Annotated in this window: 52 protein-coding genes and 1 other RNA gene (2 of these 53 cut by a window edge); 30 read left to right on the top strand and 23 right to left on the bottom strand. The window is 60.7% G+C overall.

All coding sequences use genetic code 11. The features are described 5' to 3' along the window. The 6 genes in view from AC4BBN_RS02975 to AC4BBN_RS02950 are tightly spaced (at most 27 nt apart) and all read left to right on the top strand, a layout consistent with a single transcriptional unit that may run on beyond the window. Positions 1-1,116 carry the 3' portion of an XrtA/PEP-CTERM system amidotransferase gene (locus AC4BBN_RS02975; protein WP_490590457.1) on the top strand. It extends 819 nt beyond the left edge of the window, so the window shows 1,116 of its 1,935 coding nt (coding positions 820-1,935); its start codon lies off the left edge, out of view; it ends in the stop codon at positions 1,114-1,116. Then, the gene (locus tag AC4BBN_RS02970; protein WP_490590456.1) at positions 1,113-2,330 is read left to right on the top strand and encodes a TIGR04063 family PEP-CTERM/XrtA system glycosyltransferase; all 1,218 of its coding nucleotides are present in this window, start codon (positions 1,113-1,115) and stop codon (positions 2,328-2,330) included. The genes AC4BBN_RS02975 and AC4BBN_RS02970 overlap by 4 nt, the downstream gene beginning before the upstream one ends. Positions 2,331-2,356: 26 nt before the next feature. Further along, positions 2,357-3,412, top strand: a complete 1,056-nt coding sequence (locus AC4BBN_RS02965) for a glycosyltransferase family 4 protein (protein ID WP_490591379.1) — start codon at positions 2,357-2,359, stop codon at positions 3,410-3,412. Between the two features lie 27 nt (positions 3,413-3,439). Further along, positions 3,440-4,786, top strand: a complete 1,347-nt coding sequence (locus tag AC4BBN_RS02960) for a phenylacetate--CoA ligase family protein (protein ID WP_490590455.1) — start codon at positions 3,440-3,442, stop codon at positions 4,784-4,786. 16 nt (positions 4,787-4,802) lie between these two features. Beyond that, the gene (locus AC4BBN_RS02955; RefSeq protein ID WP_490590454.1) at positions 4,803-6,107 is read left to right on the top strand and encodes a putative O-glycosylation ligase, exosortase A system-associated; all 1,305 of its coding nucleotides are present in this window, start codon (positions 4,803-4,805) and stop codon (positions 6,105-6,107) included. 3 nt (positions 6,108-6,110) lie between these two features. After that, positions 6,111-7,076, top strand: a complete 966-nt coding sequence (locus AC4BBN_RS02950; RefSeq protein ID WP_490590453.1) for a polysaccharide deacetylase family protein — start codon at positions 6,111-6,113, stop codon at positions 7,074-7,076. A gap of 9 nt (positions 7,077-7,085) precedes the next feature. Here the strand turns inward: AC4BBN_RS02950 and AC4BBN_RS02945 are convergent, their stop codons facing one another. Beyond that, entirely contained in the window at positions 7,086-7,985 is a 900-nt protein-coding gene (locus tag AC4BBN_RS02945) for a DMT family transporter (protein WP_490590452.1), read from the bottom strand. Between the two features lie 64 nt (positions 7,986-8,049). Here AC4BBN_RS02945 and AC4BBN_RS02940 point away from each other — a divergent pair, with 64 nt between their 5' ends. The 5 genes from AC4BBN_RS02940 to AC4BBN_RS02920 all read left to right on the top strand — a co-directional run bounded on the left by AC4BBN_RS02940 (position 8,050) and on the right by AC4BBN_RS02920 (position 13,274). After that, positions 8,050-9,042: a quinone oxidoreductase family protein gene (locus tag AC4BBN_RS02940; protein WP_490590451.1), complete on the top strand. Its 993-nt coding sequence runs from the start codon at positions 8,050-8,052 to the stop codon at positions 9,040-9,042. After that, entirely contained in the window at positions 9,039-9,839 is an 801-nt protein-coding gene (locus AC4BBN_RS02935; protein ID WP_490590450.1) for an NUDIX hydrolase, read from the top strand. The genes AC4BBN_RS02940 and AC4BBN_RS02935 overlap by 4 nt, the downstream gene beginning before the upstream one ends. A 150-nt stretch (positions 9,840-9,989) precedes the next feature. Further along, positions 9,990-10,844 carry a DUF6502 family protein gene (locus tag AC4BBN_RS02930; RefSeq protein ID WP_490590449.1) on the top strand — a complete coding sequence of 285 codons (855 nt, stop codon included), beginning with the start codon at positions 9,990-9,992 and terminating at the stop codon, positions 10,842-10,844. After that, on the top strand, positions 10,837-12,357 hold the full coding sequence (locus tag AC4BBN_RS02925) for a hypothetical protein (protein WP_490590448.1): 1,521 nt from the start codon (positions 10,837-10,839) through the stop codon (positions 12,355-12,357). Before AC4BBN_RS02930 ends, AC4BBN_RS02925 begins: the two co-directional genes overlap by 8 nt. Positions 12,358-12,401: 44 nt before the next feature. Then, the gene (locus tag AC4BBN_RS02920; RefSeq protein ID WP_490590447.1) at positions 12,402-13,274 is read left to right on the top strand and encodes a dioxygenase family protein; all 873 of its coding nucleotides are present in this window, start codon (positions 12,402-12,404) and stop codon (positions 13,272-13,274) included. Positions 13,275-13,342: 68 nt separating this feature from the next. Here AC4BBN_RS02920 and AC4BBN_RS02915 read toward each other — a convergent pair whose 3' ends face one another. Both AC4BBN_RS02915 and radC read right to left on the bottom strand, forming a co-directional pair. Next, a complete protein-coding gene (locus AC4BBN_RS02915; RefSeq protein WP_490590446.1) occupies positions 13,343-13,993 on the bottom strand; it encodes a Smr/MutS family protein in 651 nt (216 codons plus the stop codon). Beyond that, positions 13,993-14,688 (bottom strand): RadC family protein, encoded by a 696-nt coding sequence (gene radC / locus AC4BBN_RS02910; RefSeq protein ID WP_490590445.1) that lies wholly within the window; start codon positions 14,686-14,688, stop codon positions 13,993-13,995. Before radC ends, AC4BBN_RS02915 begins: the two co-directional genes overlap by 1 nt. 40 nt (positions 14,689-14,728) lie before the next feature. Here radC and AC4BBN_RS02905 point away from each other — a divergent pair, with 40 nt between their 5' ends. Together AC4BBN_RS02905 and ispH are read left to right on the top strand one after the other, a co-directional pair. Then, positions 14,729-15,196: an FKBP-type peptidyl-prolyl cis-trans isomerase gene (locus tag AC4BBN_RS02905; RefSeq protein ID WP_490590444.1), complete on the top strand. Its 468-nt coding sequence runs from the start codon at positions 14,729-14,731 to the stop codon at positions 15,194-15,196. Then, positions 15,193-16,140 (top strand): 4-hydroxy-3-methylbut-2-enyl diphosphate reductase, encoded by a 948-nt coding sequence (gene ispH, locus AC4BBN_RS02900; RefSeq protein WP_490590443.1) that lies wholly within the window; start codon positions 15,193-15,195, stop codon positions 16,138-16,140. Before AC4BBN_RS02905 ends, ispH begins: the two co-directional genes overlap by 4 nt. A 219-nt stretch (positions 16,141-16,359) precedes the next feature. Here ispH and AC4BBN_RS02895 read toward each other — a convergent pair whose 3' ends face one another. The 3 genes from AC4BBN_RS02895 to AC4BBN_RS02885 all read right to left on the bottom strand — a co-directional run bounded on the left by AC4BBN_RS02895 (position 16,360) and on the right by AC4BBN_RS02885 (position 18,995). Continuing rightward, positions 16,360-17,148, bottom strand: a complete 789-nt coding sequence (locus AC4BBN_RS02895; RefSeq protein ID WP_490590442.1) for an abortive infection system antitoxin AbiGi family protein — start codon at positions 17,146-17,148, stop codon at positions 16,360-16,362. Positions 17,149-17,286: 138 nt separating this feature from the next. Next, positions 17,287-17,910: a DUF6232 family protein gene (locus tag AC4BBN_RS02890; protein ID WP_490590441.1), complete on the bottom strand. Its 624-nt coding sequence runs from the start codon at positions 17,908-17,910 to the stop codon at positions 17,287-17,289. A gap of 260 nt (positions 17,911-18,170) precedes the next feature. Continuing rightward, positions 18,171-18,995, bottom strand: a complete 825-nt coding sequence (locus tag AC4BBN_RS02885; RefSeq protein ID WP_490590440.1) for a DUF2971 domain-containing protein — start codon at positions 18,993-18,995, stop codon at positions 18,171-18,173. 1,090 nt (positions 18,996-20,085) lie between these two features. On the opposite strand from AC4BBN_RS02885, the gene AC4BBN_RS02880 reads away from it, so the two are divergent. The 3 genes from AC4BBN_RS02880 (at position 20,086) to AC4BBN_RS02870 (ending at position 21,232) form a co-directional block, all read left to right on the top strand. Next, entirely contained in the window at positions 20,086-20,277 is a 192-nt protein-coding gene (locus AC4BBN_RS02880; protein ID WP_490591378.1) for a YgaP family membrane protein, read from the top strand. Between the two features lie 194 nt (positions 20,278-20,471). Next, entirely contained in the window at positions 20,472-20,675 is a 204-nt protein-coding gene (locus AC4BBN_RS02875; RefSeq protein WP_490590439.1) for a hypothetical protein, read from the top strand. Positions 20,676-20,689: 14 nt separating this feature from the next. After that, complete coding sequence (locus AC4BBN_RS02870) at positions 20,690-21,232, top strand: flavin reductase family protein (protein WP_490590438.1); 543 nt, start codon at positions 20,690-20,692, stop codon at positions 21,230-21,232. Positions 21,233-21,418: 186 nt separating this feature from the next. Here AC4BBN_RS02870 and AC4BBN_RS02865 read toward each other — a convergent pair whose 3' ends face one another. Further along, positions 21,419-21,736, bottom strand: a complete 318-nt coding sequence (locus AC4BBN_RS02865) for a hypothetical protein (protein WP_490590437.1) — start codon at positions 21,734-21,736, stop codon at positions 21,419-21,421. 197 nt (positions 21,737-21,933) lie between these two features. Here AC4BBN_RS02865 and AC4BBN_RS02860 point away from each other — a divergent pair, with 197 nt between their 5' ends. The 3 genes from AC4BBN_RS02860 (at position 21,934) to AC4BBN_RS02850 (ending at position 26,300) form a co-directional block, all read left to right on the top strand. Further along, on the top strand, positions 21,934-22,731 hold the full coding sequence (locus AC4BBN_RS02860; RefSeq protein ID WP_490590436.1) for an alpha/beta fold hydrolase: 798 nt from the start codon (positions 21,934-21,936) through the stop codon (positions 22,729-22,731). Positions 22,732-22,758: 27 nt separating this feature from the next. Next, complete coding sequence (locus tag AC4BBN_RS02855) at positions 22,759-25,989, top strand: bifunctional diguanylate cyclase/phosphodiesterase (protein ID WP_490590435.1); 3,231 nt, start codon at positions 22,759-22,761, stop codon at positions 25,987-25,989. 164 nt (positions 25,990-26,153) lie between these two features. After that, a complete protein-coding gene (locus AC4BBN_RS02850) occupies positions 26,154-26,300 on the top strand; it encodes an SDR family oxidoreductase (protein WP_490590434.1) in 147 nt (48 codons plus the stop codon). An 18-nt stretch (positions 26,301-26,318) separates the two neighbouring features. Here AC4BBN_RS02850 and AC4BBN_RS02845 read toward each other — a convergent pair whose 3' ends face one another. The 12 genes from AC4BBN_RS02845 to gyrA form a co-directional block, all read right to left on the bottom strand. Next, complete coding sequence (locus AC4BBN_RS02845; RefSeq protein ID WP_490590433.1) at positions 26,319-26,819, bottom strand: DUF1993 domain-containing protein; 501 nt, start codon at positions 26,817-26,819, stop codon at positions 26,319-26,321. A gap of 4 nt (positions 26,820-26,823) precedes the next feature. Next, entirely contained in the window at positions 26,824-27,828 is a 1,005-nt protein-coding gene (gene rfaD, locus AC4BBN_RS02840) for an ADP-glyceromanno-heptose 6-epimerase (RefSeq protein WP_490590432.1), read from the bottom strand. 13 nt (positions 27,829-27,841) lie between these two features. Beyond that, positions 27,842-28,789, bottom strand: a complete 948-nt coding sequence (gene rfaE1 / locus AC4BBN_RS02835; RefSeq protein ID WP_490590431.1) for a D-glycero-beta-D-manno-heptose-7-phosphate kinase — start codon at positions 28,787-28,789, stop codon at positions 27,842-27,844. 43 nt (positions 28,790-28,832) lie between these two features. Then, positions 28,833-29,975, bottom strand: coding sequence for a lipopolysaccharide assembly protein LapB (gene lapB / locus AC4BBN_RS02830; protein WP_490590430.1), 1,143 nt, complete (start codon positions 29,973-29,975; stop codon positions 28,833-28,835). Next, positions 29,965-30,282: a LapA family protein gene (locus AC4BBN_RS02825; protein WP_490590429.1), complete on the bottom strand. Its 318-nt coding sequence runs from the start codon at positions 30,280-30,282 to the stop codon at positions 29,965-29,967. Before AC4BBN_RS02825 ends, lapB begins: the two co-directional genes overlap by 11 nt. A gap of 45 nt (positions 30,283-30,327) precedes the next feature. After that, positions 30,328-30,651: an integration host factor subunit beta gene (locus tag AC4BBN_RS02820; RefSeq protein ID WP_490590428.1), complete on the bottom strand. Its 324-nt coding sequence runs from the start codon at positions 30,649-30,651 to the stop codon at positions 30,328-30,330. 150 nt (positions 30,652-30,801) lie between these two features. Next, positions 30,802-32,484, bottom strand: a complete 1,683-nt coding sequence (gene rpsA, locus AC4BBN_RS02815) for a 30S ribosomal protein S1 (RefSeq protein ID WP_490590427.1) — start codon at positions 32,482-32,484, stop codon at positions 30,802-30,804. A 168-nt stretch (positions 32,485-32,652) separates the two neighbouring features. Further along, complete coding sequence (locus AC4BBN_RS02810) at positions 32,653-34,653, bottom strand: bifunctional 3-phosphoshikimate 1-carboxyvinyltransferase/cytidylate kinase (protein ID WP_490590426.1); 2,001 nt, start codon at positions 34,651-34,653, stop codon at positions 32,653-32,655. After that, complete coding sequence (locus tag AC4BBN_RS02805; protein ID WP_490590425.1) at positions 34,653-35,531, bottom strand: prephenate dehydrogenase; 879 nt, start codon at positions 35,529-35,531, stop codon at positions 34,653-34,655. The genes AC4BBN_RS02810 and AC4BBN_RS02805 overlap by 1 nt, the downstream gene beginning before the upstream one ends. Before the next feature lie 12 nt (positions 35,532-35,543). Continuing rightward, a complete protein-coding gene (gene pheA, locus AC4BBN_RS02800; protein ID WP_490590424.1) occupies positions 35,544-36,659 on the bottom strand; it encodes a prephenate dehydratase in 1,116 nt (371 codons plus the stop codon). Between the two features lie 3 nt (positions 36,660-36,662). After that, positions 36,663-37,769 carry a 3-phosphoserine/phosphohydroxythreonine transaminase gene (serC, locus tag AC4BBN_RS02795; RefSeq protein ID WP_490590423.1) on the bottom strand — a complete coding sequence of 369 codons (1,107 nt, stop codon included), beginning with the start codon at positions 37,767-37,769 and terminating at the stop codon, positions 36,663-36,665. Positions 37,770-37,846: 77 nt separating this feature from the next. Further along, positions 37,847-40,510, bottom strand: coding sequence for a DNA gyrase subunit A (gyrA, locus tag AC4BBN_RS02790; protein ID WP_490590422.1), 2,664 nt, complete (start codon positions 40,508-40,510; stop codon positions 37,847-37,849). Positions 40,511-40,736: 226 nt separating this feature from the next. Here gyrA and ompA point away from each other — a divergent pair, with 226 nt between their 5' ends. The 6 genes from ompA (at position 40,737) to AC4BBN_RS02760 (ending at position 46,254) form a co-directional block, all read left to right on the top strand. Beyond that, positions 40,737-41,390 (top strand): outer membrane protein OmpA, encoded by a 654-nt coding sequence (ompA, locus tag AC4BBN_RS02785; RefSeq protein WP_490590421.1) that lies wholly within the window; start codon positions 40,737-40,739, stop codon positions 41,388-41,390. A 156-nt stretch (positions 41,391-41,546) separates the two neighbouring features. Continuing rightward, the gene (gene ubiG / locus AC4BBN_RS02780; RefSeq protein WP_490590420.1) at positions 41,547-42,254 is read left to right on the top strand and encodes a bifunctional 2-polyprenyl-6-hydroxyphenol methylase/3-demethylubiquinol 3-O-methyltransferase UbiG; all 708 of its coding nucleotides are present in this window, start codon (positions 41,547-41,549) and stop codon (positions 42,252-42,254) included. Further along, entirely contained in the window at positions 42,251-42,943 is a 693-nt protein-coding gene (locus AC4BBN_RS02775; protein ID WP_490590419.1) for an HAD family hydrolase, read from the top strand. Before ubiG ends, AC4BBN_RS02775 begins: the two co-directional genes overlap by 4 nt. 24 nt (positions 42,944-42,967) lie before the next feature. Continuing rightward, positions 42,968-43,356, top strand: a transfer-messenger RNA (tmRNA) gene (gene ssrA / locus AC4BBN_RS02770). Positions 43,357-43,505: 149 nt separating this feature from the next. Beyond that, on the top strand, positions 43,506-44,420 hold the full coding sequence (locus tag AC4BBN_RS02765; RefSeq protein WP_490590418.1) for a phosphatidate cytidylyltransferase: 915 nt from the start codon (positions 43,506-43,508) through the stop codon (positions 44,418-44,420). 34 nt (positions 44,421-44,454) lie between these two features. After that, a complete protein-coding gene (locus AC4BBN_RS02760) occupies positions 44,455-46,254 on the top strand; it encodes a bifunctional alpha/beta hydrolase/class I SAM-dependent methyltransferase (RefSeq protein ID WP_490590417.1) in 1,800 nt (599 codons plus the stop codon). Here AC4BBN_RS02760 and AC4BBN_RS02755 read toward each other — a convergent pair. Continuing rightward, positions 46,205-46,822: a CDP-alcohol phosphatidyltransferase family protein gene (locus AC4BBN_RS02755; protein WP_490590416.1), complete on the bottom strand. Its 618-nt coding sequence runs from the start codon at positions 46,820-46,822 to the stop codon at positions 46,205-46,207. The genes AC4BBN_RS02760 and AC4BBN_RS02755 overlap by 50 nt on opposite strands. A 5-nt stretch (positions 46,823-46,827) precedes the next feature. Beyond that, a complete protein-coding gene (locus AC4BBN_RS02750) occupies positions 46,828-48,003 on the bottom strand; it encodes a phosphatase PAP2 family protein (protein ID WP_490590415.1) in 1,176 nt (391 codons plus the stop codon). 212 nt (positions 48,004-48,215) lie between these two features. Between AC4BBN_RS02750 and AC4BBN_RS02745 the strand changes: the two genes are divergently transcribed. The 4 genes from AC4BBN_RS02745 (at position 48,216) to AC4BBN_RS02730 (ending at position 53,524) form a co-directional block, all read left to right on the top strand. Next, positions 48,216-49,325, top strand: a complete 1,110-nt coding sequence (locus tag AC4BBN_RS02745; RefSeq protein ID WP_490590414.1) for a patatin-like phospholipase family protein — start codon at positions 48,216-48,218, stop codon at positions 49,323-49,325. Beyond that, complete coding sequence (locus AC4BBN_RS02740) at positions 49,313-50,038, top strand: SDR family NAD(P)-dependent oxidoreductase (RefSeq protein WP_490590413.1); 726 nt, start codon at positions 49,313-49,315, stop codon at positions 50,036-50,038. The genes AC4BBN_RS02745 and AC4BBN_RS02740 overlap by 13 nt, the downstream gene beginning before the upstream one ends. Positions 50,039-50,099: 61 nt before the next feature. Continuing rightward, positions 50,100-51,365: a DEAD/DEAH box helicase gene (locus tag AC4BBN_RS02735; protein WP_490590412.1), complete on the top strand. Its 1,266-nt coding sequence runs from the start codon at positions 50,100-50,102 to the stop codon at positions 51,363-51,365. Positions 51,366-51,703: 338 nt separating this feature from the next. After that, positions 51,704-53,524, top strand: a complete 1,821-nt coding sequence (locus tag AC4BBN_RS02730) for a methyl-accepting chemotaxis protein (protein ID WP_490590411.1) — start codon at positions 51,704-51,706, stop codon at positions 53,522-53,524. A gap of 13 nt (positions 53,525-53,537) precedes the next feature. Here the strand turns inward: AC4BBN_RS02730 and AC4BBN_RS02725 are convergent, their stop codons facing one another. Beyond that, the gene (locus tag AC4BBN_RS02725) at positions 53,538-54,968 is read right to left on the bottom strand and encodes a hypothetical protein (protein ID WP_490590410.1); all 1,431 of its coding nucleotides are present in this window, start codon (positions 54,966-54,968) and stop codon (positions 53,538-53,540) included. Positions 54,969-55,198: 230 nt separating this feature from the next. Here AC4BBN_RS02725 and AC4BBN_RS02720 point away from each other — a divergent pair, with 230 nt between their 5' ends. Further along, positions 55,199-55,489 (top strand): hypothetical protein, encoded by a 291-nt coding sequence (locus AC4BBN_RS02720; protein WP_490590409.1) that lies wholly within the window; start codon positions 55,199-55,201, stop codon positions 55,487-55,489. 15 nt (positions 55,490-55,504) lie between these two features. Here the strand turns inward: AC4BBN_RS02720 and ppsR are convergent, their stop codons facing one another. Continuing rightward, positions 55,505-55,786 carry the end of a posphoenolpyruvate synthetase regulatory kinase/phosphorylase PpsR gene (gene ppsR / locus AC4BBN_RS02715; protein ID WP_490590408.1) on the bottom strand. Its footprint extends 540 nt past the window's final position, so the window shows 282 of its 822 coding nt (coding positions 541-822); its start codon lies beyond the right edge, outside the window; the stop codon is at positions 55,505-55,507.

The following is a 55,786-nucleotide window of genomic DNA, read 5'->3' as shown; positions in this document are numbered from 1 at the left end:
GTAGTGGCTGAAATGGCCGATTTGTCTTCTGAGCCCGTCAATACCTGCTCTATCGCTTTTGATGATCCGGCTTTCAACGAGTCTGCTTTCGCACAGACTGTGGCAGACCGTTACCACACCAATCATCGCGTAGAGACGGTGAAGAGCGACGATTTCGATCTGATAGATACCTTGGCCAGTCTGTATGACGAACCATTTGCGGATAGTTCGGCGATTCCTACCTACCGTGTATGCGAGTTGGCCCGTAAACATGTGACGGTGGCATTGTCGGGGGATGGTGGTGATGAGACGTTTGGCGGTTACCGGCGTTACCGCTTGCACTTGATGGAGGAGAAGATGCGCGCCTCCATGCCGCAGGCCTTGCGGCAGCCCTTGTTCAAAACATTGGGGCGTCTGTATCCCAAGGCCGATTGGGCGCCTCGCATCTTCAGGGCCAAGACCACGTTTGAAGGTCTTTCGCGTAGTTCGGTAGAGGCATATTTTCATTCAGTCTCGATACTGCGTGACCCCATGCGCGAGCAACTGTTCAGCAAGCGCTTTAAGAGTGAGCTTGCGGGTTACAACGCCCAAGAGGTGTTTGATTACCACGCGGCCAAGGCGAACACCGACGATCCGCTTGCCTTGATCCAGTATTTGGATTTGAAGACTTATTTGGTAGGCGATATCAACACCAAAGTGGACCGTGCCAGCATGGCCCACTCTCTGGAGGTACGCGAGCCCTTGATGGACCATGAGCTGGTTGAGTGGATGGCGACTTTGCCTTCTTCTCTCAAGATCAAGGGGCAAGAGGGCAAGTACTTGCTCAAAAAGGCGATGGAGCCGCGTTTGTCGGACGATATTCTGTACCGACCCAAGATGGGTTTCTCCGTGCCCTTAGCGCGTTGGTTCCGAGGGCCTTTACGCCAGCGCGTGCGTGATGCCGTGCTGGGCCCTCGCCTGGCGGAAACCGGTTGGTTCAACCGGGAATATCTGGAGCATCTGGTAAATGCGCATGACTCGGGCGCCCGTGATTACAGCGCCCCTTTGTGGACACTGCTGATGTTTGAAGCTTTTTTGCGTAATGTGATGCAGGGTGAAATTGCGATGCCAGTACAGGCTGAGGGCGTTGCAGTATGACGCGGGTATTGCATGTACTGGACCACTCCATCCCTCTGCATAGCGGCTATACCTTTCGAACCCTGTCCATTTTGCGGGAGCAGCGCAAGCTAGGCTGGGAAACCTTCCACCTCACCACCCCAAAGCACACGGCTGAAAGTGGCTTAGAGGAAACGGTGGACGGCTGGCATTTTTATCGCACACCTGCGCCAGAGTCTGGTGTCATGCGTTTGCCTGGCTTGGGGGAGTTGGCGTTGATGCGCCAGGTAGAGCGTCGTTTGCAAGAGGTTGCAGAGCAGCTGCGGCCGGATATCTTGCATGCCCATTCTCCGGTTCTGAATGCATTGCCGGCATTGCGAGTGGGTAAGCGCTTGGGGATTCCTGTGGTGTACGAGGTGCGTGCTTTTTGGGAAGACGCTGCTGTGGACCACGGCACAACAGAAGAAGGCAGTCTGCGTTATCGCTTCACGCGCAGCTTGGAAACTCGGGCGCTGAAGCAGGCGAACCATGTCTTTACCATCTGCGAAGGGCTGCGGTCTGACATTGTCGCGCGGGGCATAGCCGCAGACAAAGTGACCGTGATTCCGAATGCTGTCGATATCGATGCCTTTGACGTGGGCGGCGTTCCTGATGGTGGCCTGAAGGCCAAGCTAGGCCTTGCGGGTTGCACCATCGTGGGTTTCATTGGCTCTTTTTATGCGTATGAGGGGCTGGACATTTTGCTGGCGGCTTTGCCTGCCATTCTGGAGAAAATGCCCCAGGTCCGCGTGTTGCTGGTGGGCGGTGGTCCGCAGGACGCGGCCTTGAAAGCCCAGGCCCAGGCATTGGGTTTGAAAGATAAAGTCGTTTTCACCGGGCGTGTGCCGCACACCGAAGTTCAGCGCTATTACGACCTTGTGGACGTGTTGGCCTATCCGCGCCATTCCATGCGCTTGACCGAACTGGTAACGCCCCTCAAGCCTTTGGAGGCCATGGCGCAAGGACGCTTGCTGGTAGCGTCCGACGTCGGGGGGCACAAGGAACTGATACGCCATGGCGTCACAGGCGTACTGTTTAAAGCCGGCAGCGTTGAATCCTTGGCGGAAGCCACCGTCAAGTTGCTGCAAGAGCCCGAACGTTGGGCGCAACTGCGTGCTGCTGGCCGCAAGTTTGTTGAGACCGAGCGCAACTGGACCAAAAGCATTGCAAATTATTCTGCCCCCTATGCTGCGCTAACAGATCGCGTGGCTGGATGAGCTTTTCTGGCATTCGTGTGGGGCTGGTGGGACCCTTGCCACCGCCCTCTGGCGGCATGGCCAACCAGACCCGGCAGTTGGCTGAATTGCTGCGTTCGGGCCAGGCCGAGGTGACCCTGGTCCAAACCAATGCGCCGTACCGTCCAGCGTGGGCCGCCGGTTTGCCAGGGGCTCGCGCACTGTTCCGCTTGGTTCCGTACATATGGGCTTTGTGGCGCGCGGCGGGCCGTAGCGATGTATTGCACATCATGGCGAATTCAGGCTGGTCCTGGCATCTGTTTGCGGCTCCCGCGATCTGGGTAGGGCGGCTGCGCGGTGTGCCGGTAGTGGTGAACTACCGGGGCGGCGAAGCGGCGGAATTTCTGAAAAGTGCCCAGTCGTTTGTCCGCGTCTCCATGGCCCGTACTGCGCAGCTGATCGTACCGTCGGCTTTTCTGCAAGAGATATTTGCCCGCTTTCGCATGCCGTCTACGATCGTGCCCAACATCATTGATTTGGCCCGGTTTAGCACACGTGGCCCGCGTGTGGGTGCTTCGGCGCATTTAGTGGTGGCCCGCAATTTGGAGCCCTTATACGACAACGCCACGGCGATACGGGCGTTTCATATTGTCCGCTCGCATGCGCCTGCAGCACGCCTGACCATTGCCGGAAGTGGGCCGCAAGAGGCTGAACTGCGCCAACTGGTGACTGATTTGGGCCTGGACCAGGCCGTGCAATTCACGGGGCGTTTGGACCGAGATGCCATGGCCGCCTTGTACCGGGAGGCCGATGTCATGTTGAATCCCAGCCTTGCCGATAACATGCCCAATTCACTGCTGGAGTCGATGGCTAGTGGTGTACCGGTGGTCAGTACGCGCGTGGGCGGGGTCCCTTATATGGTGGAAGATGGAGAAACGGCGCTGCTGGTACCCGCCGGGGATGCCGAGGCGATGGCCCATGCCTGCTTGCGCTTGCTGCAAGAGGCCCCTTTGTGGGAGCGCCTGCATGTCGCCGGTCTGGCCCGGGTGCAGCGCTATACCTGGAGCCAGGTCGGCCCTCTGCTGGCAGCCCAGTACACGAGTGCCATAGGCGCTTCTCGCTAATTTTTGTTGCCTGGCAATATTCAAAAAATGGATCTGTACACAAAGCTGATCTCCAACGTGCTTTTCCCGCTGCAAGAGCGGCTTAAAAAGCACACCACGGTTGCCGTGCACCGCCATATGGAAGATGCCCAATGGTGGTCTTCCGCACAGCTGGCGGATTACCAGTTGCAAAGGCTGCGCGCATTTCTGGCCGAGGTTGCGGTCAACGTGCCTTACTACCGTGACCTGTTTGCAGCGACTGGCTTTGATCCGGCAACGGTTTCGTCGGTAGGCGACCTAGCCAGATTGCCATTTCTCACCAAAGCCAGCATCAGGGCCAACACAGATGGCCTTAGGCATGCTAATGCCCAGGGTTTGACTCGTTTCAATACCGGAGGCTCGTCAGGCGAGCCTTTGGTGTTTTTCATCGGTACCAAGCGCGTAAGCCATGACGTGGCCGCCAAGTGGCGAGCGACCCGTTGGTGGGGTGTAGATATTGGCGATCCTGAGATTGTGGTGTGGGGCTCGCCGATTGAGCTGGGTACGCAGGACCGCGTGAAGCTGGTGCGCGATACCTTGATGCGTACCCAGTTGCTACCGGCATTTGAAATGTCGGAGGCCAAGCTGGACGGCTTTATTGCGACCATCCGCAGCACGCGCCCCAAAATGCTGTTTGGGTACCCGTCAGCACTGACACTGATTGCGCGCCACGCGCAGAAGCGCGGCATCGCCCTGGATAACTTGGGTATCAAGGTGGCGTTTGTTACATCGGAGCGTTTGTACGACGACCAACGCGCCACCATAGGCCAGACTTTTGGCTGCCCTGTAGCGAACGGCTATGGCGGTCGGGATGCGGGTTTCATTGCCCATGAATGCCCGGCTGGCGGCATGCATATCACCACCGAAGATCTGGTGGTGGAAATCATCAACGAGGCGGGTGAGGTGCAGCCACCAGGGGTTGCCGGTGAAATCGTGGTGACGCATTTGGCGACGCAGGACTTTCCGTTCATCCGCTACCGTACGGGCGATATCGGCGTGCTCGACACCGCCACCTGTGGCTGTGGCCGCGGCCTGCCTTTGTTGAAGGAGATCCAGGGGCGCAGCACCGATTTCGTGATTGCTGCCGATGGCACCGTGATGCATGGCCTTTCGCTGATCTACATTCTGCGCGACTTGGCGGGCGTCCAGTCATTCAAGGTGGTGCAGGAGTCGCGCGACAAGACCCGGGTACTGCTGGTGGCAGGGCCCGGTTTTCTGCCGGATGCTCCGGTGCAGATCGTTGAGGGTTTCAAGCGCCGCTTGGGGGCAGGCGTGCAGGTGCAGGTGGATCTGGTGGATGCCATCCCCGCCGAGAAATCCGGCAAATTCCGCTACATCGTAAGCCACGCCGTCTAGGCCAGAGGAGACCCGCATGCGTGACGTATTGATTGTGGGCCTGGTGCTGCTGGGCGCTATCGCGGCCGTACGCCAGGCATGGATAGGCGTGATGCTGTGGACATGGCTGAGCATCATGAATCCGCACCGCTACACCTATGGTTTTGCCTTCGATGCGCCGGTCGCGATGATGGCTTTTTGTGCCACCGTGTTGGGCTTGCTGGTGACCCGGGATAGGGCTTCGCCTTTCAAAGCGCCGGTCGTCGTGGTGTTCCTGGTATTCATAGTCTGGATATGCATTTCGACCGTGTTGGGCCTGGATCCGTCAGGCGACTACTGGCAATGGAACAAGGTCATGAAGGTGGACCTCATGATCCTGGTTGCGCTGGTCCTGTTGCACAGCAAAAAGCACATTCTGGCCCTGGCCTGGGTGTGCGCCGGTTCGCTGGCCCTGTTGGGTGCCAAAGGCGGCTTGTTTACCTTGCTGACCGGAGGCAACTTTCGGGTGTGGGGGCCACCGGGCTCCTTCATCGAAGACAACAACGAGTTCGCGTTGTCCTTGGTGATGGCGATCCCGTTGCTGCGTTTTTTGCAGCTGCAACTCAGCGCGCGCTGGGGCCGCCACGCCATGACAGCTATGTCGGTACTGTGTGCCATAGCGGCCGTCGGCAGCTATTCGCGGGGTGCCTTGTTGGCCATCAGTGCCATGGCTGCATTCATGTGGTGGAACGGCAAGAACAAACTTGTGGTGGGCATGGTGTTGGCGCTGGTGGCGCCCTTGTTGATTGCATTCATGCCCAGCGAATGGATGGGCCGCATGTCCACCATCGGTGAATATGAGCAAGACGAATCCTCCATGGGCCGTATCTCTGCCTGGTGGAATGCCTGGAACATCGCTTTCCACTACCCTACGGGTGTGGGCTTTGACGCGGCCCGGCCAGAGCTGTTTGCACTGTATTCACCCTACCCGGATGCAGTTCATGCGGCCCACAGCATTTACTTCCAGGTGCTGGGCAACCACGGTTTCATTGGCCTGTTCCTGTTCTTGTCCATTTGGGTGATGACCTGGCGTTCTGCCGGCTGGCTGCGTACCCACTGCGCCAAGATTCCTGAGGCGGCCTGGTGCGTGGACCTGGGTGCCATGTGCCAAGTCTGCTTGCTGGGTTATGCCGTGGGCGGGGCCTTTTTGAGCCTGGCCTATTTCGACCTGCCTTACAACGTGATGGTGCTGGTCGTGCTGACCCGGGTCTGGGTGCAAACCAAGGGCTGGCTGCGCGAGCCGGCCTATGTGCCGGGCTGGAAGAATATCCCCGGCATGGCCCGGTTGGTCAAACCCAAGTAATCCATGTTTAAAACGGTACTGAAACACCTTTCCCCGGCAGGCGAACGGGGCCGCCTGTCGGTGCTGATCTTCCACCGCGTGCTGCCCGAGCCCGACCCCATCTTTCCGGGTGAGGTGGATGCAGTGGCTTTTGACGCCATTTGCCAGTGGATGAAATCCTGGTGCAATGTGCTGCCGCTGGATGTGGCCGCCCAGCGCTTGCAAAGCCGCAGCCTGCCCGAGCGGGCTGTGGCCATCACCTTTGACGATGGCTATGCCGACAACCGCAGCGTGGCCCAGCCCATCCTGGCGCGCCACGGCCTGCAGGCCACCTTCTTCATCGCCACCGACTTTCTGGATGGCGGCCGCATGTGGAACGACACCGTGATCGAATCCGTGCGCTTGTGTACCCAGGCAGAGCTGGATTTGTCGTCCCTGGCCAAGCCTGATGGCAGCGGCTACCTGGGCCAGTACACCATAGGCAGCCCAGTGCAAAAGCGCGAGGCCATCCAGGCCATCATCGGCCAGATCAAATACCTGCCGCTGGCCCAGCGCAAGACCTTGACCGAGCAGATCGCTGCCTGCGCCGGTGTGCGCCCGCCTGACGATCTGATGATGACCTCGCAGCAGGTGCGTGAACTGCGCCAAACCGGCATGCAGATCGGTGCCCACACCCGCACCCACCCGATTCTTGCCAAACTGGGCGCCGATGCCGCGCGCGCCGAAATCGGCGAGAGCAGGGCGTTTTTGCAGGACTTGCTAGGCGAGCGTGTGGGCTTGTTTGCCTATCCGAATGGCAAACCTGGCACCGACTACATCCCCGAGAGCGTGGACATCGTGCGTGAACTGGGCTTTGACGCCGCCGTGTCCACCACCTGGGGGGCTGCCCGTACGGGCACCGACCCGTTCCAGATTCCCCGCTTTACCCCGTGGGACCGCAGCAAGCTGCGCTTTGGCAGCCGTTTTGCCGGCAACCTCTGGAAAACCTGAGCTCCCAGCTCAGCGGCGCGACGACACCACGATACCGCCCACAATCAGCCCAAACGCCAGCCCGTGGTACAGATGCGGCCACTCGCCTAGAAAGGCGGCCGACAACAGGGTTGCGAACAGCGGCGTGAGGTTGATGAAGAAGCCCGCCACATTCGGCCCCACCCGCTGCAGCCCCGCACCCCAGCAGCGGTAGGCCAGTACCGCTGGGCCTACCGCCACATAGGCCAGGGCGGCGGCCAGCGGCCAGCCCCATTGCACCGGGGCCGCGCCCACACCCCATTCCACCGCCGTCATGGCCCCCGACCACACCAGGCCGAAGCTGATCTGCGCCAGCAAAAACGCCGCCCAGTCGGCGCGTATGGCTGGTGGGTCTTTGGGCAGGCTGAGCTGCCAGCTGTAGAACGACCAGGACACAGTGGCCAGCAGCATGAAAACATCGCCCGCCACCAGTCGCAGTGCCAGCAGCTGCTGCCATTGCCCCCGGCACAGCACCAGCAGCACGCCGGCCAGCGACAGCAGCGCGCCCAGCACCTGCCGGCGCGTCACGCGGGCGCCAAAAAACAGGGCGCCCACGGCCAGCATGCACATGGGCAGGCTGGCGCCCACCAGGGTCACGTTGATGGGCGTGGAAGTCTGCAGCGCCATGTACTGCAGCGCGTTGTACAGGCCCACGCCCAGCAGACCCAGCAGAGCAAACCGCCGCCAATGCGGCCACAGCCCGCTGTTGCGCCGCAGTACCCAGCCCGCTATGGGCAGCAGGATGGCAAAGGCCAGCGCCCAGCGGATGAAGTTCAGCGTAATGGGCGGCACCAAGGTATGCACCATGCGGCCTACAACAGCATTGCCGGCCCATAACAGCGGGGCCAGGGTCAGGAGAAGGGCGGTACGGAGCGTCAGGCCTTGTTGCATGGCGCGCACTGTAACCGGGGTTTCATGGCACCATGCCGCCACATTGTTTTGAGCAAGGATTTTTATGCCTACCACCAGCCTGTCCGTCCAAATACGCCAACACGGCGGCCCCGAACAATTGGAGCTGGTCACCATCCCCGTGGGCGAGCCTGGCCCCGGCCAGATCCGTATCCGCCACCACGCTATCGGCCTGAACTTCATCGACGTCTACCAGCGCAGCGGCCTGTACCCGCAAAACCTGCCGGTACAACTGGGCATGGAGGCCGCCGGTGTGGTCGAAGCCGTGGGCGAGGGCGTGACGCACCTGCAGGTAGGCGACCGCGCCGCCTACGCCAGCAACCCGCCCGGCAGCTACTGCGAGCGCCGGGTCATGCCGGCCACCTGCGTTTGCAAGCTGCCCGATGCCATCTCTTTCGAGACCGGCGCGGCCATGATGCTCAAGGGCCTCACCGCCCAATATCTGCTGAAGAAGACCCTGCCCCAGGGCGGCCTGCAGGCTGGTGACTTCGTGCTGTTCCACGCCGCTGCGGGTGGCGTGGGCCTGATCGCCAGCCAGTGGGCCAAGGCCCTGGGCCTGCAACTGATCGGTACAGCAGGTTCTGCAGAAAAATGTGCTCTGGCGCTTGCCAATGGTGCGGCGTATGCTATCAATTACGCAGCAGAAGACTTTGTTGCCCGGGTCAAAGAGATTACTGGTGGTGCGGGCGTGAAAGTGGTCTACGACTCGGTGGGCAAGGACACGTTTGATAAATCGCTGGACTGCCTGCGCCCCTTTGGCTTGCTGGCATCTTTTGGCAATGCGTCTGGCCCGGTGGCACCGTTTGCCCCCGGCATACTCGGCGCCAAGGGTTCGCTGTACCTGACCCGTGCCACGCTGTTCACCCACATGGCCACCCGCGAGAGCACCCAGGCCATGGCCGACGACCTGTTTGCCGTGGTGCAAAGCGGCCAGGTGCAGATCCACATCGGCCAGCGTTACCCCTTGGCCCAGGTGCAGCAAGCCCACCGCGACCTGGAGGCGCGCAAGACCACCGGCTGCACCATCCTCACCTTATGAGCTGGTTGAAGAAGCTGCGCGCCGAGGCCGACCAACCGCCCGCACGGCCCCGCCAGCCCCTGTGGACTGGCGCGGTGCAGATCGGCTCGGTAGAGCCCGAGTTCATGGCCAAAATCGACCTGCAGCGCATACCCTATCTGCGCAAGGTGCTCCTGAAAGTAGAGCAATACGGCCAGCTGGGTTGGCAACTGCAGGGCGAGCCCACGCACAGCCTGGCGCACCTGGCCCATGTGCTGCGGGATGCCGGCCTGGCCCATGTTTGGCGTGACGAGCAGCTTGCCGTGCCCGATTCCGACGGCCGCGTCGTCGCCACGGTGGAGCGCGGCGTGGTGCGCGCCCTGGGCATCACCACCTGCGCCGTACACCTGGTGGGCGCCGCGCCGGACGGCCGGGTCTGGGTGCAGCAGCGTTCGGACAGCAAACCCAACGACCCCGGCCGCTGGGACACCCTGGTGGGCGGCATGGTGTCGGCGGCGGACTCCATCCCCACCGCGCTGGAGCGCGAAACCTGGGAGGAGGCCGGCCTGCGCCCGCCGCATATGCAGGACCTGCGCCTGGGCGGCCGCCTCACCACCCGCCGGCCCAGCACCGACAGCGGTGGCGCCGGGTATGTGGTGGAGCACATCCACTGGTACGCCTGCACCCTGGCCGAGGGCGTGGCCCCGGCCAACCAAGATGGCGAGGTGCAAGCCTTTGCCCTGCTGCCACCCGCAACGCTGGCCGAGCAACTGGCGCAAGGCCTGTTTACCGACGATGCGGCGCTGATATTGGCGGACTACCTGGGTTTGGTCGCTTGATGTCGGTTATGTAACAGCTTGGTCTTTTAGGGCTTTTGCGTAGAGGCTATCTGCGCGAGTAGCTATTAAATTTGTAGCGATTTGCATGGCGCGTAGTTACGGCGGTAGCTTTTATTTGTAATGGGTAAATTTCCCATTTACAATTGAGCCATGTCTGAAACTCCTCCACCCACGCCAGGCCAGCCCGTGCTGGAGCAGGTGCTTGCCATGCTGCAGCCGCTGGTGGTGTGGCTGCTGCGTTCCGGGGTGGGTTATACCGATCTGACGGCCGCGCTGAAGCCGGTGTTCCTGGAGGCGGCGCGCACCGAGCTGACACGCATCGGTGGCAAGCAGACGGACTCGGCGGTCAGCCTGCTGTCCGGCCTTCACCGCAAGGATGTGCGGGCTGCCGCGCATACCGAGCGCGCTGCCGATGTGCGGGCCCGCCTGGGCAAGCCCACACCCGCCAGCCAGGTGATGACGCGCTGGCTGGCCTCCGAGCTGCCAGACGTGCTGCCGTTTGCCGGCGTCCAGGCCTCGTTTGAAAGCCTGGCCCGTTCCGTGTCCAAAGACATCCATCCCCGTTCTGTGCTGCTGGAGCTGGTGCGCCTGGCCGTGGTTGAAGAGGCCGATGGCCAGGTGCTGCTGCGGCGCCAGGCCTTTGTACCCAATACCTCGCTGGAAGAGGCGCGCCGCCTGCTGGCCGGCAGCGTGGCCGACCATATTGAAGCGGGGGTGCACAACCTCAGCGCGGGTGACGGCAAGACTTTTCTGGAGCAAAGCGTGTTTGCCGACGGGCTCAGTCCGCAGTCGGTGCAGCAGCTGGAGCAACTGGCCAACAGCCTGTGGCGTGACGTGATGGCCGCCATGGTCAAGGCGGCCATCCCTTTGTGTGAACAAGATGAACCCGCTGGCGGTAACCAGCGCATCCGGTTGGGCATGTTCTGCCTGACCGCCCCCATGGCACCCGTGCCCCCCCCACCCCCGCAGAACAACAACCCGCAGGACGCACCCGACCATGGCTAAAGCAGACACCAGCATCCAGATGGACCCCACCGACGGTGCCAGCCGCCTGGGTGGTGCTGGCAGGGAGTGGCAGGGCTGGTTGGCCGCCATTTTGGCCAGCCTGGCCGTCATGCTGCTGGCGCTGCTGCTGGAGAGCTGTGGCGGCGGCACGGTGGCCGGTGTGGGCAGCGGTGGCACGGGCGAGGCCAGCGGCACGGTCAGCGGCTTTGGCAGTGTGATCGTGGACGGCGTGGAATACAGCGATACCAGCGCCACCGTGCAGCGCCGCGACGCCAGCGGCGCGCTGGTCAACACCACGGCCCAGCTGGGCCAGCGGGTGCGGCTGCAATACCAGGGCAGCAATGCCGCAGCCAGCATCGAGGTGGTGTCCCAACTGCTGGGCGGTGTCACCACCGTGCCGGACAGCAATGGCCGCTTGCAGGTGCTGGGCCAGACCGTGCGTCTGGTCAGCTCCAGCAGTGACGCCACCCGCAGCACCGCTACCGTGTTGGACGGCTACAGCGCTGCCAGCGACATTGCTGTGGGCGACACCGTGGACGTATACGGCTGCTGGGTTTGGGACAGCGGCAGCGCCAGCTATGTGCTGGTGGCGACCCGGCTGGCCAAGCAGTCCAGCGCGCCCAGCGTGGTGCAGCTGGGCGGCGTGGTGCAAGCCCTGTCGGGCACCAGCTTCCGCCTGAACAGCGCCACCGGCACCCTGGTGCAGTCCAGCAGCCTGCCCAGCGACCTGGCCAACGGCCAGGTGGTGCAGGTCTGGGCCACTGCGACAAGCCTCGCCTCGGTCCCCGTGCCCGCCACGCGTGTGCTGCGCTCGGAAAGCAATGTGCTGGACCTGGCCAGCGGCCAGTTCCTGCGCTTGAGCGGCCTGGCCACCGAATACAACGCCAGCGCCCGTACCGTGGTGGTGCAGGGCGCCCTGGTGCAGCTGCCCAGTAGCCTGGCGGTGGACACCTCGGCGCTGGCCCAGGGCCAGTTTGTGAGCATGGACGTGCAGCGTGTGGGCTCCACGCTGGTGGCCAGCGCGGTGAGCACGCGCACCGGCTCAGGCGGACATGACGACCAGGGTGCCGTCACCGTGCTGATGGGCGTGACCAGCGGCATCGACTGGACCCCCAGCACAGTGCTCTTCAGCCTGCGCGCCGTGAGCGTGCAGGCCGCCGCTGCGGTGATCGACAACAACTGCCGCAGCGTCGCACTGACCGCCCAGGTCAGTTTGTCCGTCGAAGGCCGTCTGCAGGCGCCTGGCCAGCCACTGATGGCCAGCAAGGTGACTTGCAGCACCTCCGTCCCGGCAAACGCGGTGGTGGACACCCGCGGCCAGGTGCTGAGTGTGCAAACCGCTGCCAGCAGCTTGGTGCTGAGCACCAACATGGGCAACGTCAACGCGACCTGGGACAGCAACACCTATTTCTCCCAAAGCCCCGCCACGCTGGTGGGCAAGCAGGTAGAGGTGCAGGCCCTGTTGGCCTCTGACGGCAAGACCCTGCAGCTGCGCTCGGTGCAGCTGGATTGATTGTTTATTTTGATTCCACGCCCACCGACTACAGGAGAAAACCCATGCATGAAGAACGCCTCCACGGCCTGGCCCAGGATCTGGCCGTACTCGAAAATATGTTGGCAGAGCGCCGTCGCGCGCTGCGTTGGCTAGGGGTGGGAAGCGTGGCGCCGCTGGCTGTGCTGGGGTTCTCCGGCTGCGGCGGTGGGGATTCCAGCACCAGCTCCACGACGTCCACCACAACAACTACTACAACCACAACCACAACGACCACCAGCGGCAGCTGCACCAACACGGCCAGCGAAACCAATGGCCCGTACCCGGCGGACGGCACCAATACGCTGAGCGGCACCACGGTCAACGTACTGACCCAGTCCGGCATCAACCGCAGCGACATCCGCTCCAGCTTTGGCAGCAGCAGCACCACCGCGCCCGGCGTGCCGCTGACCATCACCTTGACGCTGACCAACACCAATTCCAGCTGCGCCTCGCTGGCGGGCTATGCCGTTTACCTGTGGCATTGCAATCGCGACGGCCTTTACTCGCTGTATTCCAGTGGCGTGACGGCTGAAAACTATCTGCGCGGTCTGCAAGTCACGGACAGCAATGGCAGCGTGACCTTCACCACCATCTTTCCCGCTTGCTACTCTGGGCGCATGCCGCACATCCACTTTGAGGTGTATTCCAGCCTGTCGGCGGCCATCACCAACCCGGCGGGCGACCAGGTGCTGACCTCGCAGATCGCCTTGCCGCGCGACATCTGCAGCACGGTCTACGCCAGCACGGGCTATTCGGCCAGCGTGACCAACCTGGCCAACATCAGCTTTGCCACCGACAACGTGTTCAGCGACGGCACCTCCACCGAAATGGCCACCGTGACCGGCAGTGTCAGCGCCGGCTACGCGGCCTCGCTGGCAGTGGGCATCTCGGTCTGATATTGCTATGGTTTAAATAGCTGCTGGCGCAGGTAGATACTGCGCTGGCGGCTCATTTTTTATAAATCTCAGGCCGGGCCGATGCGGCTGGGCTGCAGCAGCACCACCAGTGCGCCGGCGCCGCCTTCCATGGGCCGGGCCTGCACAAAGGCCAGCACCTCGTTCTTTTGCACCAGCCAGTTGCGCACCTTGGCCTTCAGCACCGGGGTTTTGCCCGGCGAGCTCAATCCTTTGCCGTGCACCACACGTACGCAGCGTATGCCCTGCTTGTAGGCCTCGCGGATGAAGCCGCTGAGGGCATCGCGCGCCTCGTCACTGCGCAGGCCGTGCAGGTCCAGCTGGCGCTGGATGGTCCACTCGCCCTTGCGCAGGCGCTGCAGCACGTCGATGCCGATGCCGGGGCGGCGGTAGCTCAGCGTGTCGTCGGTTTCCAGCAGGCTGCTGGCGTCAAAGCCGTCGCTAATGGCTTCCACCAGCACTGCCTGTTCGTCGCGTTGCAGCTGTATTGCCAGCGGCGGCGGTTGCTCTTTTTTCAATAGCGCCTTGCGCTGCTCCGGCAAGCGGTGCACGGCGCCTGCGGCATTCACAAACAGGTTCTTCTGGGCGGCCTTGCGGCGCTGCGCCTCCAGCTCGGCGGCCTTTTGCGCAGCTTGCAGCGCGGCTGCGTCGGCAATGACTTTCTGGATCTTCTTCAGGTCCTGCAGCGAGCTTATCTTCATCACAGCAGTCCTTTTTCGGCCATGGACAGGGCTTCGCCCGGCGCCACGATGATGTGGTCCAGCACACGCACGTCCACCAGGGCCAAAGCGGCGTGCAAAGTCTGCGTCAGCGCCTCGTCGGCACGCGAGGGCTGGACCGAGCCGCTGGGGTGGTTGTGCGCCAGCACCACGGCAGCGGCCTGGTGGTGCAGGGCGCGCACCACCACTTCGCGCGGGTAGACGCTGGTCTGCGTCAGCGTGCCACGGAACATCTCCTCCAGCGCCAGCAGGCGGTTTTGCGCGTCCAGAAACAGCACGGCAAACACCTCGTGCCCTTTCGCCGCCAGGTGCAGCTGCAGATAGTGCTTCACGGCGCCCGGGTCGCTGAAGGCTGGCCTTTCCTGCAGCCGCTGGGCCATGGCGCGGCGCGCCAGCTCTAGCACGGCGCTGATTTCAGCGCGCTTGGCCGGCCCCAGGCCCTTGACGCGTTTCAGGTCGTCGGCCGTGGCATTCAGCAGGCCGGCAATGCCGCCAAATCCGTCGGTATCCGCAGCCGGAAGCTGCAACAGCTCGTGCGCCATCTGCAAAACTCCCTTGCCCTGGATGCCGGTGCGCAGCAGCAGGGCCAGCAGTTCCACATCGCTCAGGGCGGCAGGGCCACGCGCCAAAAGCTTTTCGCGTGGACGGGCATCGGGGGGTAAATCTTTAAGCGGCATGGCGGACTTTTACAATGGGGGTCAGTTTACCGAGACTCCTATGCCCTCTACATTTTTGCCTGTCGTTCAGTCGGGCTCCTTCCTCACGCTGCATTACCGCCTGAGCGGCCCCACGGGCGACATCATCAACACCTTCAATGACAAGCCCGCTACGCTGTCCCTCGGCACGGGCGAGCTGTCACCCGCTGTGGAGCAGCGCCTGCTGGGCCTGCCGGAAGGCACGCGCACCTCGTTCGATATTCCCGCCGGCGAAGCCTTTGGCGACCGCCAGCCCGACATGCAGCAGTGGGTTGCGCGCAAGCTGCTGAACCAGCTGGGCGACCCACTGGAGCAGTACCACGTGGGCGATGTGGTGCAGTTCCCCACGCCAGACGGCCAAGGCAGCTACGCCGGTGCCGTGCAGCAGGTGGGCAATGCCGAGAGCCCGGACGCCGTGCTGTTCGACTTCAACCACCCGCTGGCCGGCCAGCCCGTGACCTTTGAAGTGCAACTGATTGGCGTGCTATGAGCTCCGCAGAAGAAATCATCCTTGCTGAACCCCGCGGCTTTTGCGCCGGGGTAGACCGCGCCATTGAGATCGTGGACCGCGCTCTGCTGAAGTTTGGCCGCCCCATCTACGTGCGCCACGAGATCGTGCACAACACCTATGTGGTGAACGACCTGAAGTCGCGCGGCGCCATCTTCATCGAAGAGCTGGACGACGTGCCGCCCGGCGCGACCCTGGTGTTCTCGGCCCACGGCGTGAGCCAGGCGGTGCAGCGCGAAGCCGAGGCACGCGGCTTCCAGATATTTGACGCCACCTGCCCGCTGGTCACCAAGGTCCACGTCGAAGTGGCCAAGCTGCACAAAGAGGGCTATGAATTCATCATGATCGGCCACAAGGGCCACCCCGAGGTCGAAGGCACCATGGGCCAGCTCGACAGCGGCATCCACCTGGTGGAAGACGTGGCCGACGTGGCGCATGTCCAGCCCGGCCAGACCACCAAGCTGGCGGTGGTCACGCAGACCACCCTGAGCGTGGACGACGCGGCTGAAATCTCCGCCGCCGTGAAGGCCCGCTTCCCGCTGATCCGCGAGCCCAAGCAGCAAGACATTTGCTACGCCACGCAGAACCGCCAGGACGCCATCAAGATCATGAGCCCGCAGGTGGATATCGTGATCGTGGTCGGCAGCCCCACCAGCTCCAACAGCAACCGCCTGCGTGAGCTGGCCGAAAAGCTGGGCACGCCCGCCTATATGGTTGACAGCGCCGAAGAGCTGCAACCCGCCTGGTTCGAAGGCAAGGCCCGCGTAGGCCTGACCGCTGGCGCCTCTGCCCCCGAGGTGCTGGTGCAGCAGGTGATTGACCGCATCCGTGCGCTGGGTGCTGTGGCGGTGCGCAAGATGGATGGGATTGAAGAGACGGTGAAGTTTCCGCTGCCTAAGGGGTTGCGGATGGATTTGGGGGGCTGAGGCTTCGCCTGGCGCTGTGTGGGCTGCTTTGGCGGTAGCCTGCACCTTGCAGTTTCAGGGGTGCAATGCTCTAAAAACTGTAGCGGCTGGCGTACATTTTATGTACGTTGAGTGCCTGTTGGACGCGAAATTTTTTGAAGTTTGCATGCATTGATGGCTTTTGGATAGCTCAACGTTCGCGCTTTCCGTATTGGGTTCGGTTGAGCAAGGGGTTAGACCTCACACGTCGCCCTGGATACTTTCTAAAGAAGTAATTCGGGACATTAAGACTTTGGTATCTGCGTGGGGGAACTGATCTAGATTCGATTGAATGAAATTGATGACATCCGGGATATCCGCGTCGGACTGAACAAATATGTACCGTATGTCTTTTGGTGTGAACTTCAATCGGCAATATCTATCGGTCTTGGCGTTTTCAGCGGCCAGTTCCTCGGTGCTTGTGAACGTCGTCTCTCGAAGATAAGGTCTGATCTCTTTGTGCTGAGGCACATGTCGCCACTCTGACTCAAGATAGAAATCCTTTTCCGATGCTTTGCCATCCACATTCATTGCTCCGCGCACGGGTTTGATGTGTGCGTGAAGATAACGCAAAGTTGACTTGGCAGGTTCTTGATCGGGTTCCTTCAACTTGTTTGCGTGACTGTTAAGAAGTCTAAGCTCCGCGCTTAGTGGACTCTCTCCGGCGATATACAGAAGTGGATTCAGAGAGTTTGCCATTGCCCACTCGCGGGTCATGCCGAGGCCATACTGTCCGTAGAAATTGACGTGATCAGTTAAGCGCGAAAGTGGAATATCGCAGAAGCAAACCATGGGAAATGCAACGTTGGGCGCATCTGCTTGCCCGAGCCAGCGCATATCCTCAAGGCAATACCTCGGCCAAAATCCGCTTGCCAGGATGAGCTTTAGCGTCTCTCGGCTCTTGGTAAAGTGAAATAAAGTTTGAGCTCTTGGAGTCATGGCGTTCGGTGAGCGCAGCGGGGGAGCGCGTTGGGTGCGGTGGCGGTGCACAAGATGGATGGGATCGAGGTGACGGTGAGGTTTCCGCTGCTCAAGGGATTGCAATTGGATGTGGTGGGCTGACGCTTTTCGGCTGCGATGCAGATTACGTTGTCGTAGGTGCCGAGCAGTCAGTTAATTTCACTGTAGCTAGGCTGAAGATATTTCGTTTCGACAGTAACGCTCATAGAGGGAGTCAATTGGCCCAGCTGCTGGATCTATCGTCATGATGGATCCGCTCATGGCAGACGTTGTTGCCCCTCGCATAGCGGCAAGAACTGCATCGTGTACTTCTAACAGCGCATTTTTGTCGAATGTTGATAGTGCAACACTGCGACCACTAGCAGATTCCAAGATGAGATTAAAAGTGCTTGGAATTGATTTGACCAAGCGGTGCCATTCCTCATTTTGAGACTTCACTTTCTCTTTGCGACGTGTCCATATGCGCAAATAGTTCTTATGGGAGAAATGGCGAATAAACCAAGCGCCGAATATAAGGATGGCTGTTAGAAGCCATCCTACAAGTGCTGGATGATTGGTTGAAATGGCAATAGTCCAGGCAGTGGCGAGAGATAGGGCAAGTAATCCCCATTGCGTAGTCGGCGCAGGCTTGGGTTGGCTGAATTTTGGCTCTGGCTCTACGAACTTAAGCAGGCTTTGATCAATGCTGATGGAAGTAATGTTTTTTGTCTGCCACGTAGTGGTGCTGATCGCAATCAGGTTGCTGTCAATGCGATATGGGAGTGTGATGCGTGGTGCAAAATTTACAAACATTGGATTAATTGAAGTGTGAGTTATACGTTTGGGTTAACCGATGTTGTCGCGACAGTTTTATCCGCTCTGGATACCGCTTCTGTTGTGGTGGATGCTCATGGCAGCCTTTCAAAAGACCTTAAGAAAAATCGACTGCTAGTGCTTGAATTGCCTGCGCAACCAGCTATCAATTCGAGAGTAAACGCTTGCCTGGGTCTGGGGCAGGGTCGCCATGCGGGTAGATTTAAAGGTGGGTATCGGTTCGAACGACGAGTTAGGTTTCATCCTGGAAGGCGTACCTTGATCTCGCTGTGACTAAGGGTTGCATTTGGTACATAGGTTGCAAGAAGCGCTTTCAACATTACCTCCTGGCCTTCGGAAACACATGGACCAAGAACGATTTCCATGTCGCGTAGGCATTTGCCATCCATGGGGACAAAAATTGCCTCTTCACGGACGGGAAACCTGACAAAGTCAAGTGCAGGATGAGACGCTGGATTTGGCTCATTGAGAATAGATTCAGAAAAAGTTGCCAGTACCTTGTATCGCCATTCTTCTTCAAACGCCCAGTGCGTATTCTTGACCATACCAAGGTCGTGCAACTGAACTGACCATTGATCACCTTCATCTTGCAGACAGGTTACTTCGCGAAACTTTGGATCGTCGGTGTAGTAAATCTTGTTCGGGCCGGAGACGTAGTAAGACCAGATTCCGATACCTCCGTTTTTTCGCGTGATATTTAGCCGACTTTCGATGGGCTGCATTGCGCCACCTTTATCGAGTATTTCAGGCTTATGGCGACCTAAAAAAGGATTGTTGGGCAGAGCGATCCGGACACCTTGCATGTTTGGTGTGTACATGCGCCACATCGCAAGTGACTCCCGCTTCTGCGCAGTCCAGCAGGAGGCAAAAACCAGCGTGGATGCGTTCTCTAGATCGCGAGACGTAGCTTCCTGAGGGTCGTTCATACTGTCAAGCCGCCCGAAACGAAGTGTTTTATTCGAAAGAATCATTGCAAGGCTTTCGATCGACGTGTAATGGTAAAGAACGTCTGGTAATTGCCGAATACCCATCACATTGAACATGAAGTTGTCGGTGTAGAACATGAAACCTACTCAATATGTAAAGACACTAAGGTGTCTCCCTAATATCGCATTTGTCGCTCTAACAGGATCAGCTAAATGCGGGCCTCCCCCTCTGCAGGCTTGGGTTTCTTTGGTTTGTTATGAACGGGGGATAGCCATAAAAATCTAGAAAAAGCAGCGGAGGGTACGCCGCACTATAGTCCGGCAGTACCTTGCCGCTTGGCTTGCAGCGACTCTTGATTTTGAAACTGACCAAGCCGTCATCGTCGCAGGCCTGGCGGAAAGGCACGCTCACTGTCTACTCCCTCCGCTCTCGCTACGGGAGCCTGCGGTGCTCGCTTTGGGCGGGTCTGGCTAAACTCGCTGCGCTCAAACAACGCCAGCCCTGATCCGCCCAAAGCTGTGCTCCTCGGCGCATACAGAGGGGGACCCCGGGGAGCGGGATTAGTGGCGCTGTGCGCCACATCGCGCCTAGGGCGCGAGGGGGTGTCGGCATTATTTGGTTCCGTTCGCCCTGAGCTTGTCGAAGGGCTTGTTTGTTAACGATAGGCTTCGACTAGCTCAGCCCGAACGGGGTAGACATACGCTGAATTCGCGCCAGCGGCGCGATGCCCGGCGCAGCCGGGCTGGCTGTTTGGATGTCCGCTCCCACGCCGTGTGGCGTCGGCGAGTAGCTCAGGGCTGGGCGGATCAGGGCCCGCGACTGTTTGAGGCCGTAGGCCGAGTTCGAGCGGGACCCCGACCAGAACGAGCAACGCAGCGTACCCGGAGCGCAGCGCAGGGGCGACGACTTCGGCTGGCCTTTTTGTGGTTACTATTTTTGGCCACGCAAAAATAGTGACTGCGCCGCCGGGCGCACTTCCCGGCCGGGGATGCAAGTAGAGCCATCAAGTCCCACAGAAACTTCAAGCCAAATCGACCTCTGGCGCAGAAGATACCTGCGCAACCAGCTATTAATTTAAGAGCGTTGGCCGGTCCTTGCTTGGAGTCACGCCGTATGGCTTGGCGGGGTTTTCCTTCCCATGGGTTGGGTCTTTCCATGACATGGATCAGAGACGCGGGCTTGTTCCGCGCGTCCAATGTCCAGGTCTTCACCATGAAAGGACAGGCCATGAAAACCAATGTTGGCGGTATTGACCGCATTGTTCGTATTGCTGCAGGCGCAGCTCTGGTTGCGCTAGCGGCAACTGGCATCGTAGGTTTATGGGGCTGGATCGGCGTGCTGCCTTTAGCGACGGGCTTGGTGGGCTGGTGTCCGCCGTATGCCTTGTTTGGCTGGAATACTTGTTCGGTGAAATCCTGAACCAGGGTCCATTGCGGCGTGCTTTGGTGCTTGCGCCACAAGTGCGCAGCGCGGGATATTTCTGACTGTGTGCGCTGTCGCACGGTGTGTGCCGATGTAGGGGGCTACCGTGGCGTGGCACTGCGGTCATGCAAGAGATTGGCCGGTGTGCTTTGCCCCTCGGTTCATCTACTTCCTCACATTGGAAACACCCCATGCCACAAACCAACGAAGCCAGTGTTTTGCACAAACAAGCTGCCAGCGACCACGAAGCGGCCGCGCAGCACCACCACAAAGCAGCCTCCTGCCACGAGCAGAACAAGGTGAGTGACGCCAAAGCCAGTTCCAAGAGTGCCATGGGCTGCTGCAACACTGCGCAAAAGACGACGAAAACCGCCTGCGACTGTTCTGCCAAGTAATCTGAGCTGGTTGCATGCGGCAGTTAGACCTCAGCAAGGCCTTTACGCTGATGGAGTCAGGGCCTGTGGTCTTGGTGGTGACGCACGATGGTGAACGGGCCAACATCATGACCATCTCCTGGACCATGGTGATGGACTTCACGCCGGTATTTGCCATCACCACGGGTGGGTGGAACCATTCATTCGCGGCGCTCCGCAAAAACCGGGAATGCGTGATCGCCATTCCTACCGTGGACATGCTGGACACCGTGGTGGGCATAGGCACCTGCTCTGGGGCCGATACCGACAAGTTTGCCAAGTTCGCCCTCACAGCGGTACCGGCCAAGTTCGTCAGCCCGCCCTTGGTCAAAGAGTGCCTGGCCAACATGGAGTGCAAGGTCATCGACATCATCCAGAAGCACAGCATTGTGGTGCTGGAAGCGGTTGCCGCATACAAGAACACCAGCCGCAAGGAGAAGCGCACGCTCCACGCGGTGGGCGACGGAACGTTCATCGTCGACGGCGACAGGCTGGATCGCAGAAAGATGATGGCATCCAAGCTCCCACCGGGCGTCTAGGATTTGCGGGCAACACTGTGTGTGCCACAAGCGCCAGTTTCAGAGAACCACGATGCCATCCAACGCATGCACTGTTGGGGTGGAATACCTGCGCGGTGAAGACCAAGGGTTGAATTGCTATATAAAACATAGCTTCTAGCGCAGGTGGTGCATGCGCTAGAAGCCTGTTTGGATAGAAATCTGCACTCAGCCCACCCGCAGCAGCCGCACGATAAAACTGGTCTCAGCTGTGGCACGCGGCATGGGCAGGCCGGCCTGGGCCAACCAGGCGCCGTGCAGCTCCACACCTTCTGCCTGCAGCTGGGTGAAGAACGGGGCGGGCGAGGGGGCATGCGGCAGCTGGGCCACGATGCACAACACACATGCCCCAGCAGCCATGCCCAGCGCGGACGCCATGCCGGCCGCACGCGAGTTGCCAATCGCCGTGCGGGCCACTAGCACAAAGCTGGGGCCGGGGCTGATTCCACCGATGAACAGCACGGCCAGGATGGTGAGAGCGTCCATGTGTGTGCCTTTGAACGTCTGAACAAAATATGCCTCTGGTGCAGGATGTACCTACGCTAATGGCTATCTATTGCATAGCATGAGATGGCCAATTGGCCGCGTATGACTGTAGTCCGGACGTGCATGGTTCGGGGCACAATGCGCGTTTACCAAAGTGCTTTCTTTTTCCGTCGTTTTCCGGCCTGAAAGGTGTCCCCATGAGCATGCTCGATCGAAACAATGTCCAGGTCCACGGGTCTCATGGGCCCGTGTTGCTGTATGGACACGGCTTCGGATGTAACCAAAACATGTGGTCCCGGGTGACCCCGGCATTCGCGCAAACCCATCGCCAGGTTTTGTTTGACTACGTCGGCAGCGGTAAGTCTGATCCTGCTGCTTTCAATGAGGAGCGCTACGCGCGGCTCGACGGCTATGCGCAAGACCTGCTCGACGTCTGCGATGCGCTGGACTTGCGCAGTGGCGTCACGTTTGTGGGGCATTCGGTCAGCTGCAGCATTGGTATCCTGGCGTCTATCGCACGGCCAGAGCTGTTTGAACGTATGGTCCTGGTCGGGCCGTCGCCATGCTTTTTGAATGATCCACCGGACTACCAGGGCGGCTTCGAGCGGGAAGACCTGGAGGGGCTTCTGGCGCTGATGGACCAGAACTACATGGGCTGGGCCAATTACCTGGCACCTGTGGTGGCTGGTGAGCCCGCCGAAGGTGAGGTTGCCACGGAGCTGTCAGACAGCTTCTGTTCGACCGATCCACGCATGGCGCGCACTTTCGCCCGGACTACTTTTTTTGCGGACAACCGCGCGGACCTGGCGAAGGTGAGCGTACCTTCTTTGGTGTTGCAGCACCGCCGTGACAACCTGGCACCGCTCGGTGTGGGGGCGTACATGCATGAGCATCTGCGCGGTAGCCGGCTAGAGGTGCTTGACGTTGTGGGCCATTGCGCCCACATGAGCAATCCAGAGCTGGTTGTCCAGGCCATGAAGACATTTTTGGCCTGAGCTGCATTGGCTTAAGTAGCGATCACCATGCATCTGTTGAACGAACTTCCTTGTGCGGTACTGGTGACCGATGCGGCGGGCAAAGTACTCCTTACCAACGAGGCGCTGTGTTCGCTCGCCGGGGCTACTTCTAAAGACTGGCAGGACCGTTATATCGAGGATCTCTTTCCGCCAGCGGGGCGTATTTTTCTGCAGACCCATATCTGGCCCACGTTGATGCGGGACAAGGGTGTTAGCGAGATCTACTTGCAGGTTCGCGATAGTGCGGGCAAATCCATACCCGTGCTCTTGAATGTGAAGCAAGGCCAACATGCTGGGCAACCCTGCTTCTATTGGACGCTATTCGTGGCGCGGGAGCGCAGTCGCTTTGAAGTGGAGTTGCTCAATGCCCGCAGCCGGGCGGAAGCCAGCGCTGCTTTGCTGGCGCAGAGCGAGGCGTTCGTGCGGTCCATTGCCAATGCCTTGCCCGGCATGGTCGCATTCTGGGACATGGAGCTACGGTGCAAGTTTGCCAACGAGGCCTATCTGACGTGGTTCGGTGAGAGCCCTGAACAGCTTGTCGGTATCAGGCTTCCAGACTTGCTTGGGCCGGATGTTTTTAGGTTGAATGAGCCCTATGTGCGAGGTGCATTGGCGGGAGAGCGCCAGCAATTCGAAAGAAACCTGAAGAAGGCCAATGGCGAACTAGGCCAAACGCTGGCTACCTATATCCCCCAGACGGTCGATGGCAAGGTCATTGGTTTTCTCGCGCATGTGGCCGACGTGACCCCATTTAAGCAGACGCAGGAATTGTTGCGGCGCGGAAGTGCAGCCTTGAGCGAAGCGCAGAGGCTGGGACGGATCGGCAGCTGGGAGTGGCTTGCCGCCGGGGACACGAGAACATGGTCGGACGAGCTTTTTCGGATATTGGAGCGTGATCCAGCCCACGGTCCGTTGAAGTTTGCGGACTACCTGGAGGTTTATGTTCCTGCAAGTGCCTCACTGTTGCAGCGGGCAGTTGGTCGTGCGATGGAGTCTGGCGAGCCTTACGTTCTGGAGTTGGAACATCGCCGCTCCGGTGGCGCGCTCGGTTGGGTGGAGGCACGTGGTGAAGCGGTGGCTGATTCCGATGGTGCCATTATTGGATTACGGGGTACGGTACAGGACATCACGGACCGAAAGCAAGCGCAGATTGCCCTTGTGCGATCCCAGGATCTTCTTGGGCGCACCGGGCGCTTGGCGGGTGTTGGGGGTTGGGAAGTTCATTTGCCAACCAATAGTGTCTTGTGGACAGACGAGGTGCGGCGTATCCACGGTGTTCCCTTGGACTACGTGCCAAGCCTGGAAGAGGCGATTGCGTTTTATGCACCGTCATCCCGGCCCAAGATTGAAGCCGCTGTCGCAGAATCCATAAAGACCGGAGTGGGTTTTGATTTGGAGTTGGAGATTATCCGGCGCGATGGTGCGCTGCGGTGGGTGCGTGTGGTCGGGTCGGCCGAGTACGTTGACGGTGCTGCTATTAGGCTCGTAGGTGCGTTCCAGGACGTTACCGAACACCGCCGCATGTCCGCTGAGCTGGTCGAGAAGCACGAACTCATGCGGGTGACTTTAGAGTCCATTGGCGATGCAGTCATCACGACGGATGCGACGGGCCATGTCGATTGGCTCAATCCGGTGGCCGAGCACATGACCGGTTGGCTCGCCGCCGAGGCCAAAGGACTTCCGATGGAGCAGGTGTTCCATATCGTGAACGAGCATACGCGTGCACTGGCGGAGAGCCCGGTGGCAATGTGTCTGCAACAGAGGCAAGCAGCTGGGCTTCCACACCATACGCTGCTGATATCGCGCGACGGCAGGGAGTTCGGCATTGAAGATTCTGCGGCGCCCATTCTGGATACATCGGGCACGCTGCACGGGGTTGTCCTTGTTTTCCATGACGTGTCGGAACAAAGGCGCATGTCGGGCGAGATGACCTATCGCGCCACCCATGACTCTCTGACAGGGCTGCTGAACCGGGGTGAGTTCGACGCCCGGCTTGCGCGTGCACTGCGGAAAGCGCAGGAGGAGCATAGTGAACACGCACTGCTTTATATCGATCTGGACCAATTCAAGCTTGTCAACGACGCCTGTGGCCACGCGGTAGGCGACGAGTTGCTGCAACAGGTGGCCAAGCTGTTGGCAGATGCCGTGCGCACCCGGGACACCTTGGCGCGTTTGGGTGGCGATGAGTTTGCCATCATCCTGGAGCATTGTTCGATAGAGCAGGCGTACCGTGTTGCGCAGAAAATTTGTGACCGGATGGATGATTTCCGTTTCATTCACGACGGGCGGCGCTTCCGCATTGGCACGAGTATTGGTCTAGTGCTTGTGAACCACCATTGGACAAACACGTCCGCAATCCAGCAGGCCGCCGATACTTCGTGCTACGCGGCCAAGGAAGCCGGCCGAAACCGGGTGCACACCTGGTTGGAGTCGGATGCGGCGATGCGGGCGCGCCATACCGAGATGGGGTGGACATCCCGCATTGAGCGGGCACTGGACGAAGATGGTTTTGTGCTTTTTGCGCAGCGTATCCATTCTTTGGGCGTTGGCGAGGTGGGCATCCATGCGGAAGTTTTACTGCGGATGAAGAATGACGACGACACCCTGACTCCGCCCGGTGCCTTTCTGCCAGCGGCAGAGCGATTCCACCTGGCCTCACGGGTGGACCGGTGGGTTTTGCGCAATACCTTGGCGTGGATGAAGCAGTTGGATCCAGCAACATCCATCGGCTCGTTGAGTGTCAATCTTTCGGGGCAATCGGTCAGCGATCGCACTTTCCACGTATGGGCATCCGAACTGCTGGCGGATGCCGGGGTGGGCATTCGAGCGAAACTTTGTATTGAGGTCACGGAGACGGCTGCAGTCACTAATCTGGCCGATGCAGCCCTCTTCATCCAGAGCCTGCGTGCAAGTGGCGTGCGCGTAGCGCTGGACGATTTTGGTGCTGGAGCATCTTCGTTCGGGTATTTGAAGTCCTTGCCCGTTGATTACCTGAAGATCGATGGGCAGTTTGTGCGCGATGTCGTCACGGACCCGCTGGACGATGCCGCTGTGCGTTGTTTTGTCGATGTTGCCCGTGTCCTGGGCATAGAAACGGTAGCTGAATTCGTGGACGACCCGGCGGTGCTGCAGCGCCTGATCACGCTGGGTGTGGATTTTGCCCAAGGCTATTTGCTGCACAAACCAGAGCCGATTGACGCGCTGGCCCGCAGCACCTCGGCTGTCGTGGCTGCATAAGCCTCCGGGCTTGGGTGTATCTCGGATGCATCGGCTGGGAGCGGGTTGTCTGTACTACCTCTCGGCGAGCCAGCTATGCCCGTGCTGAGCCGGGCATAAGCCCCTTGTCCTTGCACCATTGCCGGAGGTATGTGTGCCTATAACGACGCGGCCTGGGGGGGCTGATGGCCGAGTGGGTGGAGGTCATTCCCATGGGCCGTGCGGGCACCGGCGAGGATGTGACGGGCTTAGTCGGCTTCTATGCCTCGGACGACGCGGCTTACATCACGGGCCAGACCGTCAACGTGGATGGCGGAATGTTCATGTCCTGACGTGTGCGCTGGCGCGCTTCAGTACAGGTGCCAGCCGTCGAAATCCGCCTTGCCCAGCGGCACGCCCTGCTGGCGCAGGATGGCGTAGGTGCAACTCAGGTGGAAGAAGAAGTTCGGCAGCGCGTACTGCGATAGGAACGTATCGCCCGGCAGCGTCACCGGTGCCTTGCCGGCTTGGCTGCTGCAGCTGCGCTGTGCGCCATCCTCCATGAGCTCCGGCGTAAGCGTATCGAGGAATGCCTGGTTGTGGCGAATACGGGTTTGCAGCTGTTCGAACGAGTGGCTGTCTTCGCCAAAGTCCGGTACGTCCAGTCCTGCCAGCGGGGCACAGGCGCGCAGTGCAAAGTGGGCCGCGATATCGACCTGCAAGGCCAGCGGCAGCATGTCGGGGGCTAGTCGGGCTTGCAGCAAGTTGGGTACATCCAGCGCCTGGTGGGCGGCGTGGGCTTCGGCCAGGTTCAGCATGTGGGCCAATTGGCCCAGGTAACGCTGGCATACCGGTACCGAGGCCGCGTACATGGGCTCAGGCTTGCAGCAGGCTTTGCACGTAGCGTGTGACGCCGGTGTGAACGTCGGCAAACACATGGTCGCAGCCTGTGCTGCGCAGCGCCGTCAGGTCGGCCTGGGTGTAGCACTGGTATTTGCCGCGCAGGGCGTCTGGGAATGCCACGTATTCGAGCTGGCCGCCAGTCACCGCGTCGGCCAGGCTGAGCGCTGGCTGCTGGCCATGGGCGCGCAAGGCGTTGATGACGGCATGGGCTACGTCATTGAAGGGCTGGGCCTTGCCGGTGCCCAGGTTGAAGATGCCGGACTGGTCCGGGTGGTCGAAGAACCACAGGTTGACAGCTACCACATCGTCCACGAACACAAAGTCGCGTAACTGTGCGCCGGGCGCGTAGCCACCGTATTCGCCAAACAGTTTGACCTTGCCGTCTGCCTGGAACTGGTTGAACTGGTGGAAGGCGACGCTGGCCATGCGGCCCTTGTGCTGCTCACGCGGGCCGTAGACGTTGAAGTAGCGAAAGCCCACCACCTGGCTGTGCGAGCGCTTGAAGTCCGGGTCGCAGGCCAGGCGCATGCGCTGGTCAAACAGCAGCTTGGAGTAGCCGTACACATTCAGCGGGCGCTCAAATTCCGGCGTTTCGATGAAGGACGCCGAGCCACCGTAGGTCGCCGCCGAAGAGGCGTACAGCAGGCGCGTACCCTGGGCCTGGCAGGCGGCAAACAGGTCGCAGGACACGCGGTAGTTGTTGTCCATCATGTACTTGCCGTTCATCTCCATGGTGTCGCTGCAAGCACCTTCATGGAACACCGCGTCCACGCGGCCATAGGTTTCCTGGGCGAAGCGGGAGTAGAAGCTGTCGGCATCCACGTAGTCGGCAATTTGCAGATCGGCCAGGTTGCGGTATTTGTCGCCCTGCGTCAGGTCATCTACCGCGATGATATCGGTGATGCCACGTGCATTCAGGCCTTTGACGATGTTGCTGCCGATGAAGCCGGCGGCTCCGGTAACGACGATGCGGGTCATGGTGGTAATCCTCTTAAACGGCGGTAAAAAGTTCGTCGTAGCTGACGGTGGCGGTACCGAATTTGCCGACGACCACGCCGCCAGCACGGTTGGCCAGTGGCATGGCTTCGCGCAGGCTTAAACCCGCAGCAACCAGGGCCGCCAGGGTAGCGATCACGGTGTCACCGGCGCCTGTCACGTCGAACACCTCGCGCGCCTGGGCGCTCACGTGCAGCTCGCCCTGGGCGTCATACAGTGTCATGCCTTCCTCGCTGCGCGTGACCAGCAGGGCGTCCAGCTGTAGTTGCTGGCGCAGGTTCTGCGACTTGGTGCGCAGCTCTTCTTCGCTGCTCCAGCTGCCCACCACTTGCTGCAGCTCGGCCCGGTTGGGGGTGATGACCGTGGCCTGGCTGTAGCGGGAGTAGTCCGAGCCCTTGGGGTCGATCAGAATGCTTTTGCCCTGCGTGCGCGCTAGCGCAATCATGTCGCCCACATGGGCCAGGCCGCCTTTGCCGTAGTCGGAAAACAGCACCGCCTGGTGGGTCGGCAGCAGGGTGGCAAAGCTGGCGGATTGCGAGGCCAGGATTTCGCTCTTTGGGGTGTTCTCAAAGTCCACCCGTATCAGCTGCTGCTGGCGACCGATAACGCGAAGTTTGACCGTGGTTTGTAGCTGGGGGTCGCGGCCAAAGTGGGTGCGGATGCCAGTCTTGGCCACCAGCGCTTCCAGCCGGTGGCTGGCCTCGTCGTCGCCCACGACGGTGAGCAGTGAAGACTGCGCGCCCAGGCTGACGATGTTGGAGGCCACGTTGGCGGCCCCACCCACACGCTCTTCTTCGCGTGTGACCCGCACCACGGGTACCGGGGCTTCGGGGCTGATACGGTCTACCGCGCCGTACCAGTAGCGGTCCAGCATGGCGTCTCCCACCACCAGCACTTGGGCCTGGGACAGTTTTTCACGGGAAAGGGTCAGGAGTTTTGTCATTTCTTTATCTTCACTGTGCGGTCATAGCCGAAGCCTGAGGCGTTCAGAGTTCTTCCACACGCCGAGCGGGGTAGCTGTCCCAGGCCTGGCAGCCGGGGCATTGCCAGAAATGCTGTTTGGCCTCGAAGCCGCAGGCGGCGCAACGGTAGCGCTTTAAAGGGTTGGCGGCGTGGTCCAGGGCGCGTTGGATCTGCGGGTGGAACTCTTCGTGTTCCAGCTTTTCCCCTGCAATCCAGCGGGTGGCGGCTACCAGCGATTGTTCGCGGTCCAGATGCTGCAGGTAGCGCAGGCGGACATCGGTCATGCTGACGTTGGAGCGCAGCTGCAGCTTGAGAATGGCTTCCAGTACATCGAGCGACGCGGTGTGCGCATAGCTGGCTTCCAGCACAGCCAAGGCATCTGGGATGCGCCCTGCATCGACAGCCAGGGTGGCGATCCGGTCTGCTACTAAAGGCATAGCTGCTGGCGCATGTTCCATAAGCGCTAGAAGCGTATTTAATGCCTCGTCGTGCTGGCCTGCCTTCTCTTGCAGAATGCCCATGTCGATGCGCGGACGTGGCGCTTGCGGGGCCACGGCGGTGGCCTGTTGCAGCAGGTCCAGGGCCTTGTCGGGCTTGGCCGCTGCCTGTTCGCACAGATAGTGTGATTGGCGACCGCTGAAGCTGCCTTGGCCGGCGGCTTCCAGCTTGTGGGCGATCTCGGATGCGTCGGCCCAATCGCGCGAGCGTTCGTAGATCGCCAGCAAGGCCAGGCGGCTGCGCGCCTCAAATGCGGTGCCTTCCAGCTTGCGTAACGCAGTCTCGGCACGGTCCAGCAGGCCGGCTTTGAGGAAGTCCAGCGCCAGTGCGTGCTGGGCGCGGTCACGGTCGGCGGCGCTAAGGTCGCCGCGCGACAGCAGGTGTTCGTGCACTCGAACGGCACGCTCATACTCACCACGCCGGCGGAACAGATTGCCTAGCGCGAAGTGCAGTTCGGAGGTATCAGGGTCTTTTTGAACGGCTTCGATGAAGGCGTCGATGGCTTGGTCCTGCTGCTCGTTGAGCAGGAAGTTCAGGCCCTTGAAATAGGCCTTGGGTGCGAGTCGATTTTCTACCCGCAGTTGTCGGAAGTCGAACCGAGAGGCAAGCCAGCCCAGTACAAACGCAATCGGAAAGCCAAGCAATATCCAGCTGAGGTCAAAGTCCATGGGGTGGGGATGAGGGTTCCGTACGGGAGGTTTCGGTCGCTGCGCTGGTGGGCAGGGGCGGTTGAGGCTGTTGTGCCTTTTTGGCGATGACGCGGTGTTTCCACCAGCGCGGCACCATGCCCAGTATGCCCAGCGCCAGGCCTGCTGCAAAGGCGCTCAGCACCAGTAACACCATGGGTGCGCGCCATTGCGTACCAAAGAAGAAGTGCACGGTGGCGTCTTGCTGGTTATTTAGGGCAAACGCAAACAGGGTAAAAAAAATGGCTGCTTTAAGTAACCACTTAAGCAGCCTGGCCAGGTTCTTCATGGGAGTCCTTCCTCTTCAGAACATTCTAGTGTGGTGCCGTATCCGTCAATCCCGGGCTTCGCGCCGGTCGCGGGCTTCCAGTTCGGCAGTGCGCAGGTCTACAGCCTCACGCAGAGCCTTGCCTGGCTTGAAATGGGGCACGCGCTTTTCAGGAATGGAGACGCTTTCGCCATTGCGGGGGTTACGGCCTATGCGCGGCGCCCTGCGGTTGATGGAGAAGCTGCCAAAGCCACGGATCTCGACCCGGTGGCCCCGTACCAAAGCATCGCTGACCGCATCCAGGATGGTCTTGACGGCATGCTCTGCATCGCGGTGGGTGAGTTGGCTGAAACGGGCGGCCAGTTCTTCAACAAGGTCGGATCGGGTCATGGAAAAGGACGTTAGTCGGAGTTATGCAATGCCTTCGGTATGGAGCGCCTGTAGAAGGCATTGCATAAGCCCTGCTCAGGAGTGAAACAAGCCGATCCGCTCGCCCCTGCGAGTCGGATCGGCTTGGCACTAGGCTATATCAGCAACAAATTAATTGTTGTTGTCCAGCTTGGCGCGCAGCAGAGCGCCCAGGCTGGTGGTGCCGGCGTTTTCACGGGCAGAAGCTTGGCTCAGAGCTGCCATGGCTTCGCCTTGGTCGGCAGCGTCCTTGGCCTTAATCGACAACTGGATGTTGCGGGTCTTGCGATCCACATTGACCACCACAGCGGTAACTTCGTCGCCTTCTTTCAGCACGTTACGTGCGTCTTCGACGCGGTCACGGCTGATTTCGGAAGCGCGCAGGTAACCGATGATGTCTTCACCCAGGTCGATTTCAGCGCCACGGGCATCCACGGTCTTGACCTTACCGGTAACGGTCTGGCCCTTGTCGTTGATGGTGGTGAAGGTGGTGAAGGGATCGCTGTCCAGCTGTTTGATGCCCAAAGAGATGCGTTCGCGGTCCACGTCCACGGCCAACACGATGGCTTCGACTTCTTGACCCTTCTTGTAGTTACGCACGGCGGCTTCGCCGGTTTCGTTCCAAGACAGGTCAGACAAATGCACCAGACCGTCGATACCGGCAGCCAGGCCGACGAACACGCCGAAGTCGGTGATCGACTTGATCGGGCCCTTGACGCGGTCGCCACGCTTGGTGTCTTGCGCGAATTCTTGCCATGGGTTGGCCTTGCATTGCTTCATACCCAGGCTGATACGGCGCTTGTCTTCGTCGATTTCCAGAACCATGACTTCGACTTCGTCGCCCAGCGAAACCAGCTTGGCGGGAGCGATGTTCTTGTTGGTCCAGTCCATTTCGGAAACGTGCACCAGGCCTTCGATGCCGGGTTCCAGTTCCACGAATGCACCGTAGTCGGCGATGTTGGTGATCTTGCCGAACAGACGGGTCGATTGTGGGTAGCGGCGGTTCACGCCCATCCATGGATCGTCGCCCATTTGCTTCAGACCCAAGGACACGCGGTTCTTTTCGGTGTCGAACTTGAGGATCTTGGCGGTGATTTCTTGACCAGCCGTCACCACTTCCGATGGGTGGCGAACGCGGCGCCATGCCATATCGGTGATGTGCAGCAGACCGTCGATGCCGCCCAGGTCCACGAACGCACCGTATTCGGTGATGTTCTTGACCACGCCGTGCACCACGGAACCTTCTTTCAGGGTTTCCATCAGCTTGGCGCGTTCTTCGCCCATGGAGGCTTCGACCACAGCGCGGCGCGACAGCACCACGTTGTTGCGCTTGCGATCCAGCTTGATGACCTTGAATTCCATGGTCTTGTTCTCGTAGGGAGACAAGTCCTTGATGGGGCGGGTGTCGATCAGCGAACCGGGCAGGAATGCGCGGATGCCATTGACCAGAACGGTCAGGCCGCCCTTGACCTTGCCGGAGGTGGTGCCGGTCACGAATTCGCCGGATTCCAGGGATTTCTCCAGGGACATCCAGGAAGCCAGGCGCTTGGCGGTGTCGCGGCTGACGATGGTGTCGCCGTAACCGTTTTCGATGGCAACGATGGCGACCGAAATGAATTCGCCAACTTGGACTTCAACTTCGCCCTTGTCGGTCTTGAACTCTTCCAGCGGCACGTAGGCTTCGGACTTGAGGCCAGCGTTGACAACCACGAAGCTGTGTTCGATACGGATGACTTCGGCGGTAACGACTTCACCAATGCGCGTTTCCGTGCGGGTTAGCGATTCGGCGAAGAGGTCTGCAAATGATTCTGACATGTGTTTCCTAGTCCACGGAACAGGGGTATACGGGTGCGGGATTGCACCTGCGTGGGGTCTGCCGTGGCGGTGTGGCGGTCGTGTGACCACCGGGGTTACAGGGTTGAAAACCACTCAGCCAGTGCGCCTGCGGCGCGGTGGCGGCCGAGTGGGCCTACTAAAACTATTTCAGGAAGCCTGAAACGGTTGTTTGCTCTGCCACCAGTCCAACACCTGGACCACCGAGGTTTCGATGGTCATTTCAGAGTTGTCCAGTAGCAAGGCGTCTTGCGCTGGCTTGAGAGGCGCGGTGCTGCGGGACGAGTCCCGGGCGTCGCGCGCTTCCAAATCAGCACGAAGGTCCTCGAGTGTAGTCGAAATCCCCTTTGAAATCAATTGCTTATGCCGCCTCTCGGCGCGCCGGGCGGCGGTGGCGGTCAGATACACCTTGAGCGGCGCCTTCGGAAAGATCACCGTACCCATGTCGCGCCCATCGGCAACCAAGCCCGGCAGGCGCTGGAAGCTGTGTTGCAGGTCCACCAAGGCCAGCCGCACCGAGGGCAGGGCCGAGACTTTGGAGGCGTTCATGCCGGCTTCTTCGGTGCGAATTGCCTCTGATACATCGTCTTTGCCTAGCCACACTTTGCCGGCGTCAAACCGCACGGGCAGGGTTTGGGCCAAGGTGGCGATGGCGGCCTCGTCGGCTGCGGAGATGGTCAAGCCGGCACGCAAAGCCGCTAGCGCGGTGATGCGGTACATGGCGCCCGAATCCAGGAAGTGGTAGCCCAGCTTGGCGGCCAGAGCCGCAGCGACCGTACCTTTGCCCGAGGCGGTCGGCCCGTCGATGCAAAGCACCGGGATGTGGGCCGTGGCGGTCTGCGATAACGAAAGCAGGGCTTCGAAGTAATCGGGGAAGGTCTTTGCCACGCACTTCGGGTCTTCGATGCGTACCGGCAGCTCCGCCGGGTTGAAGGCGGCCAGCGAGAAGCACATCGCCACCCGGTGGTCGTCATAGGTGTGGATGCTGGCGGCTTTCCAAGCTGCAACCGTCGCCGGTGGCGTGACGCGGATATAGTCCGCGCCTTCGTCCACCGTAGCGCCGAGCTTGCGTAACTCGGTGGCCATGGCAGCTATCCGGTCGGTTTCCTTGACCCGCCAGCTGGCGATATTGCGCAGCGTGGTAGTGCCGTCGGCATACAGAGCCATGACCGCCAGGGTCATGGCGGCGTCGGGGATGTGGTTGCAGTCCAGTTCAATGGCCTTCAGGGGCCAGCTGCCACGGCTGACTTCTAGCCAGTTGGGGCCGCTCGTGATTTGCGCGCCCATTTGCTGCGCGGCATCGATGAAGCGGATATCGCCCTGGATCGAGGCGGCGCCGACGCCTTCAATACGAATTCGGCCGCTGGCGCTGGCAGCAATTGCACCAAGCGCTATGAAATAGCTAGCGGACGAGGCGTCTGCCTCGACGTGGATGTCGCCCGGCGATTGGTAGCGGCTGCCGGCTGGGATGGTGAAGCGGGACCAGCCCTCGCGTTGCACGTTGATGCCAAAGCGCGCCAATAGGTTCAGTGTGATTTCGATATAGGGCTTGGAGATCAGTTCGCCCACCACGTCTATCACCACGTTCTGACGTGCGACCAAGGGCAGGGCCATAAGCAGCGCCGTCAGGAACTGGCTGGAGACATCGCCACGTACGCGTATCGGCGCACCCAGTTGCAGCTGGGGCTGGGCAATGCGTAGGGGGGGATAGCCGTCCTGGCCGGTGTAGTCGATCTGGCAGCCCAGTTGGCGCAGTGCATCGACGAGGTCGCCGATCGGACGTTCGTGCATGCGCGGTACGCCGTGCAGGCGGAAGTCGCCACCCAGCACGGCTAGGGCGGCTGTCAGGGGGCGGATGGCGGTGCCAGCGTTGCCCATGAACAGATCGGCCTGCGACGCGGAGAGTTGGCCGGCGAGTCCGTCTATTTCGACCGTATTACCGCTGTGGCGGATGCCGCAGCCCAGCTTGCTGAGCGCGTCCAGCATGACGCGGGTGTCGTCCGAATCCAGCAGGTCGTGCACGCGGGTGGTACCGCCGCTGAGTGCGGCCAGTAGCAGCACCCGGTTGGAGATGCTTTTGGAACCAGGCAGTACGACAGTACCGGTGGCGCTGTCCAGTGGGGGAAGGTCTAGGAAGGCGGTTGCGAACATCAGGTTTTCTGTTTCATGGAGGCCATGCTCCAGTCGGCGCGGCTGTCGCTGGCATGCTCCAGCATGCTGACCAGCGCGTCAGCGTCGTTGTTGGTGATCATGGTTTCCATGGTCTGCAGGGTGCGCTGGAAGATGCGGGACTGCGCCAGCAGTTCTTCCTTGTTGGCCAGCAGAATGTCGCGCCACATATGCGGATCAGACGCGGCAATGCGGGTGAAATCACGGAAACCCGGGCCAGCCAACGCCAGGTATTCTTGGCCCTGGGCTTGGGACACCAGGCCATGCATCATCGCGAAAGCGATCAGATGCGGCAGGTGGCTGACGGCGGCAAACGTAGCGTCATGCGACTCGGGCGACATCTGCAGCACATTGCAGTCCAGTGCCGTCCAGACTTCGTGGGCGCGGGCCAATTGCTTGGTGAGGGTGCGCTCGATAGGCGTGAGGATGACGTTTTTGCCGCTGTACAAGTACGGGTCGGCAAACTCCACGCCAGATACTTCCTTGCCGGTGATGGGGTGTGCAGGGACAAAGGAGCCGACCTGCTCCTTCAAGGCGCGACGTGCTGCATCCACCACATCACGCTTGGTCGAACCCACGTCCATCACCAGGGTGTTGGGCGTGATCAGGTGCTTTATGGATTTGAAGGTCGCTTCGGTGGCGGCTACCGGCACGGCCAGCAGAACGATGTCGGCTCCGGATACGGCCAGGAGGGCGGACGGTGCTTCCACGTCGATCACGCCCAGCTGGCGGGCCCGGCTGGTAGTGGAGGGGGACTTGCTGTAACCCACCACGCGCTGGACCAGGCCGGCTTTCTTCATGGCCAGGGCAAACGAGCCGCCCATCAGGCCGCAACCTATCAGTCCCAGTTGTTCAAACATGTTGCGCCTCGCTTATGGACCGACAGGGTAGGTGCCCAGCACCTTGTAGAACGCACACAGGGCATGCAATTCATTCAGAGCTTTGGCGACATGGGGCTGGGAGGGGTGGCCGTCCAGGTCGATATAGAAATAGTAGTCCCACTGGCCGGTGCGGGCCGGACGCGACTCGAAACGCGTCATGGATACCCCGTTGGTCTTCAGCGGCACAAGTAAATCGTGCATGGCGCCAGGCTTGTTGGGCACGGACACCACCAAGCTGGTGCAGTCCTTGCCCGAAGCGGGCGGCGTGGCCAGGGTCTGGGGCAGGCAGATGACGGCAAAGCGGGTGCGGTTGTACGCATCGTCCTGCACCGCATGGGACACGATGTGCAGGCCAAACTGGGAGGCGGCGCGTTCGCTGGCCAAGGCCGCCCAGCTGGAGTTGGCCGCAGCCAGGCGCGCGCCTTCTGCATTGCTGGAAACGGCGCGACGCTCGGCATGTGGCAGGTGCTGGGTCAGCCAGCCCTGGCACTGGGCCAGCGCCTGGGGGTGGGCCATGACAACTTCGATGTCATCACGCGAGTTCACCTGGCGCAGCAGGTTGTGCCGTACCAGCAGGCTGACTTCACCCACCACATGCACCGGAGAGTGCAGGAACAGGTCGAGCGAGCGCGCGACCACGCCTTCGGTGGAGTTTTCAATCGCCACCACGCCGTACTGGGTGGTGCCTGCGGCCGTGGCGTGGAAGACCTCGTCAAAGTTGGCGCAGTACAGCAGCTCGGCGGCGCTGCCGAAGAATTCGATGGCAGCCTGTTCGGTAAAAGTGCCTTCAGGGCCCAGCACGGCGACGCGTTGCGGCGCTTCGAGCGCCAGGCAGGCAGACATGATTTCGCGCCAAACTGCGGCCACATGCGTGTTCTTCAGTGGGCCGGTGTTGGCGTGCTGGATCTTTTCGATCACCTGCGCCACGCGGTCGGGCCGGAAGAAGGGGGAGCCTTCGCGGCGTTTGACCTCGCCGACCTGCTCGGCCACCAGGGCCCGGCGGTTCAGTAGCGACAGAAGTTCCTGGTCGATCTGGTCAATCTTGACGCGCAGATCGGACAGGTCGAGAGGGGTGGAAGCGGGTGTGGCGGGGAGAGCGGCAGTCATGGATCAGGCTTGGGCTTTCTCGAATGCGTGCATGTAGTCCACCAGCGCCTGCACGCCAGCCAGCGGCATAGCGTTGTAGATGCTGGCCCGCATGCCGCCGACCGACTTGTGACCCTTGAGCTGAAGCAAGCCGCGTGCCTTGGCGCCGTCCAGGAAGGCATCGTTGCGGCTTTCATCGCGCAGGAAGAAGGGCACGTTCATGCGCGAGCGGCAGTTGGGGTCTACCTTGTTGAAGTACAGCTGCGACTGGTCGATGGTGCGGTACAGCAGCTCGGCCTTGGCGATGTTGCGCTGCTCCATGGCTTCTATGCCGTGCATACCGTTTTCGGTCTGCCGCTTCAGCCACTGGAAGACCAGTCCCGCCATATAGATGGCGTAGGTCGGCGGGGTGTTGAACATGGACTGGTTTTCGGCCACTGTTGCGTAGTTGAATGCGCTGGGGCAGATGGGCAGCGCATGGCCCAGCAGGTCTTCACGCACGACCACCACGGTCAGGCCTGCGGGGCCGAGGTTCTTCTGGGCGCCGCCAAAGGCCAGGCCGACCTTGCTCCAGTCCACGGGGCGGGAGGCCACGTGGGAAGAAAAATCCACCACCAGCGGGGCCTTGCTGCCCAGGGCCTGCAAGTCAGGTAGGGTCTGGAATTCCACGCCGTCAATGGTTTCATTGCTGCAGATGTGCACATACTGGGCATCGGCGCTGAGCTGCCAGCTGCTGGGGGCTGGCAGTGTGGTGTAACCCTGGGCTTCACCGCTGGCGGCGATATGCACCTGGGCGTATTTGCGGGCCTCTTTTTGCGACTTCTGGCTCCAGCTGCCGGTGACCACGCAATCGACCGCACCGCCGTGCGACAGGTTCAAGGGCACGATGGCGTTTTCACCCAGGCCGCCACCTTGCATGAACAGGATCTTGAATTCGGGCGGCACCGCCATCAGGGCGCGGAAGTCGGCCTTGGTCTGTGCGTAGATCGACAAAAACTCTTTGCCGCGGTGGCTCATCTCCATCACACCCATGCCGCTGCCATGCCAATCCAGCATTTCGGCGGCAGCCTGGGTCAATACTTCTTCAGGGATGGCCGCAGGGCCGGCAGAAAAGTTGAATGGGCGGGTCATGCGATTTACAGGTTAAATAGCCCTCCAGCGCACATTCAATATGCGTGAGGCGCTATTAAATTGATAGTTGACTGTGCTTAAGCCTCGGGCGTCTCGTCGCCAGCCACATCACCATCAGCGGCGGCATCTGCACCACCGGCTTCTGGAGTCGCGACATTGGCATCGTTTTCGACGATGCGCTGCAGGCCGCTGAGCTTGGAGCCTTCGTCCAGGCCGATCAGGGTCACACCCTGGGTGGCGCGGCCTAGTTCGCGAATTTCGCTCACGCGGGTGCGCACCAGCACGCCCTTGTCGGTGATCAGCATGATTTCGTCGTCGGCGTGCACCAGCGTCGCAGCTACCACGCGGCCGTTGCGCTCGCTTTGCTGGATGGCAATCATGCCCTTGGTGCCGCGGCCATGTCGGGTGTATTCGGTGATGCTGGTGCGTTTGCCGTAGCCGTTCAGGGTGGCGGTCAGTACGCTTTGCTGTTCGTCTTCGGCCACCAGCATGGCGATCACGGTCTGGCCTTCTTCCAGCATCATGCCGCGCACGCCACGGGCATTACGGCCCATGGGGCGCACATCGTTTTCGTCAAAGCGCACGGCCTTGCCGCCGTCGCTGAACAGCATGACATCGTGCTTGCCGTCGGTTAGCGCCGCGCCGATCAGGAAGTCGCCCGGGTCCAGGTCCACGGCGATGATGCCGGCCTTGCGCGGGTTGCTGAAGTCTTCCAGCGGCGTTTTCTTGACCGTGCCCATGCTGGTGGACATGAATACATACTGGTCAGCCGGGAATTTGCGCGCAGCGCCAGTCAAAGCCAGCACGACGTTGATCTTCTCGCCTTCTTGCAGCGGGAACATGTTGACGATGGGGCGGCCACGCGAACCACGCGAGCCTTGCGGTACTTCCCAGACCTTGAGCCAGTACAGGCGGCCTCGGTTCGAGAAGCACAGTATGTAGTCGTGCGTGTTGGCGATGAACAGCTGATCGACCCAGTCGTCTTCCTTGGTGGCTGTGGCCTGCTTGCCGCGCCCGCCGCGCTTTTGTGCGCGGTATTCAGACAGCGGCTGGCTCTTGATATAGCCGCTGTGCGACAGGGTCACGACCATGTCGGTGGGTGTGATCAGGTCTTCGGTGCTCAGGTCGAACGAGCTGTGCTCCACCAGGCTGCGGCGTGCGCCAATCTTGGTTTGGCCGAATTCCAGCTTGATGGCGGTGAGTTCTTCGCCAATGATGGCGGAGACGCGTTCTGGCTTGGCCAGGATGTCCAGGAAGTCTTCGATCTCGGACATCACCTCTTTGTATTCGGCGACGATCTTGTCCTGTTCCAGGCCAGTCAGGCGCTGCAGACGCATCTGCAGAATTTCTTGGGCTTGCACTTCGGACAGGCGGTATAGACCGTCCTTGCCCATGCCCAGTTCTTTTTCCAGGCCGTCTGGGCGGTAGTCGTCCACATTCACCATGCCGCCGTCGGCGCGGGTGCGGGTGAGCATTTCACGTACCAGCTTGCTGTCCCAGGGCTTGGCCATCAGCTCTAGTTTGGCAACCGGTGGCGTAGGCGCATTGCGGATGATGGCAATGAAGTCGTCGATATTGGCCAGCGCGACCGCCAAGCCTTCCAGCACATGGCCGCGTTCGCGGGCCTTGCGCAGGTTGAAGATGGTGCGGCGGGTGACTACTTCGCGGCGGTGCTCCAGGAAGACTTCGATCAGGTCTTTCAGGTTGCACAGCTTAGGCTGGCCGTTCACCAAGGCCACCATATTCATTCCGAAGGTGTCTTGGAGTTGTGTCTGTTTGTAAAGGTTGTTTAAAACAACTTCAGGTACTTCGCCGCGTTTGAGCTCAATCACCAGGCGCATGCCGGACTTGTCCGACTCGTCCTGGATATGGCTGATGCCTTCAATCTTCTTCTCGTGTACCAGCTCGGCCATGCGTTCTTGCAAGGTCTTCTTGTTGCACTGGTAGGGCAGCTCATCCACGATGATGGCTTGGCGTTGGCCTTTGTCTATATCTTCAAAGTGGCACTTGGCGCGCATCACCACACGCCCACGGCCGGTACGGTAGCCGTCTTTCACGCCGTTGATGCCGTAAATGATGCCGGCGGTCGGGAAGTCGGGCGCGGGGATGATCTCCATCAGCTCGTCTACGCTCGCCTGCGGGTTGCGCAGCAGGTGCAGGCAGCCGTCCACCACTTCGTTCAGGTTATGTGGCGGAATATTGGTCGCCATACCCACCGCAATACCGGATGAACCATTGACCAATAAATTAGGGAAGCGGGCTGGCATGACCAGCGGCTCCTGTTCGCTACCATCGTAGTTCGGGCCAAAATCTACCGTTTCTTTGTCCAGATCCGCTAGCAGCTCGTGGGCGATCTTGGACATGCGGATTTCGGTGTAACGCATGGCCGCCGCGTTGTCGCCGTCTACCGATCCGAAATTGCCCTGGCCATCGACCAGCATGTGGCGCAGCGAAAAGTCCTGCGCCATGCGGACGATGGTTTCATACACGGCGCTGTCGCCGTGCGGGTGGTACTTACCAATCACGTCGCCAACGATACGTGCAGACTTCTTATATGCGCGGTTCCAGTCGTTGTTCAGCTCATGCATGGCAAACAACACCCGGCGGTGCACGGGTTTGAGGCCATCGCGGGCGTCGGGCAGGGCGCGGCCCACAATCACACTCATCGCGTAGTCGAGGTAACTCCGGCGCATTTCCTCTTCAAGACTGATGGGCAGGGTTTCTTTGGCGAACTGGGTCATGGAGTGCAAACGTGGTGCGAGACGAAGTGTGGGATTTTACGGCCAAGTGACTGTCGCTACGCAGCAACACATAGGCTGTGCGCACATGCCTGGCTTTGCGATAGCCTGTTGTCCTACTCGTTTCCCCTTACGCGTGTGGCACAATTCAATGAACGTTTGCAGTGATGGTCACTGCAGGCGTCCCTTATTGCAGCGCTGCTGCAGCTTTTTCCCCCAGAGGAGAACCATGAAGAAATTAAACAAAGTGGCGATGTTGTTTGCCTCCGCAGCGCTTGTGACCGCCGCTGGTGCGCAGTCCGTTGACAATTGGAAGAACGGCACGAACGAGCTGGTCTGGAAGAACGGCACGAATGAACTGTGCTGGCGCGATGCCAACTGGACGCCCGCAACGGCTGCTCCTGGCTGCGATGGCGCGATCGTTCCTGCTGCTGCGCCAGCTCCCGCTGCTGCTGCTCCCGCGCCAGCTCCTGCTGCAGCCCCCGCTCCAGCTCCTGCTGCTGCTGTGGTCGCAGCGCCTATGGTTGCTGAAAAGGTAACTTACGCTGCTGATGCATTCTTCGACTTCAACAAGTCTGTACTGAAGCCAGAAGGCAAGGCTAAGCTGGACGATCTGGTTAGCAAGGTCAAGGGCATCAACCTGGAAGTGATCATTGCCGTGGGTCACACCGACTCCGTGGGCAGCGATGCGTACAACCAAAAGCTGTCGGTTCGTCGTTCCGAAGCCGTGAAGGCTTACTTGGTGTCCAACGGCATCGAAAAGAACCGCGTTTACACCGAAGGCAAGGGCGAGAAGCAACCTGTGGCGGACAACAAGACTGCTGAAGGCCGCGCCAAGAACCGCCGCGTTGAAATCGAAGTGGTCGGCACGCGCAACAAGTAATTTATCTGGAAGAGCGTTGAAGTATTTTGGCGCTGTTGCTTAGATAAAAACTTGGCTAAAAGCCTGTCAAAAAAGCCTCCTTCGGGAGGCTTTTTTGCGTGTGTATGGCATATATCTCGGGCTAGGTCGGTGCGTGTAATCTGCGAAAATCATGTAATGAACCCAAGTCTGAACGCTGACCCCGCCGAACTGGCGAAATTTTCTGAATTAGCCCATCGTTGGTGGGATAAGGACAGCGAGTTCCGTCCCTTGCACCAGATCAACCCGTTGCGCCTGGCGTGGATGGACGGCCTGGCCTCGTTCCAGGGCAAGCGGGTATTGGATATCGGTTGTGGCGGAGGCATATTGACAGACTCCATTGCCAGAGCCGGGGCGGATGCCACAGGCATCGACCTGTCGAGTAAAGCCCTTAAGGTGGCACAGTTGCACGCTCTGGAGTCAGGGACACCACGGGTGCAATACAGGGAAATCAGCGCTGAAGATATGGCTGCGGAGCAAGCGGGCAGTTTTGATGTGGTGACATGTATGGAAATGCTGGAGCATGTGCCAGACCCCTCCTCGGTTGTGCGGGCCTGTTCGACCTTGGTTAAGCCAGGTGGCTGGGTGTTTTTTTCCACCATCCACCGCAGTGCAAAGTCTTTTCTGATGGCTATCGTGGGTGCCGAGTATGTCCTCAACATGTTGCCCCGTGGCACTCACGAATACGCCAAAATGATCCGCCCCAGCGAGCTCGCAGCCTATTGCCGTGCAGCGGACCTGGCACTAAGCAATACCTGTGGATTGGAGTTCAACCCAGTAACCCAGCGTTACGCCTTGAGCGGAGACACCAGCGTGAACTATATGTTCGCGACGCAAAAGTTATGACTTCTTCGTCTGGGACCCAATTTCAGAATGTCCGGGCGATTTTGTTCGACCTGGACGGTACCTTGGTGGACAGCGCACCAGACCTTGCTGCAGCGGCGGACAAGATGCGTACCGATCGTGGCCTTTCCTCTTATCCGGCGGAGCGTTATCGGCCCATGGTCGGCGCGGGTGCAAGAGGCATGCTTGGTATTGCATTCGGTATGCAGCCAGACCATTCCGACTACGCGCTGATGCGAGAAGAGTTTTTCAGCAATTATGAACAGCGCTTGACGCTTCAAACCTATGCGTTTGATGGCATACCGGCTTTGTTGCAGGAACTTGCTGGGCGGCGACTGGCCTGGGGCGTGGTTACCAATAAATCAGAGCGATTCGCGATTCCCTTGACCCAGGCAATGCCGATTTTTGCGTCTGCAGGTGCGGTTGTGGGTGGGGATTCGACGCCTCACGCCAAACCCCATCCCGAGCCCTTGTTCGAGGCAGCGCGTCGCTTGGGGGTTGCCCCCGCGCGCTGTGTGTATGTGGGGGACGATGAGCGCGATATTGTTGCCGGCTTGGCTGCGGGCATGTACACCGTGGCGGCAGCGTATGGCTACTTAGGAAGCAATGCAGATATTGCTCAGTGGGGTGCGCACCAGGTTATTCATGCGCCGGAAGAGTTGTTGCAATGGCTGCCGAATGCGCAGGCATGATTCGTCGTTTAAAATAGGCTGATTGGGGCTGCACTGGTTTCGACGTGGGTTCGGACGCGCAGCAGGGCATGTCGAGGTTCTGTCACCTCGTAAAACAGCAGAAAAAACCTAACTGCAAACGACGAACGTTTCGCACTCGCCGCTTAATTGCGCGTGAGCCTCGCAACAGCAAGCCAATAGGCTGGGCAAGGGTTGTAATGCCGCAAGGTATTGCAGTCCAGGCTGCGGGGTAATTTCATTTGGCTGGGAGCGCGCTGGGTAACTTAGTGCACTTCGAGAAAATAGGTTACTGGCGTTTTGCATAGCGTGCCACTGCGCGATGCAAAAGGCGAGACTTAAACCAGATGGCTACACATGTAGAACTGTTCGAAGAAGGCTTGCGGACGGGGGTTCAAATCCCCCCGGCTCCACCATATTGACATCCAAGGCCGTTTGCTGGCTTCCGGCAAACGGCCTTTTCATTTGCGTTACTGCTTGGCAAACGCTTTTGGCGGCCTATCTGCTTGTTTATGCTGCCATAGAATTTGCCGCATGTTTACATTCCTCCGGCTTGCGGCTATCGATGCCTGATGTGCTATTTGGCCCCTGGGCGTTTGGGTATGCCGTCTGGAGTGCTGCGCCGCGCATAGGCTGGGCCATGTTGCTGCTGTATGGGGTGCTGGCAATTGCAAGTGTGGGTGTTGGCTTGAGCTCTGCGCGGCAGAGTGCTTTGCGTCAGCAGATCAATGCTTGGTGGCGGATATTTCCCGTGGTCAGTGTGAGTCTGCTGTTGTATCCATGGGGGCCGGGCGTGCTGTTTTTGCTGATTGCCGGCTTGGCCATGCGTGAACTGGGCATGCATTACCTCGGGCCGGCCCAGTCTTTCTACGCGACATGTGCCCTGGTGCTGGTGCTGCAAACGTTGCTGGCAATGTATGACCCGGGTTGGGCCTGCAATGTATTGCTGGGAATGCTGTTGTTGCAGGCCTTGGCTTTCTGCGTCTACCGCAGAACTTCTTGGATGCTGGTCCTGCTGTTTGTGTGGCTGTGTGCAGGTATGAGTTTTTTGCCGCGGCTGCTGCATATGACGTCGTCTGCAGGCGTCAACCTGGCCTGGTTTTTCTACCTGTTTGTTCTGACGGCCCTGAATGACATTGCGCAGTTTGTGTGCGGAAAATGCTGGGGACGGCACAAGGTTGCGGCCCGCATCAGCCCGAACAAGACTTGGCAGGGATTATTGGGTGGCGTGCTGACCAGTATGGCGGTGTCGGCGCTGTTGGGTTGGTATTTGCAGCTGGCAGCCGTGCCGCAATTGCTGGGCCTGGGCGTGTTGTTATCGTTGGCTGGTTTTGTGGGTGATATGGCCCTATCTGCCGCCAAACGCCGTTTGGGCATCAAGGACTTTTCGCAGCTGATTCCCGGCCACGGCGGTATTCTGGACCGCGTAGACAGCCTGGTATTGACCGCGCCGGCCTTGTACTGGGGCTTGACGCTGTAAGGCCTGCACCTGATCCGTTTACCGAGATATCTCTATGACCCTATTGACTGCTTCCGGCTGGACCCAACAGGAATCTGGTTTCGAAAGCTTTGACCAAACCCGCATTTTTTACCGCAGCTGGCAGCCGACGATGCCACGCGACGACGGCCCGCAGCGGGCGCTGGTGTTTCTGCACCGTGGCCATGAGCATTCGGGCCGCATCCAGCCGCTGGTAGAACAATTTGGCTGCACCCAGGACTGGGCCTTTGCCTGGGATGCGCGCGGCCACGGGCATTCCCCAGGTGAGCGGGGCGATGCGCCTAGCTTCTACACCCTGGTGCAAGACTTCGAGGCTTTCATCCGCCACCTGCAAGCCCGATACGGTATTGCCGCAGAAAACATGCTGATCGTGGCCAATAGTGTGGGCGCGGTGATTGCGGCCACTTGGTTGCATGACTACGCGCCCCGGGTGCGCGGTGTGGTGATGGCGGCGGCGGCTTTTGACATCAATCTGTACGTCCCTCTGGCCAAGCCCGCATTGGGCCTGGCACTGCGCTTTAGCCCTGGGTTGAGCGTGACCAGCTATATCCGCGCTGGCATGCTGACGCATTCAGCAGCCCAGGCGCAGGCCTACGATCTGGACCCGTTGATCACCCGCAACATTTCGGCGCGGGTGCTGCTGGACCTGGCCGATACAGCGCAGCGCGTGGTGGCAGACGCCCAGGCCATAGACACACCGGTGCTGATGCTGGTGGCCGACAAAGACTATGTGGTCAAGCAGGCGCCGCAGCGCCAGTTTTTTGACCGTTTGGCGTCACCCATGAAGCGCTATGTAGTCATTCCCGATTGCTACCATGCTATCTTTTATGAAGCGCAGGTCCAGGCAGAACAAGCGCTAGAGGCTAGTAAGGTATTTATTGCCGAGTGCTTCGCGAAGGACTTACCGGCCTTGGATCGCTACCATGCGGCCGACGTGCTTGGCCCCAGTGCACAGCGTTACCAGGCCTTGCAACAGGGTAGGGCTGGCAGTGCGTGGGACCACGCCTATTTGGGTTTGCAGAAGCGCATGCTGGGGAAGTTGGGGCCATGGAGCGATGGCATGCGTATCGGCTTGGAGCAGGGATTTGATTCCGGTGCCTCGCTGGACTATGTGTACCGTAACCAGGCCGGTGGGCGCTGGGGTGTGGGGCCGCTGATCGACCGGGGCTACCTGAACGCCATCGGTTGGCGCGGCATACGCCAGCGCAAGGCGCAGCTGCAGCAATTGCTGGGGGCGTTGATTGCGCAGCACCCGGCAGACCAGCCGCTGCGCATCCTGGACATTGCCGCTGGCGGTGGCCGCTATGTGCTGGAGACTGTGAAGCGCCACCAGGACCGAGAGATTGAAATCACCCTGCGCGACATGGACCCTCGCAATCTGGAGCAGGCCCTGCAGCTCGCCATGCAGCTGCAGTTGAAGAACCATATCGCCTACCAACGCCGCGATGCTTTCGATCCAGCCAGTTATCCTGCCGACGAGGCACCTTACGACATCGCCATCGTCTCCGGCCTGTATGAATTGTTCAGCGATAACGCCCGGGTGCTGCAATCCTTGCAAGGCGTAGGACAACAACTGAAAGAGGGTGGCCATCTGGTCTACACCGGCCAGCCCTGGCACCCGCAGTTGCTGATGATTGCCAAGACCTTGACTAACCACCAGGGCCAGCCCTGGCAGATGCGCCCACGCCCGCAGGCGGAGATGGACGCCCTGGTTGCCAGTGCGGGCTGCCACAAGCTCCACAGCGAGGTGGGTGTCGCGGGGATTTTTACCGTGTCGGTGGCGCGCCGTGGCGCAGCGCCGAACGCAGGCGGTTAAGCAGCGTCCAGGCCAGTAGCAGCAGCACCAGGCACAGCAGACCATTCAGCCACAGCGGGCCGGCGCCTGCCGCTAGCAATAAGGCAAGCAGGCTGAATGCTGCAGCACGGTCGCTCTTGCCCATAGGTCCATCAAAGCCGCGCGCCGCCCCGACCTGCAGCGCCAGCACGCCGGAAAATTCCACCAGCAGTGCGGCCAACGCGGCCAGCACCACCAGGGGCGCGTAGATGCCGGACGCGAAGGTAAAAGGCAGCACCAGGGCCGCGTCGGACACCTGGTCGGCTACCTCGTTCAGCAGCGCTCCCAGGCGTGTTTTTTGCCCGGTGGCCTGGGCCAGCATGCCGTCGATGGCGTTCAAGCCCATGCGCAGCAGCATGAACATGGGCAGCCCGACCCACAGCCGCATGTCTTGCGGCCACAGCAGCAGCGCCGCGCCGTACAGCAGCGACAGCACCATGGCCAGCAGCGTGATCTGGTTGGGCGTAACCCCCGCGCGTGCCAGCCAGGACAGGCTAGGGCGCAGCAGTTGTTGAAAACGGGGTTTGAGTTGGTAGATGGAAATGCGCATGGCTTCTATTGTTTGCAGGCACTGGCAATCTGTAGGCAACGGCGGTAGCCCATGGCGCAATGCAGATACACCGGGCGACCGGCGTCGGTCTCGCGGCGCACGGCCGCCACGATCTGTTGCACTGTATCCGCTGGCGGTAGCACGATGTCCAGCAGCGCAAAGTGTTGATAGGCCTGGGTGCGGAGTGCCTTGGTTTCCGGTAGCTCGTTGGCCAAGTCGATGATGCTGCAGTTGGGCGGCAACAGCCTCGCTTCTGCGCTCGTCAGGCGCCGCCCAATCCACAGTTGTGGGTTGATCTGCCGCAATGGGGCGCAATTTCGGTCGCGCCACCTGACTGCTAGCCACGTCAGCCGGTAGCCCAGCAGATAGGGTGCGTAAACGCACCACACCCACCAAGGGAATTGGCCTTGCCGCTTGTGCAGAAAGCCCTTGTGGCGTCGTGCATAGGCCAGGCTGACCAGGCCCAGACTCAGCACCAGATACATCGTGGCGCACAGCGGCAAGGCGTAGCGCCCCAGCACCAATGCGATGCAGGCCGCGACAAAGTAATACAGCCCCACAAATGGTTCGCTGCGGCCCGGTGGAACGCAGGTAATACCCACCCCGCCCAGCAGCAGGCCGCCGGCCACATCGAACAGATGGTGCTGGTAGGTGAACAAGGTGGATACGGCCGTCAACACCAGCCAGCCGCCCAGCGCCATGCGTGCCCACAGGCTGGTCAGCTGCGGGTGCAACGATGCCCAGAACAGCAGGCAATAGGCAACATGCAAGGACGGTAGCTGGTTGTACGGGCGGTCTACTAGCTCCAGCCCCTGGAATAGGGTGGCCAGCACAGGCGATGTGACCATGGGCCGTGGCCAGCCGAACTGCAGCGGCAGCAGCGCAAAGACGGCCCCGGCCACGGCGGTGGCCAGCAGCAGACGCTGGCTCAGCACGCGCAAGGCATCTGGGCTGCGCACCAGGAAAAACGCCGCGCAGAAGAACAGCCCGCTGCTGGCGTAGGGCAGCACCATCCAGGGCAGAAACGGGATATGTGCGTCCCAAGCCAGTGCCACATTACGCACCGTAAGCTGTTGTTGGGCCCATGCATTGGCAAGCACGTAGCACAGCAAAAACGCCAGGCTGTTGAGCCCCAGGTGGGTTAGCCGCTGCTGCCATGTCACCCCGTTCACACCCCCCATTCGCAGCCTTCTTTTGTTGCCCATCATGCCTAGGAGCCTGTCGGACTTGGGGAACGTCGGCTGCAAACCGACCGCAGCGGTCCATTTTTCACCGTCTTTTTGCCCCATAGCGGAGCTATGCGGCTGCAAAGTCGGCAAAAACTGTCCTCGCTGGGGCCGATTTTCGCTTTCGACGCCCCAAGCCCGACAGGCTCCTAAGTTATCTTAGCGGCATGAACCAGTCCCCAAAGCCCCCAAAGTACCAACGCTGCATGGTGTTCGCCGGAGGTGGTTTCCGTTTTGGCATCTATCTCGGCATGTATGCGGCAGCCCGCGATGCTGGGCGCCAGCCCGATCTGCTGCTGGCCAGCTGTGGCGGCGCGATTGCGGCAGCCATCATCCAGGCGCTGCCCGATGACGCGCAGCGCAAGGCCTGGCTGAGCTCGCCACAGATGTATGCCTTCTGGGCCAGCCTGCAGCCGGCGCGGCAAGCCACACTGACCGGCACGCTGGCCCGAGCGCTGCGGCGCAAACTGGTGGCGGGCCGTGTGCCGCGCATTCCTAACCTGTTCCAGGACTATTTGTTCGAGGTGCCGCCGCAGCTGCCCTTGCCGCCCGCAGCCGCCCAATCCGAGGTAGCTGTGGCCACCATGGGCGGCAAGCTGCTGTTTGGCCCCGACGAGGTGCTGCAGCCCCGTGGTGAGCGCAAGCTGTTCGCCCAAACGGTGCTCTGCGAGCCGCGTGCAGCAGCCTTGCTGCAAGGCATGGATTCCCCGTTTGCCAACCCGCGCTGGGGCGCGCATGCGATTGCCGATCAGCTCTATACCGACAGCAGCATTGGCGTGGAGGAGGCGGCTCGCCTGTCCATTACCGACTTTTATTACTTCCCCTGCCACCGCCACGGCGACGACCACTACATCGGCGGCGTGGTGGACCTGTTCCCCATCGAGGTGGCGCACCGACTGGCCCACGAAGTGATGATCGAATTCAAGGAGTCGTTCGACCAGACCTTTTCCATCCCGGCCTGGCGCGAGGTGCTGGGCCTGGACGGCAACCAGCGCCTGCGCCAGGTCAACGGGCAGCATGCCGACGTGTGGTTCGATACCTCCGACGTGTCGCGTGCGCTGCCCCGGCAGCAGGTACACAAAAAGCTGGACTGGCTGCACAACCGCATCGTGCTGGCCTTGCCCGACAGCCATGCGACCTACGCAGAGTACGTGGACGCGCAATGGCAGTACGGTTATCAGCGCGGGATGGAGGCTCTGCAGCGGCCCATGCCCAGCGACAAGACCCGCATGCGCCAGGTAGACCGCTACAACCAGGCCGAGCCATGCGCGTCCTGATACTGGGCGGTACCAGTGGTATCGGCCTGGCCCTGGCGCGGCACTATCTGCAGCAGGGCGACACGGTAGCCGTGGCGGGCCGTGACCTGACGCGTTTGCCAGCGGACCTGGGCGCAGCACAGCTACAGGTATATGCGCTAGACATCACCGATGCGCCGGCATTGACCCAGGTGATCCAGAAGTTCTCCGCACCTGGCCTGGACCTGCTTATCGTGGCCGCAGGCTTTTACTTCAACACCCGGCACCATCCGCTGGATGCCAGCACCACTTTGCGCATGCTTCGGACCAACGTGGGCGGCATGGAGCAGGCGTTTGGCCTGGCGGCAGAAACCATGTTGGCCCAGCAGTCGGGCCAGCTGGTGGCGATAGCATCAGTGGCTGGCTTGCTGCACGACTATCCGGGTGCGTCGCTGTACAGCGCCACCAAGCGCAGCGTGCTCAGCCTGTGCGCCGCCTACCGTACCGCCCTGCAGCCCTTTGGCATTGCAGTCACGGCCATTGTTCCGGGCTATGTGGATACGGCCCAACTGCGTGCACTGAACCAGGGAGACGCCAGCCACAAGCCTTTCATCTTGTCCGAAGCGCAGGCCGTGGCACAGATCACCCAGGCCATCCGGCTGCGCGAGGCGGTGCGGGTGTTCCCGTGGCAGATGCGCTGGCTGGTGGCCCTGCTGAACTGTTTGCCGGCGTGGCTGCTGGCGCTGCGCCGCTGACGCTGCCCAGCCGGGGAGTAAACTCCCCACCCCCTTCTAGACGTCTTGCAGACGCAACTCCATGCCCTTTGCTTCCTTGGGACTAGCTCCCGCCTTGCTGCGCGCTGTGCGCGAACAGGGCTTCTCTGCGCCCACGGCGATCCAGACCTCGGCCATCCCAGCCATCGCCCGTGGGGCCGATGTATGGGCTGCTGCGCCCACTGGTTCCGGCAAGACCGCCGCATTTGCCTTGCCCCTGCTGCAACGCCTGCAGGCAGCCGGACATCTGCAGGGCAAGCGCCGCAGCCGCGTGCTGGTACTGGTGCCCACGCGCGAGCTGGCGGCCCAGGTGGGCGAGGTGTTTCGTGGCCTGGCCCAGCACCTGCCGCAGCCGCTGAAAATTGCGGTGATTTTTGGAGGTGTGTCCATCAACCCACAGATGATGGGTTTGCGCGGTGGTGCCGACATCGTGGTGGCCACGCCCGGCCGCCTGCTCGATCTGGTAGACCACAACGCCCTGCAGCTGTCGGCCGTGGCATCTTTGGTGCTGGACGAGGCGGACCGTCTGCTGGACCTGGGCTTCAGCGAAGAGCTGGCCCGCGTGCTCACCCTGCTGCCCGAACAGCGGCAAAACCTGCTGTTTTCTGCCACCTTCCCACCCGCCATCGAGGCCCTGGCAGCGCAACTGTTGCGTGACCCGGTGCGTATCGAGATGGCTGCGGCTCCGACCACCGAGGCGGCCACGCCCGCAATTGCCCAGCGTGCCATTGCGGTGGATGCCAGCCGCCGTACCCAGCTGCTGCGCCACCTGGTGCAAAGCCAGGGCTGGCAGCGGGTCATGGCTTTTGTGGCAACGAAGTTTGCCGCCGAGGTGGTGGCCGACAAGCTGCGCAAGGCCGGCATTCTGGCTGAGCCCTTCCACGGCCAGCTAAGCCAGGGCAAACGCACCCAGGTGCTGGACGACTTCAAGGCCGGGCGCGTACACGTGGTGGTCGCTACCGATCTGGCGGCGCGCGGCATCGACATATCGGATTTGCCGGTGGTGGTCAACTACGACCTGCCGCGTTCTGCGGTGGACTATGTGCACCGCATTGGCCGCACCGGGCGTGCCGGCGCCAGCGGCGAAGCTTACAGCTTCATCACGGCCGACAGCGCGGCCCATTTCGCCTTGATCGAGAAGCGCCAGGGCCTGAGCCTGCCGCGCGAAGAGGTGGCGGGCTTTGAGCCGGTGGAGTTGCCCTTGCCGCCGGTTGCCAGCGCGGCCAATGCCAACGGTGGCATCAAGGGCAAGCGCCCAAGCAAAAAGGACAAGCTGCGGGCGGCAGCCGCACAGTCTTCCGGCATATAGAAAATGCTCATCTTGCGCAGATGCCATCTGCGCTGGAAGCTATCAAATGTATAGCTTTTGAGCCGACCCATCCTGTGCACATATGGGAGCCGCCAGAGCATTGCTGGCATATATTTCTAGCATTTCGCAGGCCTTGCATGTAAGCGGGTGTAAATTGCCGCAGAATTCGGCTTTTACATTGCGAGTTGCCCCCCAAAAGGCTGAGCGTACCGCGCTCACCGCGCATGCCGCATACACCGCCCACACACAATGGCGGTGTACTGCCCACTGTGCTCTGCGGGCCTGGCGGCCTGCTTTTTTTGACGCCCTTACGTATAACCCCAAAGAGAGACGCTGCCATGCCAAGCTTTATTAAGAACCTGTCCATTGCCAAGCGCCTGGGTCTGGGTTTCGCCGTGGTGCTGATCATGTCCTTGATCAGTATCTTGGTCGGTCTTTCTAGGTTGAATGCTGTTGCGCAGGCTACACAGAGTATGGTGGAGGAACCACTCACGACAGAGCGCCTTGTGAGCGACTGGTACCGGAACGTCCACACTGGCGTGCGGCGCACGGGTGCCATCGCCAAAAGTAGCGACCCCTCTGTAGCCAGTTATTTTGCGGAGGACCAGGCCGAATCGTCCAAGTCATCGGCTGAGTTCCAGAAGAAGCTGGACGAGGTTATCAATACAGACCAGGAAAAAGCCCTTTATGCAGAAATCGGGGTCGCCAGAAAGACCTACGTAGCCGCTCGAGACGAAATTCTTGCGTTCAAGAAGGACGGCAAAGAGGACGAGGCTAACAAGGTGTTGACCGATAAGTTCGTACCTGCCTCCAAGGTGTACCTGGCCAAAATGGATGCCTTGCTTTCTCATCAGCGCACGCAAATCGACAGCGTTGCCAAACAGATTCAGGCGAACTATGAAGCTGGTCGCAGCCTGATGGTCGCTCTAGGCGTAGTCAGTCTGCTGTTGAGCCTGGTGTGCGCCTGGCTGATCTCCGGCAGCATTACCGGCCCTTTGGTGCAGGCGACCACTGTGGCGCGTCAAGTGGCCGGAGGTGACCTGAGCGCCCACATCGACAACCGCAGCACCGATGAAGTCGGCCAACTGCTGTCCAGCCTGCAAGACATGCAGGCCAGCTTGGTACGGGTGGTCTCCAATGTGCGTTCGGGCTCTGAAAACGTGGCTACGGCCAGTGCTGAAATTGCCCAGGGCAACGACGACCTGAGCGCCCGCACCGAGCAGCAAGCCAGCGCGCTGGAGCAAACCGCCGCGTCGATGGAAGAACTCAGCTCCACCGTACGCCAGAACGCCGACAACGCCCGCCAGGCCAACCAATTGGCCATGAGCGCATCCACCGTGGCCATCCAGGGTGGCGAAGTGGTCAATCAGGTCGTGCAGACCATGAAGGGCATCAACGACAGCTCGCAAAAGATTGCCGACATCATCGGCGTCATCGACGGCATCGCCTTCCAGACCAACATCCTGGCGCTGAACGCCGCCGTGGAAGCCGCGCGGGCCGGTGAACAAGGCCGTGGCTTTGCCGTGGTCGCCAGCGAAGTGCGCAGCCTGGCTGGCCGATCGGCCGATGCCGCCAAGGAAATCAAGAACCTTATCAGCGCCAGCGTGGAACGTGTGGCCCAAGGCACGGCCCAGGTGGACCAGGCCGGCGTCACCATGACCGAAGTCGTCAGCTCCATCCGCCGCGTCACCGACATCATGGGAGAGATCAGCGCTGCCAGCAACGAACAAGCCCTGGGCGTGGCCCAGGTCGGTGAAGCCGTGACCCAGATGGACCAGGCCACACAACAGAACGCCGCCCTGGTAGAAGAAATGGCCGCCGCAGCCGGCAGCCTGCGCACCCAGTCGAACGACCTGGTGCAGGTGGTGGCCGTGTTCAAGCTGGACGGTACAGCGGCACAGCCCCCTGTGGCTGCACCGGTGCCAGCATCTGCGCGGTTTGCAACGGCGCGTGCGCCGGTTGCCAAACCCAGCCTGGCCCGTCCCGCACCCGCTGCCATCCGTAAGCCGTTGGCGAAATCTCTGCCCACGCCGAATGGCAAGCCGGCAGCCAAGTCGGCCATCCGACCAACTATCAAGCCCACGATCAAACCGTCCATCGGCAAGCTCAGCGCCCCCAAGCCAGCCAGCACCAACGACGACGACTGGACCAGCTTTTAAGCGAAGCCTGCCGTCAGGGCGTGCTGCGGTCTTCGACCAGCATGCCCAGTTCGTAGCGCTGGACCCGGGCGGAGGTTTTCGCCGATGTCTCCACCTTTACCTGCATGCTCTGGTCCAGCTGACGGGTCAGTGTCACCACCAGGCTGTCTTGGTCGTCGATGCGGGTGTAGAGGTAGTTTTGCGACTTCTTTTCACTGCTCAGTTCCAGCTTCGCCGAGCCGTCTAGTGCGCTGTGGTAGCTCGCCTTGAGCCGTGACGTCTGCCGCTGTTGGATGCTGTCGGGCTTGTCCGCCGGGCCGGTGGTGCTGGTGGTCTGTGCCAAGCTGAAGTCAAAACGGTCGGTTTCTTCCAGGCGCATGGGGTTGGTGGCCTGGGTCATGCCCGTGATGCGCAGCGCAAAATCCGCCATGCCAGATAACAAAGCACTGTCTTTAACGGCCGGCGTACCGGTACTGGCAGGCAGTTGGGCGCCGTCGCTGGCATTGGCGCCGTAGGACCGCTGCATGGATGCGAATGCGTCCTGGACAATGCCTATCCACTCGGCCTTGCCATGGCCCCTGCTGCCTGCCTGGCCTATCTTCTGCAATTGCTGGGCGATGGCCTGCTCGCGCTGCGCCGGGCTGCCCCACAGGGCTGGGTTCTGCAGGTTGATCTTCATATCCACCTGGTCGGTGGGTGAGCTCATTGTCAGGCTGCGCTGGCTGGTATCTGCATGGAAGTCCAGGCGGTAGCTATCGCCTTTGCGCAGCATCTGGCCCTTCAGGTCGATGCTGGACAAGACCGTGCCGTCGTAATCACCCAGACCGGCAATATCCACCTCGGGCTTGTCCGCAGTGAAGCCTTGCACCGCTCTTTCAAAGCTGGCGGACAACTGCGCGATGGCCTGGCTTTCGGTGGCGCTCAAAGGGCCGCTGCTGTGTATCTCCACCCCCAGGCCGTCGCTTTGGTTGATCAGGGTCAAGTTCACCACCGTGCCGGAGCGGGTGCGTATGTTCAGCGACACCTTGGCCGACGCGTTATTGCCTATGCTGGACAGCGCAGTCTGGGCCGCAGCATCGACACTGGTGTTGCTGCTGGGTACATAGTTCGCTACCGCCTGCTGGTAGTCGCCCGGCGTGGTTTTAAGGCGCTCTAGCAAGGCACCCGCCAGGCCATTAAAGCGGCTGGCATTGCCGGTGGACGAGAAGTTGCGCGCCATGAGCTTGCTGACCGCATCTTCGGAGCGGCTTTGCCAGGCCTGTGTGCTGGCGGGCACATAGCGCGTGGGCGCCGCGTAGGTCCAGCTGGCGGCATTGGCTTCCAGGGCGCTGGAGTTGCTGACGATGGTGGACGCCAGCTCGGCCTTAGCCCGCGTGGGGGCATCGGTCTCTGCCGATGCCGTGCTCCGCAGGCTGGTGACCGGCGAGGGCAAGATGCTGGTGATCAGGTCGGAGCGTACAAGCATGGGGGTAGGGCCGGCAGTGAATGTATCTACTTTGTTATCGGCTTGTATGCATTTAAATTGAGTGGCGAGTATGAAAAACGCGCGGACAAAATTGAGGATGGAAAAGGCCTGTAGCGCTTATTTATTCTGCGTATTGTGCTATCTAATTAATAGCAATTAAGGCCTGGGCCCAATGCACCTAGGCGCAAGCAGCACTACCTTTGGCGCGGTTGCTGTGGCAAGATGACCGCATGAGCCAAACCTTCGGAATGGAAGCGCCGCGAGGCAACGTTAAGACGCCACACCGGCTGCCTGTGCGTTACCTCATGTTGATCGATTCGGGGGGCTCCATGGTGGCGCGGCTGTTCCTGGAGAACCGTGAACTGGCCGCCGAATTCGATGCCACTGCGGAAGAGGTCACTGCCATGACGCAGGGCATGCAGCCCCAGCGTGGCGCGCTGGGCAGCGAATGGGATATCGCGCTGCAAGGCCACAACGCCGACGAGCGCGCCAGCGCCATGCTCTACACCATCACGGTGTAGGCGCCAGCTCCAGCCTCAGTACACCAGCCGTTCCGGCCGGATTTCCTGCAGGATGGTGGTGGCAATTTCTTCGATGGACTTCGTGGTGCTGGACAGCCAGCGGATGCCGCTGCGGCGCATCATGGCTTCGGCCTCGCTCACCTCCATGCGGCAGTTTTCCAGCGAGGCGTATTTGGAGTTGGGGCGCCGCTCGTTGCGGATCTCGCTCAAGCGTTCGGGCTGGATCGATAGGCCAAAGATCTTTTTGCGGAATTCCACCAGCGCCGGTGGAAGCTGGCGGCGCTCGAAGTCTTCGGG

This window comes from Rhodoferax sp. SPJ21, assembly GCF_058216335.1.
The sequence above is the reverse complement of the archived record's forward strand: the minus strand, read 5'-3'. Positions and strand labels throughout refer to the sequence as shown.

What these genes read in the sequence shown, in the direction of transcription:
- radC (WP_490590445.1), bottom strand. Translation starts at nt 14,688, where the DNA reads ATGCCGCTTAAAGATTTACCCCCCGATGCCCGTCCACGCGAAAAGCTT.
- AC4BBN_RS02730 (WP_490590411.1), top strand. Translation starts at nt 51,704, where the DNA reads ATGCCAAGCTTTATTAAGAACCTGTCCATTGCCAAGCGCCTGGGTCTG.
- AC4BBN_RS02925 (WP_490590448.1), top strand. Translation starts at nt 10,837, where the DNA reads ATGGCTAAAGCAGACACCAGCATCCAGATGGACCCCACCGACGGTGCC.
- AC4BBN_RS02740 (WP_490590413.1), top strand. Translation starts at nt 49,313, where the DNA reads ATGCGCGTCCTGATACTGGGCGGTACCAGTGGTATCGGCCTGGCCCTG.
- AC4BBN_RS02820 (WP_490590428.1), bottom strand. Translation starts at nt 30,651, where the DNA reads ATGACCCGATCCGACCTTGTTGAAGAACTGGCCGCCCGTTTCAGCCAA.
- AC4BBN_RS02725 (WP_490590410.1), bottom strand. Translation starts at nt 54,968, where the DNA reads ATGCTTGTACGCTCCGACCTGATCACCAGCATCTTGCCCTCGCCGGTC.
- serC (WP_490590423.1), bottom strand. Translation starts at nt 37,769, where the DNA reads ATGACCCGCCCATTCAACTTTTCTGCCGGCCCTGCGGCCATCCCTGAA.
- AC4BBN_RS02950 (WP_490590453.1), top strand. Translation starts at nt 6,111, where the DNA reads ATGTTTAAAACGGTACTGAAACACCTTTCCCCGGCAGGCGAACGGGGC.
- AC4BBN_RS02825 (WP_490590429.1), bottom strand. Translation starts at nt 30,282, where the DNA reads ATGAAGAACCTGGCCAGGCTGCTTAAGTGGTTACTTAAAGCAGCCATT.
- AC4BBN_RS02865 (WP_490590437.1), bottom strand. Translation starts at nt 21,736, where the DNA reads ATGGACGCTCTCACCATCCTGGCCGTGCTGTTCATCGGTGGAATCAGC.
- AC4BBN_RS02745 (WP_490590414.1), top strand. Translation starts at nt 48,216, where the DNA reads ATGAACCAGTCCCCAAAGCCCCCAAAGTACCAACGCTGCATGGTGTTC.
- AC4BBN_RS02970 (WP_490590456.1), top strand. Translation starts at nt 1,113, where the DNA reads ATGACGCGGGTATTGCATGTACTGGACCACTCCATCCCTCTGCATAGC.
- AC4BBN_RS02905 (WP_490590444.1), top strand. Translation starts at nt 14,729, where the DNA reads ATGCCCTCTACATTTTTGCCTGTCGTTCAGTCGGGCTCCTTCCTCACG.
- AC4BBN_RS02755 (WP_490590416.1), bottom strand. Translation starts at nt 46,822, where the DNA reads ATGCGCATTTCCATCTACCAACTCAAACCCCGTTTTCAACAACTGCTG.
- pheA (WP_490590424.1), bottom strand. Translation starts at nt 36,659, where the DNA reads ATGACTGCCGCTCTCCCCGCCACACCCGCTTCCACCCCTCTCGACCTG.
- AC4BBN_RS02855 (WP_490590435.1), top strand. Translation starts at nt 22,759, where the DNA reads ATGCATCTGTTGAACGAACTTCCTTGTGCGGTACTGGTGACCGATGCG.
- AC4BBN_RS02960 (WP_490590455.1), top strand. Translation starts at nt 3,440, where the DNA reads ATGGATCTGTACACAAAGCTGATCTCCAACGTGCTTTTCCCGCTGCAA.
- rpsA (WP_490590427.1), bottom strand. Translation starts at nt 32,484, where the DNA reads ATGTCAGAATCATTTGCAGACCTCTTCGCCGAATCGCTAACCCGCACG.
- AC4BBN_RS02845 (WP_490590433.1), bottom strand. Translation starts at nt 26,819, where the DNA reads ATGTACGCGGCCTCGGTACCGGTATGCCAGCGTTACCTGGGCCAATTG.
- ompA (WP_490590421.1), top strand. Translation starts at nt 40,737, where the DNA reads ATGAAGAAATTAAACAAAGTGGCGATGTTGTTTGCCTCCGCAGCGCTT.
- AC4BBN_RS02870 (WP_490590438.1), top strand. Translation starts at nt 20,690, where the DNA reads ATGCGGCAGTTAGACCTCAGCAAGGCCTTTACGCTGATGGAGTCAGGG.
- lapB (WP_490590430.1), bottom strand. Translation starts at nt 29,975, where the DNA reads ATGGACTTTGACCTCAGCTGGATATTGCTTGGCTTTCCGATTGCGTTT.
- ispH (WP_490590443.1), top strand. Translation starts at nt 15,193, where the DNA reads ATGAGCTCCGCAGAAGAAATCATCCTTGCTGAACCCCGCGGCTTTTGC.
- AC4BBN_RS02880 (WP_490591378.1), top strand. Translation starts at nt 20,086, where the DNA reads ATGAAAACCAATGTTGGCGGTATTGACCGCATTGTTCGTATTGCTGCA.
- AC4BBN_RS02885 (WP_490590440.1), bottom strand. Translation starts at nt 18,995, where the DNA reads ATGTTCTACACCGACAACTTCATGTTCAATGTGATGGGTATTCGGCAA.
- AC4BBN_RS02720 (WP_490590409.1), top strand. Translation starts at nt 55,199, where the DNA reads ATGAGCCAAACCTTCGGAATGGAAGCGCCGCGAGGCAACGTTAAGACG.
- AC4BBN_RS02860 (WP_490590436.1), top strand. Translation starts at nt 21,934, where the DNA reads ATGAGCATGCTCGATCGAAACAATGTCCAGGTCCACGGGTCTCATGGG.
- AC4BBN_RS02765 (WP_490590418.1), top strand. Translation starts at nt 43,506, where the DNA reads ATGCCTGATGTGCTATTTGGCCCCTGGGCGTTTGGGTATGCCGTCTGG.
- AC4BBN_RS02805 (WP_490590425.1), bottom strand. Translation starts at nt 35,531, where the DNA reads ATGTTTGAACAACTGGGACTGATAGGTTGCGGCCTGATGGGCGGCTCG.
- AC4BBN_RS02760 (WP_490590417.1), top strand. Translation starts at nt 44,455, where the DNA reads ATGACCCTATTGACTGCTTCCGGCTGGACCCAACAGGAATCTGGTTTC.
- AC4BBN_RS02750 (WP_490590415.1), bottom strand. Translation starts at nt 48,003, where the DNA reads ATGGGGGGTGTGAACGGGGTGACATGGCAGCAGCGGCTAACCCACCTG.
- AC4BBN_RS02875 (WP_490590439.1), top strand. Translation starts at nt 20,472, where the DNA reads ATGCCACAAACCAACGAAGCCAGTGTTTTGCACAAACAAGCTGCCAGC.
- AC4BBN_RS02810 (WP_490590426.1), bottom strand. Translation starts at nt 34,653, where the DNA reads ATGTTCGCAACCGCCTTCCTAGACCTTCCCCCACTGGACAGCGCCACC.
- AC4BBN_RS02890 (WP_490590441.1), bottom strand. Translation starts at nt 17,910, where the DNA reads ATGTTTGTAAATTTTGCACCACGCATCACACTCCCATATCGCATTGAC.
- AC4BBN_RS02955 (WP_490590454.1), top strand. Translation starts at nt 4,803, where the DNA reads ATGCGTGACGTATTGATTGTGGGCCTGGTGCTGCTGGGCGCTATCGCG.
- gyrA (WP_490590422.1), bottom strand. Translation starts at nt 40,510, where the DNA reads ATGACCCAGTTCGCCAAAGAAACCCTGCCCATCAGTCTTGAAGAGGAA.
- AC4BBN_RS02775 (WP_490590419.1), top strand. Translation starts at nt 42,251, where the DNA reads ATGACTTCTTCGTCTGGGACCCAATTTCAGAATGTCCGGGCGATTTTG.
- rfaE1 (WP_490590431.1), bottom strand. Translation starts at nt 28,789, where the DNA reads ATGACAAAACTCCTGACCCTTTCCCGTGAAAAACTGTCCCAGGCCCAA.
- AC4BBN_RS02930 (WP_490590449.1), top strand. Translation starts at nt 9,990, where the DNA reads ATGTCTGAAACTCCTCCACCCACGCCAGGCCAGCCCGTGCTGGAGCAG.
- AC4BBN_RS02850 (WP_490590434.1), top strand. Translation starts at nt 26,154, where the DNA reads ATGGCCGAGTGGGTGGAGGTCATTCCCATGGGCCGTGCGGGCACCGGC.
- ubiG (WP_490590420.1), top strand. Translation starts at nt 41,547, where the DNA reads ATGAACCCAAGTCTGAACGCTGACCCCGCCGAACTGGCGAAATTTTCT.
- AC4BBN_RS02945 (WP_490590452.1), bottom strand. Translation starts at nt 7,985, where the DNA reads ATGCAACAAGGCCTGACGCTCCGTACCGCCCTTCTCCTGACCCTGGCC.
- AC4BBN_RS02935 (WP_490590450.1), top strand. Translation starts at nt 9,039, where the DNA reads ATGAGCTGGTTGAAGAAGCTGCGCGCCGAGGCCGACCAACCGCCCGCA.
- rfaD (WP_490590432.1), bottom strand. Translation starts at nt 27,828, where the DNA reads ATGACCCGCATCGTCGTTACCGGAGCCGCCGGCTTCATCGGCAGCAAC.
- AC4BBN_RS02735 (WP_490590412.1), top strand. Translation starts at nt 50,100, where the DNA reads ATGCCCTTTGCTTCCTTGGGACTAGCTCCCGCCTTGCTGCGCGCTGTG.
- AC4BBN_RS02940 (WP_490590451.1), top strand. Translation starts at nt 8,050, where the DNA reads ATGCCTACCACCAGCCTGTCCGTCCAAATACGCCAACACGGCGGCCCC.
- AC4BBN_RS02920 (WP_490590447.1), top strand. Translation starts at nt 12,402, where the DNA reads ATGCATGAAGAACGCCTCCACGGCCTGGCCCAGGATCTGGCCGTACTC.
- AC4BBN_RS02915 (WP_490590446.1), bottom strand. Translation starts at nt 13,993, where the DNA reads ATGAAGATAAGCTCGCTGCAGGACCTGAAGAAGATCCAGAAAGTCATT.